The organism is Pseudovibrio exalbescens DSM 16456, assembly GCF_000422785.1.
Taxonomy (GTDB): Bacteria; Pseudomonadota; Alphaproteobacteria; order Rhizobiales; family Stappiaceae; genus Pseudovibrio; species Pseudovibrio exalbescens.
Window position 1 is genome coordinate 57,672 of record NZ_KE383920.1, and the last position, 57,671, is coordinate 115,342.

Annotated in this window: 46 protein-coding genes (2 of these 46 cut by a window edge); 21 read left to right on the plus strand and 25 right to left on the minus strand. The window is 56.0% G+C overall.

What is annotated here, in order from left to right; genetic code table 11:
* Both G512_RS0118955 and pcaQ read right to left on the minus strand, forming a co-directional pair.
* Positions 1-40: the 5' end (the start) of a TRAP transporter substrate-binding protein gene (locus G512_RS0118955; RefSeq protein ID WP_028483067.1), read on the minus strand. Its footprint begins 1,004 nt before the window's first position; the window shows 40 of its 1,044 coding nt (coding positions 1-40); its start codon is at positions 38-40; its stop codon lies beyond the left edge, outside the window.
* Between the two features lie 324 nt (positions 41-364).
* The gene (gene pcaQ / locus G512_RS0118960; protein WP_028483068.1) at positions 365-1,312 is read right to left on the minus strand and encodes a pca operon transcription factor PcaQ; all 948 of its coding nucleotides are present in this window, start codon (positions 1,310-1,312) and stop codon (positions 365-367) included.
* 535 nt (positions 1,313-1,847) lie between these two features.
* Here pcaQ and G512_RS0118970 point away from each other — a divergent pair.
* From G512_RS0118970 to G512_RS21900, 3 genes are all read left to right on the plus strand, one after another.
* Positions 1,848-2,657, plus strand: coding sequence for a transporter substrate-binding domain-containing protein (locus G512_RS0118970; protein WP_208975081.1), 810 nt, complete (start codon positions 1,848-1,850; stop codon positions 2,655-2,657).
* Between the two features lie 141 nt (positions 2,658-2,798).
* Complete coding sequence (locus G512_RS0118975) at positions 2,799-3,245, plus strand: nuclear transport factor 2 family protein (protein ID WP_028483070.1); 447 nt, start codon at positions 2,799-2,801, stop codon at positions 3,243-3,245.
* Between the two features lie 25 nt (positions 3,246-3,270).
* Positions 3,271-4,089: a trypsin-like serine peptidase gene (locus G512_RS21900; RefSeq protein ID WP_051269704.1), complete on the plus strand. Its 819-nt coding sequence runs from the start codon at positions 3,271-3,273 to the stop codon at positions 4,087-4,089.
* Between the two features lie 53 nt (positions 4,090-4,142).
* Here G512_RS21900 and G512_RS22685 read toward each other — a convergent pair whose 3' ends face one another.
* Complete coding sequence (locus G512_RS22685; RefSeq protein ID WP_155943670.1) at positions 4,143-4,319, minus strand: hypothetical protein; 177 nt, start codon at positions 4,317-4,319, stop codon at positions 4,143-4,145.
* Between the two features lie 300 nt (positions 4,320-4,619).
* On the opposite strand from G512_RS22685, the gene G512_RS0118990 reads away from it, so the two are divergent.
* The 4 genes from G512_RS0118990 (at position 4,620) to G512_RS0119005 (ending at position 9,145) form a co-directional block, all read left to right on the plus strand.
* Complete coding sequence (locus G512_RS0118990; RefSeq protein ID WP_036490310.1) at positions 4,620-6,239, plus strand: peptide chain release factor 3; 1,620 nt, start codon at positions 4,620-4,622, stop codon at positions 6,237-6,239.
* Positions 6,240-6,287: 48 nt separating this feature from the next.
* Positions 6,288-7,319: a class I SAM-dependent methyltransferase gene (locus G512_RS0118995; protein ID WP_028483072.1), complete on the plus strand. Its 1,032-nt coding sequence runs from the start codon at positions 6,288-6,290 to the stop codon at positions 7,317-7,319.
* Positions 7,316-8,011 carry a pseudouridine synthase gene (locus tag G512_RS0119000; protein WP_028483073.1) on the plus strand — a complete coding sequence of 232 codons (696 nt, stop codon included), beginning with the start codon at positions 7,316-7,318 and terminating at the stop codon, positions 8,009-8,011. The genes G512_RS0118995 and G512_RS0119000 overlap by 4 nt, the downstream gene beginning before the upstream one ends.
* A 93-nt stretch (positions 8,012-8,104) precedes the next feature.
* Positions 8,105-9,145 (plus strand): helix-turn-helix domain-containing protein, encoded by a 1,041-nt coding sequence (locus G512_RS0119005; RefSeq protein ID WP_028483074.1) that lies wholly within the window; start codon positions 8,105-8,107, stop codon positions 9,143-9,145.
* Here the strand turns inward: G512_RS0119005 and G512_RS0119010 are convergent.
* A complete protein-coding gene (locus G512_RS0119010) occupies positions 9,133-9,699 on the minus strand; it encodes a hypothetical protein (RefSeq protein WP_028483075.1) in 567 nt (188 codons plus the stop codon). The genes G512_RS0119005 and G512_RS0119010 overlap by 13 nt on opposite strands.
* Positions 9,700-9,834: 135 nt before the next feature.
* On the minus strand, positions 9,835-11,652 hold the full coding sequence (locus tag G512_RS0119015) for an ABC-F family ATP-binding cassette domain-containing protein (RefSeq protein ID WP_028483076.1): 1,818 nt from the start codon (positions 11,650-11,652) through the stop codon (positions 9,835-9,837).
* Between the two features lie 400 nt (positions 11,653-12,052).
* Between G512_RS0119015 and G512_RS0119020 the strand changes: the two genes are divergently transcribed.
* The 4 genes from G512_RS0119020 to G512_RS0119035 all read left to right on the plus strand — a co-directional run bounded on the left by G512_RS0119020 (position 12,053) and on the right by G512_RS0119035 (position 17,441).
* Entirely contained in the window at positions 12,053-13,639 is a 1,587-nt protein-coding gene (locus tag G512_RS0119020) for a peptide ABC transporter substrate-binding protein (protein WP_028483077.1), read from the plus strand.
* Positions 13,640-13,741: 102 nt separating this feature from the next.
* On the plus strand, positions 13,742-14,665 hold the full coding sequence (gene oppB, locus G512_RS0119025) for an oligopeptide ABC transporter permease OppB (protein ID WP_028483078.1): 924 nt from the start codon (positions 13,742-13,744) through the stop codon (positions 14,663-14,665).
* Positions 14,666-14,678: 13 nt separating this feature from the next.
* Positions 14,679-15,806 carry an ABC transporter permease subunit gene (locus tag G512_RS0119030; protein ID WP_028483079.1) on the plus strand — a complete coding sequence of 376 codons (1,128 nt, stop codon included), beginning with the start codon at positions 14,679-14,681 and terminating at the stop codon, positions 15,804-15,806.
* A 12-nt stretch (positions 15,807-15,818) separates the two neighbouring features.
* The gene (locus G512_RS0119035; protein WP_028483080.1) at positions 15,819-17,441 is read left to right on the plus strand and encodes an ABC transporter ATP-binding protein; all 1,623 of its coding nucleotides are present in this window, start codon (positions 15,819-15,821) and stop codon (positions 17,439-17,441) included.
* A gap of 66 nt (positions 17,442-17,507) precedes the next feature.
* On the opposite strand, the gene G512_RS0119040 is transcribed toward G512_RS0119035, so the two are convergent.
* Together G512_RS0119040 and trhA are read right to left on the minus strand one after the other, a co-directional pair.
* Positions 17,508-18,563 (minus strand): dipeptidase, encoded by a 1,056-nt coding sequence (locus G512_RS0119040; RefSeq protein ID WP_028483081.1) that lies wholly within the window; start codon positions 18,561-18,563, stop codon positions 17,508-17,510.
* Between the two features lie 149 nt (positions 18,564-18,712).
* On the minus strand, positions 18,713-19,399 hold the full coding sequence (gene trhA, locus G512_RS0119045; protein ID WP_036490314.1) for a PAQR family membrane homeostasis protein TrhA: 687 nt from the start codon (positions 19,397-19,399) through the stop codon (positions 18,713-18,715).
* 425 nt (positions 19,400-19,824) lie between these two features.
* Here trhA and G512_RS0119050 point away from each other — a divergent pair, with 425 nt between their 5' ends.
* Entirely contained in the window at positions 19,825-21,297 is a 1,473-nt protein-coding gene (locus tag G512_RS0119050) for a helicase HerA domain-containing protein (protein ID WP_028483083.1), read from the plus strand.
* 26 nt (positions 21,298-21,323) lie between these two features.
* Here G512_RS0119050 and G512_RS0119055 read toward each other — a convergent pair whose 3' ends face one another.
* The 5 genes from G512_RS0119055 to G512_RS0119075 all read right to left on the minus strand — a co-directional run bounded on the left by G512_RS0119055 (position 21,324) and on the right by G512_RS0119075 (position 26,974).
* Positions 21,324-22,199, minus strand: coding sequence for a hypothetical protein (locus G512_RS0119055; RefSeq protein ID WP_028483084.1), 876 nt, complete (start codon positions 22,197-22,199; stop codon positions 21,324-21,326).
* Positions 22,200-22,306: 107 nt separating this feature from the next.
* Positions 22,307-23,008: a P-loop NTPase family protein gene (locus G512_RS0119060; protein WP_028483085.1), complete on the minus strand. Its 702-nt coding sequence runs from the start codon at positions 23,006-23,008 to the stop codon at positions 22,307-22,309.
* Positions 23,009-23,034: 26 nt separating this feature from the next.
* Positions 23,035-26,316, minus strand: a complete 3,282-nt coding sequence (locus G512_RS22300; protein ID WP_051269706.1) for an SLBB domain-containing protein — start codon at positions 26,314-26,316, stop codon at positions 23,035-23,037.
* Positions 26,313-26,690 (minus strand): hypothetical protein, encoded by a 378-nt coding sequence (locus G512_RS0119070; protein ID WP_028483086.1) that lies wholly within the window; start codon positions 26,688-26,690, stop codon positions 26,313-26,315. The genes G512_RS22300 and G512_RS0119070 overlap by 4 nt, the downstream gene beginning before the upstream one ends.
* The gene (locus G512_RS0119075) at positions 26,687-26,974 is read right to left on the minus strand and encodes an STAS domain-containing protein (protein WP_028483087.1); all 288 of its coding nucleotides are present in this window, start codon (positions 26,972-26,974) and stop codon (positions 26,687-26,689) included. Before G512_RS0119075 ends, G512_RS0119070 begins: the two co-directional genes overlap by 4 nt.
* Positions 26,975-27,240: 266 nt before the next feature.
* Between G512_RS0119075 and G512_RS0119080 the strand changes: the two genes are divergently transcribed.
* The 5 genes from G512_RS0119080 (at position 27,241) to G512_RS21915 (ending at position 35,805) form a co-directional block, all read left to right on the plus strand.
* A complete protein-coding gene (locus G512_RS0119080; RefSeq protein WP_028483088.1) occupies positions 27,241-28,317 on the plus strand; it encodes a glycosyltransferase in 1,077 nt (358 codons plus the stop codon).
* Positions 28,314-30,128 carry a sugar transferase gene (locus tag G512_RS0119085; protein ID WP_051269709.1) on the plus strand — a complete coding sequence of 605 codons (1,815 nt, stop codon included), beginning with the start codon at positions 28,314-28,316 and terminating at the stop codon, positions 30,126-30,128. Before G512_RS0119080 ends, G512_RS0119085 begins: the two co-directional genes overlap by 4 nt.
* Positions 30,129-30,143: 15 nt before the next feature.
* A complete protein-coding gene (locus G512_RS0119090) occupies positions 30,144-30,665 on the plus strand; it encodes a molybdopterin-dependent oxidoreductase (protein ID WP_051269712.1) in 522 nt (173 codons plus the stop codon).
* Positions 30,662-34,051, plus strand: coding sequence for a PAS-domain containing protein (locus G512_RS22305; protein ID WP_051269714.1), 3,390 nt, complete (start codon positions 30,662-30,664; stop codon positions 34,049-34,051). The genes G512_RS0119090 and G512_RS22305 overlap by 4 nt, the downstream gene beginning before the upstream one ends.
* A 62-nt stretch (positions 34,052-34,113) precedes the next feature.
* On the plus strand, positions 34,114-35,805 hold the full coding sequence (locus G512_RS21915) for a sigma-54-dependent transcriptional regulator (RefSeq protein ID WP_051269717.1): 1,692 nt from the start codon (positions 34,114-34,116) through the stop codon (positions 35,803-35,805).
* A gap of 13 nt (positions 35,806-35,818) precedes the next feature.
* Here the strand turns inward: G512_RS21915 and G512_RS0119105 are convergent, their stop codons facing one another.
* The 8 genes from G512_RS0119105 to G512_RS0119140 all read right to left on the minus strand — a co-directional run bounded on the left by G512_RS0119105 (position 35,819) and on the right by G512_RS0119140 (position 46,814).
* Entirely contained in the window at positions 35,819-37,327 is a 1,509-nt protein-coding gene (locus G512_RS0119105; RefSeq protein WP_028483091.1) for a GumC family protein, read from the minus strand.
* A 122-nt stretch (positions 37,328-37,449) separates the two neighbouring features.
* Complete coding sequence (locus G512_RS0119110; RefSeq protein ID WP_143181321.1) at positions 37,450-38,397, minus strand: hypothetical protein; 948 nt, start codon at positions 38,395-38,397, stop codon at positions 37,450-37,452.
* 47 nt (positions 38,398-38,444) lie between these two features.
* Positions 38,445-40,835 (minus strand): hypothetical protein, encoded by a 2,391-nt coding sequence (locus tag G512_RS0119115; protein ID WP_028483093.1) that lies wholly within the window; start codon positions 40,833-40,835, stop codon positions 38,445-38,447.
* A 17-nt stretch (positions 40,836-40,852) separates the two neighbouring features.
* The gene (locus G512_RS0119120; RefSeq protein ID WP_028483094.1) at positions 40,853-41,986 is read right to left on the minus strand and encodes a glycosyltransferase; all 1,134 of its coding nucleotides are present in this window, start codon (positions 41,984-41,986) and stop codon (positions 40,853-40,855) included.
* Positions 41,970-42,710, minus strand: coding sequence for an acyltransferase (locus G512_RS23110; protein WP_028483095.1), 741 nt, complete (start codon positions 42,708-42,710; stop codon positions 41,970-41,972). Before G512_RS23110 ends, G512_RS0119120 begins: the two co-directional genes overlap by 17 nt.
* 13 nt (positions 42,711-42,723) lie before the next feature.
* A complete protein-coding gene (locus G512_RS21920; RefSeq protein WP_073832964.1) occupies positions 42,724-44,202 on the minus strand; it encodes an O-antigen ligase family protein in 1,479 nt (492 codons plus the stop codon).
* A complete protein-coding gene (locus G512_RS0119135) occupies positions 44,199-45,626 on the minus strand; it encodes a lipopolysaccharide biosynthesis protein (protein ID WP_028483096.1) in 1,428 nt (475 codons plus the stop codon). Before G512_RS0119135 ends, G512_RS21920 begins: the two co-directional genes overlap by 4 nt.
* 3 nt (positions 45,627-45,629) lie before the next feature.
* Positions 45,630-46,814, minus strand: coding sequence for a glycosyltransferase family 4 protein (locus tag G512_RS0119140; protein WP_028483097.1), 1,185 nt, complete (start codon positions 46,812-46,814; stop codon positions 45,630-45,632).
* Positions 46,815-46,972: 158 nt separating this feature from the next.
* On the opposite strand from G512_RS0119140, the gene G512_RS0119145 reads away from it, so the two are divergent.
* Positions 46,973-47,923: a glycosyltransferase family 2 protein gene (locus tag G512_RS0119145; RefSeq protein ID WP_162143396.1), complete on the plus strand. Its 951-nt coding sequence runs from the start codon at positions 46,973-46,975 to the stop codon at positions 47,921-47,923.
* A complete protein-coding gene (locus G512_RS0119150) occupies positions 47,920-49,464 on the plus strand; it encodes a SpoIIE family protein phosphatase (protein ID WP_028483099.1) in 1,545 nt (514 codons plus the stop codon). The genes G512_RS0119145 and G512_RS0119150 overlap by 4 nt, the downstream gene beginning before the upstream one ends.
* Here the strand turns inward: G512_RS0119150 and G512_RS21925 are convergent.
* Both G512_RS21925 and G512_RS0119160 read right to left on the minus strand, forming a co-directional pair.
* Positions 49,394-50,506 (minus strand): glycosyltransferase family 4 protein, encoded by a 1,113-nt coding sequence (locus G512_RS21925; RefSeq protein WP_051269724.1) that lies wholly within the window; start codon positions 50,504-50,506, stop codon positions 49,394-49,396. The two genes, G512_RS0119150 and G512_RS21925, sit on opposite strands and share 71 nt — an antisense overlap.
* A gap of 54 nt (positions 50,507-50,560) precedes the next feature.
* Positions 50,561-51,478, minus strand: coding sequence for a DMT family transporter (locus G512_RS0119160; RefSeq protein WP_036490317.1), 918 nt, complete (start codon positions 51,476-51,478; stop codon positions 50,561-50,563).
* Between the two features lie 260 nt (positions 51,479-51,738).
* On the opposite strand from G512_RS0119160, the gene G512_RS0119165 reads away from it, so the two are divergent.
* A complete protein-coding gene (locus tag G512_RS0119165; RefSeq protein WP_028483101.1) occupies positions 51,739-53,919 on the plus strand; it encodes a malate synthase G in 2,181 nt (726 codons plus the stop codon).
* Positions 53,920-53,995: 76 nt separating this feature from the next.
* Here G512_RS0119165 and G512_RS21930 read toward each other — a convergent pair whose 3' ends face one another.
* From G512_RS21930 to G512_RS0119185, 3 genes are all read right to left on the minus strand, one after another.
* Positions 53,996-54,646 carry a DUF1906 domain-containing protein gene (locus G512_RS21930; protein ID WP_051269727.1) on the minus strand — a complete coding sequence of 217 codons (651 nt, stop codon included), beginning with the start codon at positions 54,644-54,646 and terminating at the stop codon, positions 53,996-53,998.
* A gap of 172 nt (positions 54,647-54,818) precedes the next feature.
* Positions 54,819-56,276: an ATP-binding protein gene (locus G512_RS0119180; protein WP_028483102.1), complete on the minus strand. Its 1,458-nt coding sequence runs from the start codon at positions 56,274-56,276 to the stop codon at positions 54,819-54,821.
* Complete coding sequence (locus tag G512_RS0119185) at positions 56,273-57,001, minus strand: response regulator (RefSeq protein WP_028483103.1); 729 nt, start codon at positions 56,999-57,001, stop codon at positions 56,273-56,275. Before G512_RS0119185 ends, G512_RS0119180 begins: the two co-directional genes overlap by 4 nt.
* Before the next feature lie 235 nt (positions 57,002-57,236).
* On the opposite strand from G512_RS0119185, the gene G512_RS21935 reads away from it, so the two are divergent.
* A protein-coding gene (locus G512_RS21935) for an EF-hand domain-containing protein (protein ID WP_051269729.1) crosses the window boundary here: on the plus strand, positions 57,237-57,671 show its 5' portion. 639 nt of this gene lie beyond the right edge of the window; only the first 435 of its 1,074 coding nucleotides appear in the window; its start codon is at positions 57,237-57,239; the stop codon falls past the right edge of the window.

Below are 57,671 nucleotides of genomic sequence, written 5' to 3' on the forward strand. Positions count from 1 at the left end.
AAGTTGCGGCCACAAGCGAGAAAATTCCAAGAGCTTTCATTACGTCCTCCCCAAAAAGGTCAGTTACACGCAGTTGCGATGTCTTTGCCGTCCAGACGCTCTATCGGTAACCTGAAGTTGCACTGGCATGCAAACCCATAAGCGACATTGTCTCCCATGGCGCCTTCCTACTCCCGTGTTCCATCGGCGCGACAAAGGCTGTTTGAAAGCCCCGATGGAAGGCAGGCGCCAGTTTGCCGTTTCTCCGATAAACTACGTAACCAGTTTTAATCTATTCCATGGAAGGCGAGGTGGGTAAAATTGGATTTTCGCTGAATATTATAACTATTTTGATATGTGTATATGGCCTTGGACGGCAAATGGATTACGCATCCATAAGCGATTTGTTTGCAGGTAGGGATGCTGCAGCTAGATTTTTCAAGATATCCGCGAAAAATTGAGAGGCTGGACCCAATGACTGGTCTGAGCGGACAACGAGGCCGACTGAGCCGCGCGTGGAACTCGTGTCGATGGGCAACTCCACAAACTGTCCAGATTGGATTTCCGCCGAAATGACCCCGCGAGATATGATCCATATCGCCATGTGGGCGCGGGTAAATGCGCGGCCGAAGGAGTCGGAGACCGTTTCGATTGCGTTTTGGGGTTCGGGAATGCCTTGCTCAATGAAGAGGCGATCCACAAATGGCCGAATGATGGAGTCGGCTGATGGCATCAAGACAGGGTAGGCTCCCAATTGGTCAACCGATACCTGCGCGTCCCCGGCCAGTGGGTGGGAGGCGTCCACCGCGAACACCACACTTTCGCGGTAAAGGGGCTCAAAAGTCAGATTCTGCATGTTTTCTGGTGCGGGGAGCCGACCCATGACCATGTCCAGCTCACCGTTTCGCAATTGATTGAGCAGAACCTTGTTTTCACCCGTCACGATGTGAAGGCGGTTGCGCATGCCTGACGCAATATAGGTATCGACAGCGTCAGGGATTAATGCGGCTGATACCGTTGGCAAAGCGCCCAGACGTATCATCGGTCCATCTTCGGCGCTGAATTGCGCCAGCGCGTTGATGCCATTGCGGGCCGCGGCGAGGCTTGTTCCCGCGTGCTTTAAAAACATCTCACCGAACTGAGAAATCTTGATGCCGCGTCCATCCTTCTCAATGAGCGGACGGCCACAGATCTCCTCTAGTTCGCGGATCGTACGAGTCACGGCGGGCTGAGTAAGATTCAACACTTCGGCGGCGCGACTGACACTGCTGAGCCGAGCTACTTCAACAAAGGCTTCGAGATGGCGTAGTTTCAGGCGCCGAATATTGTTCATTATATCAAATTCAAAAACGTTATGGATCGTCTCGCGGTTATAGGATCGGACTTGTGTAAGGGTCAATACTTAATAGGTGTGATGTGGAATAACCCACTGAGTTCAAAAGAAAAACGATGCAACTATGAGTAGAAGTTGGTTTTCGTTAAGGTCAGCACTGTCTTCCGTGTACTGGCGCTGGTGCTTTTGTGGCAAAGCATGGAAACCAATTCATCCAAAATGCAGTCACAGGCCCCGGAGGCCGGCGCGATCATTTGCCGCCTTCATTGCTTATTGCTGGTAAACTACGGGATTTGCACCCGGGGCGTTTCCTTGGTGGCCACCTCATTTCGGATTAAATGATTAAAATGACTCATCATTAGTTGCATCTCTGTGCCATATTCAGCTTCTGTTCAGTCGTTGGTTCATAAGTTGTGTCTGGACACATTGACAAAAACAATTAATCATTAGGTTACGCTAGGGTAAGGGGTTGATCCAAATTCTAATAATCACACTAAAAAACCATCCAGATCCGGCGTCTATCGGGAGGTAAACTGTGCTGCTTTGGGCCGATAAGTATTTGAAGAAAATTGGATCCCGTCTTTTGATCGGGGTGGTGGCCGTACTGCTCACCATTTCCCCTGGTTCTGCAACATCAGTTCTGGATCGTATTCTCGAATACGGGGTGCTGCGTGTCGGAACAACGGGTGACTGGATTCCCATGTCTGTGCGCGATCCGAATACGGAACAGTATAGCGGTTACGACATTGATCTCATGAAGGCGCTTGCCGCGGATATGGGGGTGAAAGTCGAGTTCGTTCGGATGGATTGGGGGAACCTCGTGAAGGGATTGGAAGCGGGTCTGTACGACGTCACCACTTCTGCCTCACTGACACCCTATCGAGCGACCAAAGCAGGTTTTTCTGAAAGCTATTTCACTGTGGCGACTGTGCCAGTCACGTTACGGGCCAACGAGGGACGGTTTAACACGTGGAATGACTTGAACAGGCCGGGCGTTGTCATTGCCGCAACGATGGGAACCAGTCAGGAAAAGCAGATAGAGGAGTTGTTCCCGCAAGCTGATCATCGCATCGTCGTCACACCGCGTCGCGATTACGAAGAGGTGCTGGCGGGACGCGCAGATGCGCATATCACCTCAGATGTGGAAGCGATAAAGCTTGTTGAAACTTATAATGAGCTGATGATCGTACCGGTGGAAGCCCCTCGGGCGCCATCGCCGGTTGCCTTGATGTTGCCGCGTACCGATCAGGTCTGGATCAACTTCGTGAACACGTGGATCCGCTTCAGGAAAGAGCGCGGTTTCTTCGAAGACCTTTCCAAGGAATGGAAATTGGCCCGCCGCTGAGCAATATGCGGGGCTTGAGCTTTCCTGCACGAATAGCAGTCGGGCGGCGTCTGGAATGATGACCCCGCCTGAACTTGAGGCATTGGGAACCCGGTCTTAGTGTGTATAGTGGGTGTCCCAACGTCAGGCGGCGGAGGTGATATGGAAACGGCCTACACCATAGCAAACCGGATCAATTCGTTTTTCCAGAATCTGGACGAAGGACAATGGAAAACGGCTCAGGAGAGCCTGTTCGATCCAGTTTATCTGGAAGACGCGCTTTGCGGTGCGGAGCCGGCATGTCAAACGTCCCCGCAGTTGGCCATGGATCGCATGAAGGCATTTTTGACCCGATTTGATGCAAGTCTCCATTACATCAGCAACATCATTGTCGAGTCTCAGGAGCAAAAGGCGTGCGCTCGCCTTTATTCCACGCGCACCTATCACAAGACAGGGGCAAGCCCGCCGGGTTTTTTGAAGATCTACGGTATCTATGAGATGTCGCTGGTGAACTCAGGCGGTCAGTGGCAGATCGACTTTCTGAAGTTTTCCGAACGCTTTCGCGAAGGCTCTTCTGCGTTGTTGGACCTTGAACCGGATGCGGAATGACACGTTCAGCAGGGGGAGGAAAAGTTTGCCGAAACGCGTCTCGCAAATTATACCCGCGCTGATCCTTGTTGCACTAGTCGGTTTTGCCGCGGTTGCGCCAGTTAGCGCCGCGCCACTTGGTCCCGATCCGTTTCCCGGCATTCGCGGGGCCGATCAACGCGAGATGATTGATTCCTGGGAAAGTCCATGGAGTGCAATCGGACGCATCAACATTGCGGGATTCCGACAGACATCCATGTGTACGGGCACACTCATCGCCCCTGATGTCGTGATAACGGCGGCACACTGCCTTTTCAATCGCATCACGGGCAATGCGCATCCGGTTGACCGGATCCATTTCGTGGCCGGTGTTCGTCGCGATGAATACCTGGCCAACACCACCGTGGCCTGTATTGCTGTGGCTCAGGACTATCGATTCAATCGGAAGCCGCTTTTGTCAGAGACACGGAGTGATATGGCCCTCTTGTATCTGAAGGAACCGATCTCCGGGATCCCGTCTGTTCCCACCGTTGACGTGCGTGGAGAAGTAATTGCGACCGGACCCTTTTTCGCCAGTGTCGGTTACTACCGCGACAGGCCATTTCTGCCGTCCATCCATCGCGGCTGCGAGATCATTTCGGAACAAGACGGCATCTGGCTGACCAACTGCAACACGAACTATGGCGGCTCGGGAGGACCGGCGCTCATTGAAATCGACGGGGAGGCGCGGGTCGCTGCGGTCGTGATTGGAGCGACGGAGGACAAGTACTCCATCGCCATCCCCATAAGCTCCTGGCCGGACTTGCAAACCGAAAATGCTTGCGTTAATGCGCCTGACCGTGCCGCCGTTGGCGGGCAGCGTTAGCCGGGGCCAAGCATGGAAAGCCGCTTCAGGTGGCGGCAGGTTCATTGGGGTGCTCACACACCCTTGAAAATGCTGCCCAATACCAACAGGCCCCAGCCGCCTGTCATCGCCCAGAATGTGTTTCCGGTAATGACTGGAATGTAGATGCCGCCCACGGCACTCAGAAGGGCCATCACGCCGAGCGCAAAAGCCAGAAGAAACACAATAAAACTTGGTGCGGAAAGTCTCATGAAATCGTTCCGTCGTTGGGGGAGATGATTTTGTTAGATCCAAACACTGCTAGCATGGGGGCATGTGCCAGACCAGACCTGCCCGAAACTTGTCGGCAACCAAATTTCCGGTTGCTGCGGCTTTGAAAAATGTACCTGAGGGCTGGCGTTCTGCTCAATTCTTCACTAATGACAGGCGACACAACGGATAGCTTAGGGTTTGGAGCCGGGAAGGCGCCAGTCTGATGGTCGGCGACACCAACCAAGCCCCTTCCACTTAAGATATGCGGGCGGCGGTATCGGTCTGCCCAAGGAGGCTCAATGAGCGTTGAACCAGCAGCAACAGATGGTCTGTTGCCTTTCCAGAAACGCCGTACATTCGCGATCATCTCACACCCGGATGCCGGTAAAACAACCCTGACTGAAAAGCTGCTTCTGGGCGGTGGCGCCATTCGGGCAGCCGGTCAGGTTCGTGCTCGCGGTGAGCGCCGCCGTGCGCGCTCGGACTGGATGAAAATTGAGCAGGAACGCGGTATCTCCGTCTCCAGTTCCGTCATGATGTTTGAGCGCAATGGCATTGTTTTCAATCTTCTGGATACACCAGGCCACGAAGACTTTTCCGAAGACACCTATCGTACGCTGACAGCGGTGGATGCTGCGATCATGGTCATTGATGCCGCGAAAGGTATCGAGAGCCAGACGCGCAAGCTCTTTGAAGTGTGCCGCCTGCGTGACATTCCAATCATCACCTACGTCAACAAGATTGACCGCGAGGGCCGTCATCCGCTTGAGATTCTGGACGAAATCCAGGAGGCGCTGGCTCTGGATGTAACGCCAATGAGTTGGCCGGTCGGCATGGGCTCGGATTTCTTCGGTGTTTATGATCACATTCACAACAGGTACCTGACGTCCTCTGCCGGACGTGGTGGTGCTTTTGATACAGTGCGCGAAGTCTCAGGTGTTGAAGACGAAAAGCTGCGCGACGGGATATTCGACAACATTCTGTCTGATCTGGAAGAGAACGTTGAGCTTGGCGGTGCGGGCTACTCGGAATTCGATCGTGAATCGTTCCTTGAAGGGCATTTGACGCCTGTCTTCTTCGGTTCTGCCCTGAAAGATTTCGGCGTGGATCAGATTCTGGACTTTATCGCGGCCAACGCGCCGGCTCCACACAGCCAACCGGCAACACGGGGTCGAACCATCATGCCGGATGAAGGCAAGGTGACCGGCTTTGTCTTCAAGGTGCAAGCCAACATGGACCCGAAACACCGCGACCGCATCGCCTTCGTGCGATTGTGTTCGGGTACGTTCAAGCGTGGCATGAAGCTCAAGCATGTGCGGGCTGGAAAGCCGATTACCGTGTCGGCGCCAATCTTCTTTTTCGCTGAAGAGCGAGAGATTGCTGAAAAAGCTTATCCGGGCGACGTGATCGGCGTCCCGAACCATGGACAGTTGCGTGTAGGCGATACGCTATCAGAAGGCGAAGACATTCACGTCACGGGTCTGCCTGCTTTCGCACCGGAAATTCTGCGCCGGGTTCGTCTTTCCGACACAATGCGTGTCAAACAGATGCGCCGAGGCCTTGAAGATTTGGCGGAAGAGGGACTGGTGCAAATCTTCAAACCGGTGATCGGGACAAACTGGATTGTCGGTGTAGTGGGCGTTCTTCAGCTGGATGTGGTCATTGACCGCCTCAAGGCCGAATACCAGACGGAGATCGATTTCGAACCGGTGATGTACAACACCGCGCGCTGGGCTGAGTGCGAAGATGGGGTCAAGCTGGATCGTTTTCTTGAGACCAACCGTGCCCATGTTGCCCTGGATCGGGACGACAAGCCGGTCTATCTCTTCAAGAATGCATGGGAAGTCTCCTACGTCAGCGAGAAAAACCCGGACATCAAGTTCCGCGAAACGCGTGAGATTGTTCAGGTTGATGACTGATTTTCAGACCCGTTCCCTGACAATGATGGTTGTATAAGGCTAGCGCTAATGTTGGATCCTGCCCTCAAGACCTTGTTGTTGCCGTTTGAAAACGGCAGCCTTTCCGTACCAACGGACGAACCGGTTCAGTTCCTGCGCGCGCGCTATGCGCCAGAACTGAAACAGGTTTTTGGTTCGGACCTCGTGTGTCTGCAAACATTTGCGCCCGATGCTGAGCCGTTGCAGCGTGCTGGTTTGGCACTGGCGGAAACGGCGGTTGAAAATGCTGCGGTTACACTGGTTCTGCCGCCACGCCAAAGACAGGAAGCCCGCGCGTTGCTGGCGCAAGCCATAATGGCAACGCGGCCGGGGGGCTGGGTGGTTGCCTGTGTATCCAACACGGAAGGTGCAAAGTCCTGTGAGGCGGACCTGAAGAAACTGGCCGGTATTTCCGGCAATCAATCCAAACACAAGTGCCGGGTGTTCTGGGTGCAGCGGGACGATGCGGCCATAGATACGGAACTCATGGATCAATGGCTGGCACTGGATGCACCGCGCGAGATTGAAGACGGGCGATTTGTAAGCCGTCCCGGCATCTTCGCGTGGGATCGCATTGATCCGGCCTCTCGTTTGTTGGTTGATCATCTTCCCGACAACTTGTCAGGCAGGGCAGCGGATCTGGGCAGTGGTTTCGGCTATCTCTCTGCAGAGTTGTTGAGCAGGTTCCCCGGTATCGCGGCTCTGGACTTGTATGAAGCGGAGAAACGGGCATTGGATCTGGCACAGATCAACGTCTCCAAGCTTGAACCTTCCATACCCATCGGGTTTCATTGGGCGGATGTTGCGCGCGGGCTGAACCACAGTTACGACGTCATCGTTATGAACCCACCCTTTCATACCGGCAAGGCGGACCGCGCGGATCTGGGGCAGGCGTTCATCATGGCCGCCTCCAAGGGGCTTAAGCCGGGTGCACCTTTATACATGGTTGCGAACCGCCATCTGCCTTATGAGCAAACGCTGGATCGTTATTTCGAAACCTACGACATCATAGCGGATGAGCAGGGCTACAAGGTGATCAAGGCGGTAAAGGCGCGCCGATGAGACTGGTCAAGATGCTGGCCAATATGGGCTATGGTTCGCGCAAGGAAATGCAGCAGGCCATCCGCAATGGCTGGGTGACAGACCGAAGTGGCACTCCGCTGGCGATGGACAGCAAGGTGTCGGCGGAAGACATCTTGTTTGATGATGAGCCTTTGGACCCGCCGCAGGGTTCCGTTCTCATGCTGCATAAACCGCTAGGCACGACCTGTTCCAAGAGGGATCCCGGCAAGCTGGTCTACGATCTGTTTCCGGATCGGTTCAAGCGCCGCAAGCCGCCAATCTCGTCGATCGGTCGTCTGGACAAGGATACGTCGGGCCTGCTGTTGTTCACTGATGACGGCCAGTTCCTGCACAAGGTCATTTCTCCGAAAACGGAAACGCCAAAAGTCTATCAGGTGACGCTGGAACGCCCCCTTTCCGGCTCGGAGGCAGACCTGTTTGCCAGTGGAACATTGATGCTGGAAGGCGAGGACAAACCGCTCAAACCCGCCGAGCTGACGGTTTGCGGACCGGCATCCGCAACGCTTGTCTTGCACGAGGGGCGATATCATCAAGTCCGGCGCATGTTTGCTGCCACGGGCAATCATGTTGTGACATTACATCGGTCGCAAATTGGAGGCCTCACCCTTGGCGATCTGGCGGCGGGGCAATGGAAAGTGCTCTCTGCTGACGAAAGAGCGAAGGTTCTCTAACGCGGAGGGTGAGTTGGCTGTGTATCTTCGCCTTGCCGCACTTGCCTCTGTGTGCCCGACCGGTACTTTGATCAGGTTGTTGGAGGCCTGATCTTGCCAAGTATACCCCTTCCATTTCTCACCGCGATTTTCTTGGTGCTGATTTTATTGCGTCTTTGGATCGCGGGGGGGCGGCATTCAAGTGTCTTGTTGCTCGTCACGCTGGCGTTCTACTGCATTCAGTCCATTTTGGTGGGTGTGAATTGGGGTATCAGCGCCTTGCCTCCACTCACGCTGGCTCTGGTCGCCATTGTGTTGCCTCCCCTGACCTGGCTGGCTCTCAAAGACCTAAATGGTCGTGTCGGCATGGGGGACACTACTCGGGTGTGTGGCGTTGTTTGCGCGCTGGCCCTTGGCATCTATGCCAGCTTTTTGCTCGGATATGGCTATGGACCCGATGCCATCATTGCCCTGACATATCTTGGGTATGGAACGGCATTGATCCTGAAGGCGAGAGGTGAGGGCGTAGGCTGGGCTGAAACTCAGCCGTTTCATCTGGTTGTGCCTGCTCGGTTGGCCTTTATCAGCGCCGGTATCCTTTTTATCTTGTCCGCCGTGGTGGACGTCGTCGTCGGTCTGGATTTCGCTATCACCGGGGGCAAATCTGCTGCGGGAATTGTTGCTGCAGCCAATGTAGTGGTACTGGCCAGCTTGGGGGCGCTCTACGTATTCGTTACCTCCGGCCAGCACCGAGCTGTTGAAACGGAGGTGTCGGCACGAGACGAACCGGCGGTCAGTGACACGCAACGGGATTTGGTCGTGCGATTGAAAGCGCGGCTATCCCAAGATCAGCTTTACCGTGATGAAGACTTGTCACTGCAAAGACTGAGCAAAACCGTCGGGGCCCCTCCGCGTATGGTTTCAGAAGCCGTAAATGCCGTGGAAGGCCTTAATGTGCCGCAGTTCGTGAATGGTTTTCGGGTGGCGGAGGCCTGTGAGCGTCTGCGCACCACAGACCAGACGGTGACAGAAATCATGTTTGCTGTCGGTTTTGCCACCAAGTCCAATTTCAACAAGGAGTTTCAGCGTGTGACAGGACTGAGTCCATCTGCTTTTCGAACCCAGTCCCGCTCTGCTCTTGATCAGTCGGCGTAGTTGATGCTGGATACCAATTTGTTCACTTCGATATTGACCGCGGCCTCAGTGATAGGGGCCAGAAAGTCCAGATAAACAACAGCGGCATCTGCAATCAGTTCGAATGCATCGGCACTTCCGCTGAAATGCAGCGCTGCCCGATCTGTTTTGAGGCGCACCTGCTCGTAATTCCCGGTGAGATGGGCCGCCATGGCATCCAGAGCCACATCAAGGCTCCAGGATTCAGGGAGTTCAACGGTTGCTTCCGGATCACACAAGCCGAGAGCAGACCAAGCCGAGCGCTCCATTTCGATTGTGACTTCGACGCCATTGTCAGAAAGGTGTGCTTTTAAATCACACCACTTGTAGTCCGAGGTCTTTACACGGATTTGGTTTTTGTCGGCTTTCTCCGTGTTCACAGCAAAGGCAACACTGTCGCCCAGAATCCGGAGGCCGGAAGCGTCGGGTGCTTCCAGTACTTCGTTCTCGGCTGCGCTACCTGACAAGCTCAAGGCTACAAGACCGCCAACAACCAATGTGGTGCCTCCAAGGAGAATGTAACTGAGTCTCAACATGAGATGTCCTTTCATCGTTCAAGATGAGAACACCTGCGCATCTCTCAGTCCTGCGGGCGACCTCAAGGTCCAATAGAGGTCGCCAACAGATTCTCAAACATGTTTCAGGAAGGAAAACCGCAGAAATGGAGGGAATTATCCCTCCGCGAGCATTTCCAGCTCGAGCCATTCCTCTTCCAGAACCTCCAGCTTTTCTTGGGCTTTGCCCACTGCCTCGGTGACCTTGTGGAACCGCTCCGGATTTTTGGAAAACAGGTTTGGGTCTTCCAACTCGGCTTGCAGCTTGGCGATTTTCTGCTGCTGGGCATCTATCTCCTCAGGCAACGCTTTCAGACGGTGCTGCTGAGTAAAGGTGAGGGTGTTTTTTCTGGCTGATGACGCCGCCTCGGGCTTGCTCTTGTCTGGCTTGTCCGCCTTGTCCTTTTTGGGCTTCTCCGATTTGGCCGCCTTCTTGGCTTCAACACCTATGCCGCGTTGTGCCACCATGTCAGAGTAACCACCGGCATACTCTTGCCACTTGCCATTGCCCTCCATTGTGATGACAGAGGTACAGATGCGGTCAAGAAAGTCACGATCGTGGCTCACAAGAAAGACCGTGCCCTGATAATCGGCGATCAGCTCTTGCAATAGGTCCAGTGTTTCCAAGTCAAGATCGTTGGTCGGTTCATCCAGAACCATGACATTGGAGGGCATGGCCAGGGCTCGCGCCAGTAGCAATCGCCCGCGCTCACCTCCCGACAAGACACGTACGGGGGTTCGCGCCTGCTCGGGTTTAAACAGAAAATCCTTCATGTATGACATGACATGTTTGGAGGTGTCTCCAATGATGACGGTATCACCACGCCCCCCGGTCATTGCGCTTACAAGCGTGTCATTGGGATCCAGCTTTTCCCGCTTCTGGTCCAATGTGATCATCTGCAGGTTGGCTCCTAGGCGCACAGTGCCGCTGTCTGGCTCCAGATCCCCCACTAGCATCTTGAGGAGGGTGGTCTTGCCGGCCCCGTTTGGTCCGACAAAACCAACGCGATCGCCCCGTTGAATGCGGGTGGAGAATTCCTTGACGATGGCGCGATCATCGTAGCTCTTGCTGATTTTTTTCGCTTCACTTACCAGCTTGCCCGAAATGTCACCTTCGGTTGCGGCCATCTTGACGCCGGCTTGCGGGCCCTTGTAATCGCGTTTCTTCTGGCGCAATTCCGCCAACTCGCGAACACGGCGCATGTTGCGTTTCCGCCGCGCAGTCACACCATAGGTCATCCAGTGCTCTTCCTGTTTGATCTTCAGGTCGAGCCGTTGCTGGTCCCGCTCTTCTTCCTCAAAAACCTTGTCGCGCCATTCTTCGAACTTGGAAAAGCCTTCTTCTTGGCGGCGAGAGATGCCCCGGTCGATCCAGACCGTAGACCGCGAGAGGTTTTCCAGAAATCGACGGTCGTGCGAAATCAGCACAAAGGCGGACTTCATTTGTTTCAACTCAGCTTCCAGCCATTCGATAACCGGTAAGTCCAGGTGGTTGGTCGGTTCATCAAGAAGCAGGATGTCCGGCTCCGGCGCCAGCGTCCGGGCAAGTGCAGCCCGTTTGGCTTCGCCACCGGACAAGGTGGCAGGGTCTTCCTTGCCTGTAAGGCCAAGCACTTCCAGAAGGTATTGTGCCCGGTAGTGATCGTCTCCCGGTGCCAATCCTCCTTCCGCATAGGCCAGTGTGGTCTCGTAGCCGGACAAATCCGGTTCTTGCGGTAGATAGCGGATGGTGGTGCCCGGTTGCACGAAGCGTTCGCCCTTGTCCGCCTCAACCAGTCCGGCTGCGATTTTCAAGAGTGTGGATTTGCCGGATCCGTTGCGCCCGACCAAACAGATCCGCTCTCCATCGCCGACCTGCAACTCTGCGCCTTCAAGCAGTGGGGTGGCCCCAAAGGTCAGATGAATATCGCGAATATGCAGAAGTGGTGGTGCCATTCGTTAAATCCCGGCTTATGAATTATGTAAATGAGGTGTATACGGCATGTGTAGGCCCCGTCTATCATATTGCCGGCTGATTTGAAGTCGTAACTCGCGCAAATTGGCTTTCAAGCACCGGCAAAATGACTGTCCACCCGGTGGAATCGGCTGCTCGGGCAGTAAATGCTTGTTCTCGTGAAACACACACTAAGGGTTTTTTCTGCCCCACGAGTGTGGAAAAGGAGAAGGATGCCACTAAAGCGAGGCTAATTTTTGAAATGTTTTCAAATGGTCACGTTTCAAATCCTAATAAATCGCTTTCGAGTATCTTGCCAAGCCCGGCTAACAGTGGAATCTTGGCCCCGCTGCCCGGGTAACTAGGGGCAAATAGTTAGAAATAAGGAGAGGGGAGATCTTAATGATCAAGTCCATGCGCATGACAGCTCTTGCTGCAGCACTGGTCGCAGCCACGTCGCTGACCGCCGCTGCCGAGGTTGTTTATCATCGGGGCAATTCGGCAGATCCGGAAACACTGGATCAGCACAAAACCTCCACCACCTACGAAGCACATATTCTGCGCGATCTTTATGAAGGTCTTGTGGCCTACAGCGTAGATGGCAAGATTATCCCCGGCGCAGCTGAAAGCTGGACCGTCTCTGAAGATGGTTTGACCTACACCTTCAAGATGCGTCCGGATGCAAAGTGGTCCAATGGTGACCCAGTCGTAGCCGGTGACTTTGAATATTCCCTGCGTCGCATCATGAAGCCGGAAACCGGCGCGAAGTACGCCAACGTTCTCTATCCGATCAAGAATGCGGAAAAAGTGAACACCGGTGAGCTGCCACCAGAAGAGCTTGGTGTGAAGGCAATCGACGACGCGACATTTGAAATTACGCTGGAATCACCAACTCCGTACTTCATTGACCTGCTCGGTCACCAGACAGGCCTCCCGGTTCATCCGGCGACTGTCGAAAAGTACGGCAGCGACTTCATCAAGCCGGAAAACATCGTCACCAACGGTGCCTTCGTACTGGCTGACTTTACCCCGAACGACTCCATTACCGCTGTGAAGAACGAATACTTCCACGATGCGGAAAATGTAAAGATCGACAAGGTAAAGTTCTATCCGACTGAAGACCGTGGTGCTGCGCTGCGCCGTTTCCAGGCTGGCGAACTGCACACCAACAACGATGTGCCGCTTGAGCAGATCGACTTCATCAAGGAAAACTTCGGTGAACAGTTCCACGTAGCGCCATACCTTGGCACATACTACTATGCTGTGAACCATGAATCCGAAGCCATGAGCGATCCGGAAGTGCGTCAGGCTCTGTCCATGGCAATCGATCGTGAGTTCCTTGCGGAAGAAATCTGGGGCGGCACCATGGTTGCAGCCTATTCTTTCGTTCCTCCCGGAATTGCCAACTACGGTGAACCTGCACGTGCTGAATGGGCCGACATGGACTTGTTGGACCGCGAAGATCTGGCAATGCAGATCCTTGAGGAAAAGGGCTACAGTGAATCCAACCCGCTGGAAGTTGAAATTCGCTACAACACCTCTGAAAACCACAAGAACACGGCAGTTGCGATTGCTGACATGTGGAAGCCTCTGGGTGTTGAAGTAACTCTGCTGAATACCGATACAAAGACCCACTATGCGCACCTGCGTGATCGTGGTGACTTTGACGTGGCGCGTGCCGGCTGGATCGGTGACTATTCCGATCCGCAGAACTTCTTGTTCATGCTGGAAAGCGACAACGACGGCTTCAACTATGCTCGCTACAACAATCCTGAGTACGATGCCCTCATGGATGAGGCAGCCCGTACTATGGACCTTGAAAAGCGTGCGGAAATCCTGAAGCAGGCAGAAACGCTCTTTATGCGCGACCTGCCGTTCTTCCCGCTGATGTACTACGGCTCCAAGAACATTATTGCCGATAGCGTAAGTGGCTTTGAAGATAACCTTCTGGATGTTCATCCAAGCCGTTACATCTCAATTAATGAGTAACTTCGCGTAAGTGTTGATCTGCCGGTCATAGTGACTTCACTATGACCGGCTCATTTGTTATCAGGCACTGAACAAAACTATAAACAATTGGAGTACAGGGCCATGCTGCGCTATGTTTCGGGGCGTCTGCTCAGCGCAATACCGACCTTGTTCCTGATTATAACCATCTCCTTCTTCCTGATCCGGATCGCTCCGGGTGGCCCATTCGACCTGGAACGGCCTTTGGAAGCTAAGGTTATGGAAAATCTGAACAAGATTTACAATCTTGATAAGTCTCTTTGGGAGCAGTACCTGCTCTACATGAAAAGCGTTCTTTCTGGCGATTTCGGCCCGAGCTTTTTCTTCAGAGATTTTTCGATCAACGAATTGTTCGCTCAAAGTCTGCCGATTTCCATGCAGCTTGGCTTGAGTGCTCTGACACTTGCCCTCATTGTTGGCGGTTTCTTTGGCGTTGTTGCAGCGCTGCGCCAAAATCAGGGCGTTGATTATTCCGTGATGACTGCGGCTACTTTCGGGGTAACTATCCCGAACTTTGTGGTGGCACCGTGTCTGACCCTCATTTTCGGTGTGTATTTGGGCTGGCTGCCCGTTGGCGGCTGGGGCGGAGGCGACTTCGTCAACAAGGTTCTGCCCGTTATCACGCTTGCACTTCCGCAAATCGCCATTGTGGCGCGCCTGACGCGCGGTTCCATGATTGAAGCCATGCGCTCCAATCACGTACGGACGGCTCGAGCCTACGGCTTGTCGGGGTATACGATCATTGTGGTTCATGCCCTGCGCGGCGCGATCTTGCCGGTCGTGACCTATTTGGGCCCAGCTGCGGCTGCATTGCTGACCGGCTCAGTGGTGATCGAGACCATTTTCGGTATTCCGGGTATTGGCCGCTACTTCGTTCAGGGCGCGTTGAACCGTGACTACACCCTCGTAATGGGTACTGTGGTTGTGGTCGCTTGCTTTGTGATCCTGTTTAACCTGATCGTGGATGTGCTGTACGCAGTGCTTGATCCGCGCGTTCGTTTTGACTGAGGTTCCCATAAAAATGAGTGTTACCTCGAAAGAAAATAACGAAGCGCCAGTAGTTGGTCGTTCCCTGTGGGACGATGCGCGAGATCGCCTGAAGGCGAACCGTGCAGCGGTAACCTCCATCGTCGTACTGGTCCTCATTACCATATTGTCGATCGTGGGGCCGATCGTCTCGCCACACCATTACGACGCGGTTTATCGTGATTATGTAAAGGTGCCGGCCAGCCTTGAAGCCTATCCGCGGCAGGATCAGATCGAGCCGACCTTTACTTCCATCGCCAAGCGCGCTCGCATGAACGTGGAAAGCTACACTCTTGTTGATGACAAGGTGGAAGCTATCGTGACCTCGCGTCGTGATCTTGACCAGCGTTACGCGCGCTACTTCGATCGTTCGGACATGTTCAAGGGCGTTCAGATCGTGGACGTGTCGGATGATGGAAAGCAGGCGAAAATCGTTGCTCCGGTGCATTACATGCACTTTTACTTCGGTACGGACGCAAACGGACGCGACATGCTCACCCGCACGCTGATTGCCGGGCGTGTCTCGCTGACCATCGGCCTTCTGGCAACCATAGTCGCCATTACCATTGGTGTGATCTACGGAACGGTTTCCGGGTATTTTGGCGGTAAAACCGACCTCATCATGATGCGCGTGGTGGATATTCTCTACTCACTGCCGTTCATCTTCTTCGTGATCATGCTCGTGGTGTTCTTCGGCCGAAATTTCGTCCTGATGTTTATTGCCGTCGGGGCTGTGGAATGGCTTGATATGGCGCGTATCGTGCGTGGCCAAACGTTGAGTATCAAGCGACAGGAATACGTTCAGGCCGCTGAAGCCATGGGCGTGAGCAGCCGCGGCATTCTCAAACGCCACATTGTGCCCAACACACTCGGCCCGGTAGTGGTCTACATGACACTGCTGGTACCAAAGGTGATCCTGTTGGAAAGCTTCCTGTCCTTCTTGGGACTGGGTGTACAGGAGCCAATGACCAGTTGGGGTGTCTTGATCTCTGAAGGGGCGCGTAATCTGCAGGGTGCCCCCTGGATGCTGATCTTCCCATCCCTGTTCCTCACTTCCACGCTGTTTGCGCTTAACTTCATCGGTGATGGGTTGCGCGACGCACTGGATCCAAAAGATCGATAAGAGGGCTGGTGGATGAGTACAGTAAACGAGAACACTGTTCTTGAAATCGACAACCTCAAAGTCGATTTCGAGACCAACGCAGGCACTGTGAACGCCGTCAAAGGCGTGAACATTCATGTCGACAAGGGCGAGACCGTTGCGATTGTAGGCGAGTCCGGTTCGGGTAAAAGCCAGAGCATGATGGCGGCAATGGGGCTTCTGGCCTCCAATGGCACCACATCGGGCTCCGTGAAGTACAATGGTCAGAACATCCTTGGCCTGTCGTCGCGCAAGCTCAACAAGATCCGTGGTGCCAAGATCACCATGATCTTTCAGGAGCCGATGACATCTCTGGATCCGCTCTACACCATCGAGCGTCAATTGTGCGAACCCATGGTCGAACATGGTGAGTACAACTGGACAACCGCCAAGAAGCGCGCGGTTGAACTGCTGGAGCTGGTGGGTATTCCGGACCCGGCGCGTAAGGTGAAGGCATATCCCTACGAAATGTCAGGCGGCCAACGTCAGCGTGTGATGATTGCCATGGCATTGGCCAATGACCCGGACATTTTGATTGCCGATGAGCCAACCACTGCTCTGGATGTCACCACACAGGCCCAGATCCTGGACCTGATGGCCGACTTGCAGAAGCGTTTGGGTATGGCCGTGGTGTTCATTACCCACGATCTGGGTATTGTCGAGCGGATTTCGGACCGCGTCTATGTCATGAGATATGGCGAAGTCGTGGAAGAGGGGAAGACCTCTGAAATCTTCGGCAGCCCGAAGCATGACTATACGCGCATGCTGTTGGATGCAGAGCCAACGGGTCGCAAAGACCCGGTTGACGAAAGCAAGCCGGTTGTTCTGGATGCCAAGGATGTGCGCGTCGAGTTCGAAACGGACAATGGCTTCCTAATGCCAAATCACGTGCTGCGCGCCGTCAATGACATCTCGTTGCAGGTGCGTGAAGGCCAAACACTGGGCATCGTGGGTGAGTCCGGTTCGGGCAAGTCCACGCTGGGGCGTGCCTTGTTGCAACTGCTACCTGCACAGGGCCGCGTTGCCTACATGGGCCGTGATATCACGGGCGTTTCCCAAAAGGCCATGCGTCCTTTGCGCAAGGAAATGCAGCTGATCTTCCAGGATCCGTTCGGCTCGTTGAGTCCGCGCATGACGGTCGGTCAGATTATTACGGAAGGGCTGTTGGTTCACGAGCCAACCTTGTCCTCTTCCGAACGTGACCGGTATGCCTGTCAGGCCTTGGAAGAGGTCTCCATGGATCCGGCCATGCGCAACCGCTATCCCCACGAGTTTTCCGGGGGGCAGCGCCAGCGTATCGCCATTGCGCGAACAATGGTTCTGAAACCAAAGTTGGTTGTGCTTGACGAGCCTACTTCGGCGCTTGACCGCACCATCCAGAAGCAGGTTGTGGAACTGTTGCGCAAGTTCCAGGACGACTACAACCTGACCTATCTTTTCATCTCCCACGACTTGGCCGTTGTTCGCGCCATGTCAGATACGGTGATGGTGATGAAAAAAGGCGTGGTGGTTGAACAGGGAACGGCCTCTGAGATTTTCTCAAATCCAAAGGAAGCCTACACGCAGGAACTTGTAGAAGCTGCGGTTCTCAAACACGACGAGACGGCAATCGCCTGATCAACAATCCAAACCCCGGCCACGCGCCGGGGTTTTTCTTTGCATTTTTCCAGCCTTTGGCGACAATCAAATACCCGAGCGCTCCAGAACACGCCACCAGTTCTCATGAGCGATTTTGGTGATGAGCGGTTCACCAAAGCCAGCCGCACGAAAGGCCTCGATCAGTCGGGGAAGGCCGGCAACATCCTTCAGGTCTTTGGGAACACGGCAGCCATCAAAATCAGAGCCGAAGGCCACACCGTCCTCGCCCAATTTCTCGACAAGATAGGCTGCATGGCGCACGATCACGTCCAGCGGTGTATCTGCCGACCAACTACCGTCACCTCTGAGAAAAGATGCCGCGAAATTGACGCCGACCACGCCCTTGCTTTCTGCGATGGCTGACAGTTGCTTGTCCGTCAGATTGCGTGCATGCGGACAAAGCGCGTGTACATTGGAGTGTGTTGCCACTATTGGCTTGCTGCTCAGCTTCACAACATCCCAAAACCCTTGTTCGGTGATGTGGGACATGTCCAGCATGATGCCCATGTCGTTACAGCGCTTCACCAACTCGCGGCCCTTTTCCGTCAAGCCGGGCCCGGTGTCCGGTGACGAGTTGAAGCGCATGGGGACGCCGTCCGCAAAAATGTTCTTTCGGCTCCATACAGGTCCTAACGAGCGTAGGCCCGCTTCATAGAGCAGGTCCAGGGCAGCAAAGTCAGGGTCAATTGCTTCTGCGCCCTCCATGTGAAGCAGCATGGCCAGTTTGCCATCGACCGTCGCCTGTCGGATCTGGGATGTACTGCGGCAAATGGCAACCTTCATTGGTGCTGCACGCTCGATCTGAACAGCCTCGGAGATGAGGCGGGCTGTATAAGCAAGTGCGGCGGCTTGGTCCACCGGCTGAAAATGGGCCGGATCATCAGCGCCGCGTGTCACTGAGGCTCCGTTGTCCAGGACCGAGGGGACCCACAGCGCGAAAAAACCACCACAGAAACCGCCCTCCATGGCGCGCGGAAGGTCTATGTGATCGTGTTCGGCGCGGTCAAGAAAATGACGTTGCTTGGGTGTGCCACGGTGCATGAGCAGCTTGAGTAGGGTGTCGTTGTGACCGTCAAATATCTTGGGCGTGGCGCCAGTCATGCTCTGCGGGCTCCAGTCTGGGAGGGGGAGAATGGGCACAGCGCATTTGCGCTGCGCCACTCACTTGTAGCCGGGTAACCAGAAAGGGCGCAATGCTTTCCTATGCTGAAAGAACATCAACAATTACGTGAGGTTGCGTGCAGCGAGCACTAGGTCAGCGCAGGAACAACGGCGTCCACCATGATTGTCACGAAGTGACAGATGGCCGCTGACAGAACAAAGCCGTGCCAGATGGCATTCTGATAGGGCAGTGTTTTCCAGAGGTAGAACAAGGTTCCCAGAGTATAAAGACCGCCCCCTACCATGAGAAAGACAAAGCCAGCGGTTGAGGATTGCTGGTAGAGAGGCACAATGGCAAAGACCGCCGCCCAGCCCAGAGCGAGATAAATCGGGACGGTAAGGCGTTCGAAACGGTGCATGTGGAAGATCTTGATCGTTGCACCAGCAATTGCACCAGCCCAAACGATCGAGAGCAGGATCGCCCCGGTCCAGCCGCCAAGCACCATCAGGCACAAAGGTGTATAGGTTCCCGCAATCATCAGAAAGATGGCTGAGTGGTCCAAGCGCCGCAACAGGCCGATCCGGTTGTCCTTCGCCAGAATGTTGTAGGTCGCCGAACAGATGAGCATTGTCATCAGGCAGCCCGCATAAATGAAGATGCTGATTTTCCGCGCTGGATCTTCATAGGACCAAAGCAGGATGATGAACGCAGTTGTGGCGGCAGAGCCCAGCGCAATGCCAAGCACATGGATGATGCCGTCTGCAATACGCTCTCCGCGGGTTTCCATTCGGGGGAGATGCGGTGGGATCACCGTAGTCAGATCTTGTCTCGTCATGCTGCATTTAGGCCAAAAATCTGGGGCAGGGACAACTGCCAGTTTCAGGAATGCGACTAACGTTGAGCTCAACACTGCAGGCGAGTCGTGGTGATTTCATGACAACAAGTGCCGATACGTTATAATTCCTCGTATATCACAGGGTGAGTGCGAAGGGAGCCAGCAAAACCAAGCCTGTGGGTATCTTGTACAAAGCGCCGGTCATCAACAGGCCATTTTGTGTTGTGCATTCGAATCGGGAAATTTGCTGGCATAACTATGCCGAGCGCGCCACGCGCCTCTCCAAGATTTGCAGCTGAGATACCGACGGGGCCTGCCACGCCTGCAGAGCCGAGGGCGATAAAACTATTGCCTTATAACCGCCAGCTGCCATGCGGTTCACAAGCTGAAGCCAACGCCTTCACGCTGCTGTTAAGAGTGGGTAAATGACTGTTACGATCGAAATGGGTGTGAAACCCAACGGGACCTCGTCTGTTGTCGATCTTGAGGAATTGCTCGCAACGCGTCTTCTGGTTCAAGGGAACTCTGGTTCGGGTAAATCCCACTTGCTGCGGCGCCTCATGGAACAAAGCGCTCCCTGGGTTCAGCAAGTCGTTATTGACCCTGAAGGCGACTTCGTAACGTTGGCCGACAAATTTGGCCATGTGGTCATCGACGCGACAATGAGTGAGCGGGAACTGACGATGATTGCGGCGCGCGTGCGCCAGCACCGTATCTCGGTCATTTTGAACCTTGAAGAACTGGAGCCGGACAAACAGCTCAAGGCAACAGCTTCATTTCTCAACGGTCTTTTCGATATTGACCGGAACTATTGGTATCCTGCGCTGATCATTGTGGACGAGGCCCAGCTTTTTGCACCAAGCGCGGCAGGGGACTACGGCGAAGAAGCGCGCCGCGTGTCTCTGACAGCCATGACCAATCTCATGTGTCGAGGCCGAAAGCGCGGTCTTGCGGGTGTTATTGCAACCCAGCGCTTGGCAAAGCTGGCGAAGAACGTGGCTGCCGAAGCAACGAACTTCTTCATGGGGCGCACATTTCTTGATATTGACATGCAGCGCGCTTCTGACCTTCTGGGCATGGAGCGCCGGCAGGCAGAGCAGTTCCGTAATCTTGATCGAGGACAGTTCATCGCGTTGGGGCCGGCTATATCCCGCCGTCCTGAACGAGTGAAAATCGGTGAAGTTATTACCTCAGGGCGCAATGGCTCTACCAAGTTGATGCCATTACCGGATCAGCCGGTTGAAAGTGCAGCCGAGTTGATTTTTACAGCGTCCGAAAACGATCCGGTCCTGCATTCAAATCGAATATCTGCTCCTTCAGCCAGCGATGTCATGAAGCAGTTGTCGCGTACCGCAGCTGCACAGCTACAGAGCGCGGCAGCGGAAACCGAAGCAGAACCGGAAGACCTGTTCAATCTGGAAGAAAAGAATGCGCAGTTGGAGGAAATTCTGGCCAGCATGCTAGAAGATCCAGATGCTGCATTTCAGCCGGTTTCCCAACTCTATCAGGACTTTCAGGTGCGCTGTCGGATCGAGCGGATCAAATGCCCGGACCTTCCGCGCTTTAGGCGGCTGCTGTCTGTGGCGCGGGCTGGCGTCGACAAAAAGGAAGTTGAAGCAGGTGACTGGGGTCAGGTTGAACTGATTGCCAATCAATTGCCTGAGGAAATGCGCGGTGTTTACCTTCTGCTTGCCAAGGCGGCCTTGGCTGAGCAACCCTGTCCCTCAGACCTTGAGATTGCCAAGGCCTATGGGACACGCTCTCCGGGCCGCGCGCGTTGGTTGCTGACATATATGGAAGAACGTGGCTTCATTATCTGCGCCAGCGATCTGCGCGGAAACCGCATTGTCACCCTGCCGGATTTGGGCCGGCAGACGGCGACAAAAATCGCATCCTGATCCTGCGGTAAGCTTGCTGAGTTGGCTCAGCGACCGTCTGCCGTTTCATGCGCGCTGCCAACCTCAACCGGCTCAAAGAACAGCGTTTCGGGTCGACGGGAGCAGGTGGAGCACAAATGCGGCTTGTCCGGTAGGGCATATTTGAGGCAACAGGCCTTGCGCCTCGGGGCATATTCTATGCGCCCTTCATTCTGGCGTTGTCTCCACACGATACCTCCGTTGATGTCACGGCCAAAACTGGTCAGGAACCGGCGCATGAGTGCCGCTACGTCTTGCGGGTGGGCACCATGTCGGCGCAAAGCCATGAACGGGCTCAACAACGCAATTGCCACGCTGGAATAAAAAACAGGCTTGGGTGTTTTGCGCTTGCCCAGTGCCTCGTAAAGAACCTTGATGATCTCTTCCACCACGATGGATAACTGGAACAACTCGGAGGGCCCTCTGTCCGGGTCCAGATCCGTTTCTTCTGGTAGTATGCGCGGATCAAGGTAGAGCTCGAGCCACGGTGCCTTGGAGAGCGGCAGAAACCGCAGATCTGCGCAGGGTGGGGCACGACCGATAAGCAAATAATTGACGACAACACGGTTCAACAAGCTCTGTGCAACGGCTTTGAGAGCCTGAGACGCCGCCAGCTTCGGGGTGGTCGCTCCCCGTTGCTCGCGAAAGTGAGAAAGCAGCGGTGTGCACCAGCTGTCAAAATTGCGTTGGAAAGCCTCAAAGTCGCGCAGTTCTGCCATGGCAGCTGGGCCCGCGTAGGGCTGCACCAGTCTTCTTGTCAGTACTGTTTCGGCAGTTGGGGCATCAGTTTCCATTAACCGCAGGAACCGATAGGGCAGGCCAGCAGTTTCAGGATCCAGATCGGAAGGGGAAAGACGTCCGTATGAAGTGGCGTCGCCTCGCATGAAAGTCCCGTCGGTTAAAGCATGAAGCAGGGTCGCTGGCGAAGGCTGGCTTGATCCTGAACTCCAGTTTAACCGCCAGGTGAGAGGCGAGCAAGCGGAGGCGACAATTAAGGGCGCGTATTCAAAAGCTTGGAAGAAAGCGCCTGCTTTGAAAGACGACGCGCCAGCCATGGAAACACCCGGCGCAATCGCATGGCTTCCCGCGCCATTTCTTCGCCCAGTGTAGGGGCATCTCTGTCATTGAGAACAAGGCCCGTCAGGGGGGTGCCGGTCGCCTGTATTGCCTCATAGGCATCGCTCAGGTTTTCATCGGTTACGGCACCAACCAGATTGACCAGAACCACAGCCTCACAGGCGGAAATGCCAATGTTGGAGGGTAAGGCTGCCGGATTGGAATGCGGGACGGGAGGAAGGTCCACCACGATGGACCGGTAGTGAATCAAATCGCTGTTGAAGGCAATCCGCAAGCGATCAATGTCGCGCACGCGCATGGCGTCTGCAAGGTTTGCATGCAAGGTGAGCGTGTCATACGGTTGGCCATTATCCTCATGAACACACGCTGCCGGCCCTCCTTGGCTTGGCTGCCATCCTCCGGCTGCAAGAGAAGGCTCCTTCTGAACCGAAGTTGACAGGTCCACATAAAGGGTTTTTTGACTCGCAAGGCCAGAACGTGCAGCGAGAGCCTGCGCAAGGCTCGTCGTCCCACTTCCCCATAACGGCGCCGTAATCCCTACCGTACGAAGACCATGGCCGAGCGTTGCAGCGAAAAGCCGTTCAATTTCCAGCGTGGAAGGATCAAACCCGGTCATCGTTTTCCTTTCCTTGCAAGAACGAATTAAAGCGCGCTGAACAGGGCAAACACGCTGACCGCCGACACGATATCTTGAAACTTGTCAAATACCTGACGCCAGTTGCTGCGTGAGATGTCGGGGACATAGATTGTGTCTCCAGCCCGCACTACAGGCAGTTGCTTCATGTTCCCGGTCTTTGCAAAGTCAAGCAAATTGAACAAGCGAGCCTGATCGCGGCAGCACGAGAGATTGACGATGAGGATCTTTTCAACGAGCGCGTTATCTTCCGGTCCGCCAGCTTCCGCCAACAAATCCAGAATAGTCATCTCGCTGTTGAACTCATAGCGGCCCGGGCTGCCGACAGCGCCGAGTACCCGCACCGTGCTTTCCTTGGAAATATCCAGCCACTGGCGATCCTGATCGGGAATGTAGATCACATCTCCGGTTCGAACCGACGGCAAGATGCTGTCATCACCCGTTTCCAGATAGAGAGCCAGATTCACCTTGCTGACACGTGCTCCGGGCTCGCTGCGATGGGTTACGCGAATATTGCGTAAATCCGCTGATGTGTTCGGCCCATCCGCTGCATTGAGGATGTCCAGAAAGTCCATCTGATTATTAAAGGCATACCGTCCCGGTGCCCCAACGGATCCCATTATGTAAATTGTATCCTCTGGGTCCTGCTGTACCCACTGGGATTTGTTGTCTGTCGGATCTTGTGGCAGCTCTGGCAATACGACAAGCGAGTCTGCTGTCAATTTCGGTACTTCAGACAAGCTGCCGCCGAACTTCAGGAACCGGTCTGCATCAAAGCGCTGTGTGCGTGCCCGGCCGTTTTGACGGTGGACCACTTGAAGTGACGACAGGTCGGCTTGCTCCGTTGGTCCTCCCGCTTCGGCTATTAGGTCGAAAAGCGTCATTTCGGGTGCCCATTCATATCTCCCCGGACGAACCACCGCACCAATCACCTCAATGGCCCGCTCCGGAGGAATGCTGAGCCAGGACTTTTCAGTGGTCTCCGCCTTTTCCGGAATGAATATCGCATCCCCCGGCGCGATTTCCGGCAGTTCGGTACCACGCCCTTCCGTAAAGGCTTGCAGGTCTATGGGAACAATGTCGCCATTGCTGCGGATCAGCCGTATCTGGCGTGTGTTCGCAAACCGGGTTGGGCCGCCTGCATTGGCCAGCAAATCGATGAATGAGGTCCTGGGCCGAAAAGTAAAGGCGCCCGGAGCGGCCACTTCACCCATGGCATAGACAAAGCTGTCGCCTGCCAACGTGTCCTCTTGCTGTTTGGGTACAAAAATCGTGGATCCTTGATCCAGAACCGGCAGGATCTGGGAATTTCCAGTGTCGAGGTAGGCGTTCAGGTCGACCAGTTGCGGTTCGTCATCTGTTAACACGCGAATATCGCGAATATTGGCATAGCGGGTCACGCCGCCCGCGCGCATGAGGTAGTCGACCAGAGTTGTGTCTTGATCAAACGCGAAACTGCCCGGTGCGTTGACCTCGCCAAAAACCTTGATGGCTGTGCGCGCATCGCCGCTATCGCCACGCTCGGAGAGGGTGCGACCGTCAAACTCGACTTCGATGTTGCCTGTGAGCGGGCTGGAGGGCACGAAAATCTCATCGCCCTGTTGCAACACGGGCAAGGTGTCTGGTTGGCCGGTATCCAGATAACGCTTGTAGTTGAAAGTCACCACCAGATCATTCGCTCGGCGCACTTGCATCCGGTCCAACTGTGCCCCTTGTCGCAGTCCGCCGGCAGCCGTCAGCGCCTGTTGAACATTGGCATCCTCTGAGAGTGCCACTTCGCCGGGTTCGCGCACATATCCCATGACGCGGATCTTCAGTGGACCCGTTCCAGCAGCGTCGTCGCGGCTGCGATCGGGAACAAGGATAATGGATCCGGCATCAAGCGCGGGAACCTCATCGAAACTGCCGCCGTTTTCGAGGAAAGATGCCATGTCGAACCGGATGGAGTTCGCCCAGTCGCCGTCTCTGGTCACGACTTGGAGGTTTGTGACATCTGCGTCCGGGGTCGGCCCACCCGCTTGGGCAATAAGGTCGAACAGGGTCATTTCCTGTGACCATTCATAACGGCCGGGTTTGTTGACAGCACCAATTATCTCGATTGCTCGTTCTGGCGGTGTTTTCAGCCATGATGGTTCGTCGGTCTCTGTCTTTTCCGGCACGAACAGCGCATCACCCGCCTCGATAGTTGGCAGCTGTGTCCCGCCGCGCTCGGTAAAGCTGACCAGATCCACCATTTCCACGCTACCGTCACCCCGGATCAGACGGATGTTGCGCGTGTCGGCAAAACGTGTCGGGCCGCCCGCATTGGCCAGAACATCAATGAACGTGGCATCATCGCGTCCCTCATAAGCGCCCGGTTTGGCCACTTCGCCCATGACATACACGGTGCTTTGACCTGCACGAATTTCGTCCTTCTGTTGCGGAACAAAGATGGTCGCGCCTTCAGTGATGGGAACCAGAAATCGACTGTCACCGGTGTCCAGATACCGTTGCATGTTGAACAGCTTCGGTTCTCCATCATTGATGACGCGGATCTGCTCGACACTGGCGTATCGCGTCACACCGCCCGCGCGCATCAGGTAATCGATGATGGTGGCGCCATCTCTGAAGGCAAAGTTGGCCGGGTTATGAACTTCGCCCAATACCTTTATGGAGGCTGCTTCGTCTGCCGCATCGCCGGCCTCGGCAAGCCAGCGACCATCGAAATCGATTTCCACGTTGCCAATCAGCGGAGAAGCGGGAACGAAAATTCGGTCTCCCGTTTGCAATTGGGGAATGAGGTCGGGATCGCCGGTATCCAGGTAGCGCTTGTAATTGAAGGAGAGGGTCTGATCACCACGCCGGATCTGGACACCGTCCAACTGAGCGCCTTGGCGCAGGCCCCCGGCGGCGCTGAGGGCGATCTGAACATTGGATTCCGCATCAAGAACGTACTCACCAGGTGCATCCACATAGCCCAAAACCGTCACCAAGACATTGCGCTTGAAAAGCGAGACCGCAAGCTGGTCCAGTTGCCGGAAAGCTTGAGAAAGGGCAGCGCGGATAGCCGCTTGCGCCTGGCTAACGGACAACCCTTCCACGCGCACATCACCCACTTCGGGTAATGTTATGGTGCCATTGCGTTGAATTGTGAAAGGTTCCATGAACCCGTCTTCACCGGGCAGGAAAACGGTAATTTGATCGCCCACACCCAACGGCGCGCGATCCGTGCTCTCCTGACTGCTCGCCAGTACCGTCATCATGATGGTGACGAGCATGAGCCCGATACCCAGAAGGCGCGGCGCTTTCATGATCCGGCTCCAGTCCTCAGACCTGCCCTTTGGCGATTGAGCTTTTTTTCAATCGTCTGAACATGAAACCAGAGCAGAGCCAAATCCTGTTCAGCATCGTAGGCCAGCCCGCCTGCCGCGGCCTGTTTGGCGGCGATCAATGTGGTGCGGGCCTTGTGGGTTTCCGCCGCAGCCCACCGTTCTGCGCCGCGCCGCTCGAGATCCTGAAGAATGATTTCGTAGTCACGAATTGACCGCTGGTCGCTGGTGAAGCGTTCAGCGGCGCCGCCCGAGCCATGGTCGGGCCAGAATGTACATCCCGGCAGAGCCAACACCAAAAGCGCAAAGAACAAAGTGCGCATCGCCAAGGGCAAGGGTCCCTGCGGGTGGATCATGCGGCGGCGTCGCCCTCCGATGCGATGATGCGGTTGAGCTTGAGGTGTTTGAGAAGGCGCAAGGGTTGGCCGGAAACGTTTTCCAGTTTCAGCTCACGCTTGGCCATGGACAGACGCTTGTACAGGAACACGATCGCTCCAATCCCCGACGAGTCGATGAAGGTGGTCTGGCGAAGGTCCAGAACCACATCTTCCTTCTTGGCGACAATCTCGTCCAGCGTGTCGCGCATTCGGTCCATTTCTGCAGCGTCCATATCCTGGGGCATTTCAAGTGTTAGGGCCATGGTGCGTTCCTTCTTGTGTTTTCGCCTCGCAACCGCAGCTCATCAGAACTGTTCGTAGAATGAAGCAATTCTCGTGCCCCATAAAACCGGGGCTTTCAGGGATGTCACAGCCAACACGTGCCTTCTCAGGGGCTGAGTGTTGCAAATCGCAAAATCTTGTCGCAGGCCGCGAAACTCGGCGCTTTACCGGCCTCTACAGATTGGCACACCGGTTGCAGCACCGGTTGAGAGCCTGTCATCGGTGACGGGCTGACAAGGTCCAGAAAATGACAAGAAAAACGGTCCACATCATTCAGACACTCGCGCCCGGCGGCATTGAACTGCTGGTCATGCGCCTTGCTGCAGAAAACCCGGAGAAGACGCGCGTTCTGGTGCTGGATCAGGCCCCGGATCGTGGATCTGAAGCTTGGGATGTGGCCCATCAGTATGCGGTGAAGCCGCGCTTCATGGGAAAGCAGGCCGGTGTCTCTGTTCGGTTGATACGAGACCTGCGCCGAGTGCTTGCGCAGGACAGACCAGAGGCCGTTTTCACTCACCACATCGGCCCACTTTTATACGGTGGTCTGGCATCCCGCCTTGCCGGAGTGCCCAATCTGACGCAGGTGGAACATGATGCCTGGCACCTGGACAACACGCGTCAGCTCTGGCTAACCCGTGCCGCATACGCTCTGCTGCGCCCCAAAGTGGCTGCCGTCAGCAAGCCAGTCGCGCGCGAAATTGCGTTAAGAACCGGTCAATCGCAGGTGCTGGTGATCCCCAATGGTGTGGATGTGTCTCGGTTCAAGCCCGGTGACAAAGCCGAAGCGCGTGCTGTTTTCAACCTGCCAACCGACAAGACCATCGTCGGTGGGGTCGGGCGATTGGAATACGTCAAGGGCTTTGACATCCTGCTGCAGGCAGTCAGTCAGTTGCCTGAGGACTTTCATCTGGCGCTTGCTGGCTCAGGCAGTCAGAAAGAGACGCTTAAAGACCTTGCGGCCTCACTTGGTATGGCTGATCGCGTCAGTTTCCTGGGCAATGTCAACAAGGTTCATCGCCTGATGCCCGCGTTTGATGTTCTGGCCGTATCCTCACGGGATGAAGGCCTGCCCCTTACGGTGATTGAAGCGCAAGCGGCCAATGTCCCTGTTGTTGCCACTGGTGTAGGCGGCATCCCGGATGCGGTGTGCCCTGAAGCAAGTCAAATCGTGCCACCGAATGATGCAGGTGCTTTAACGGCAGCCATTCTCATGATGTCTCAGGCACATGTGGCAGATGCCCCGACGAAATTCGTACGCCGTATGTACAACTGGAAGGACACCATCAGGGCGTATGAGACGCTGGCACAGGGAGGCACGTTGTGAGCGCAGAAATGCTGGCTTTATCCTCCGGTGCCCTGATGGCCTATCATGGGCTGGTTTATCCTGCCGCGCTTCGTCAGATGGCCCGCCGGGAACGCACGTTCTCTGAGTGTTCCCAGCGCCTTCACGCAGGCCATGCGCCCACGATTGAGGTCATCATACCGGCCTACAACGAAGCCCCCTTCATCGCGGCCAAACTGCGAAATTGTGCAGCGCTGGACTACCCTTCGGATTGCCTGCTGATCAAGGTTGTATTCGATGGCTGCACGGATGAAACCGTCGCCATTGCTCACAACACGCTCAAGGCGTTGATTAAGGAAGGCGTTGATGTTGAAACCATCGAGTTTGATGAGCGGTCGCTCAATCGGGGCAAGGTAGCTGTTCTCAATTCAGCGATTGAGGAAAGTACTGCGGACGTTGTTGTTCTGACCGACGTGTCCGCATCGGTGCCCGCGGATGCCCTTTGGCGTGTGGCCAACCAGTTTGCTGACCCTGAAGTCGGTGTTGTGTGCGCAACCTATGAAGTTGCCGGTGATGATACCGGCGAACGAGCTTATTGGGCATATCAACGTTGGCTGAAGGAGGCAGAAGCAAAGGTTGCCGCACCATTTGGAGCTCATGGGGCCTTTTATGCCATTCGGCGCCGATACTGGGAGCCAGTTCCGTTCAGCACCATAAACGACGACGTCATGATACCCATGCAGATTGTGGAGCGCGGGTATCGTTCTGTTTATGATAGCAATCTGATTGCGACGGAAAGTGAGAGCGCCAGCCGGGAAACGGATCTGCGGCGCCGTTTGCGAATTGGTGCGGGTAACCTGCAACAGGCCTTGTGGCTGTGGCGGTTGGCCGATCCACGTGATCCGGGAATGGCTTTTGTTTATCTTTCCGGCAAGGGGCTCAGAGCTTTTGTCCCGATCCTTCTGGTGGTGTTCTTGGGGGCATGTATTGCCTTGGCACTGCAAGGCTCATGGATTGGTCTGGCCATATGTGCGGCGGTCACAGGCGCACTGGTGATCAACCTTGTTGAAGCGTGGCAGGAAGTAACCCTGCCTGCAGTGCTTAAACCTGTGTCGGCCGCGGGCTACGCCATTGGAGGCCAGATTGCCACCTTTTTAGGGTGTTGCCAGTTCGTGTTCGGACAGAGAAAGCCGTGGCGCCGTGCTGCGGACAACACAGGCGAACCGGACTACATTCATCCGCTCACCCGTATGGGCAAGCGGTGCTTCGATGTGGCGATTGCACTGACAACACTGGCTGTTTTGGCCGTGCTTTTCATCCCGTTGGCGTTGATCATCAAGCTGGATTCACCGGGTCCTGTATTTTACCGCCAGTATCGGGTTGGCGAGCGCCGTGAAAACCGCACCGATCTGTTCCTCCTGATCAAGTTTCGCAGCATGCGCACTGACGCGGAAAAGGGCGGGGCACGTTGGGCAACCAAGCAAGATAGCCGCGTCACCCGTGTGGGCCGGATCCTGCGCAAGACACGTTTGGACGAACTGCCTCAAGCATGGAATGTTTTGAAAGGTGAGATGTCGATTGTCGGTCCGCGCCCGGAGCGACCTGTGTTCTTCGAAAAACTGGAAAACGAAATCCCGTTTTACATTGAACGTACCTATGGCCTGCGCCCCGGTATTACTGGACTGGCACAAGTGGAGCAGGGGTACGACGAAGATATTGAAGATGTGCGCGCCAAGGTCATGCACGACCACGTCTACGCCATGCTTCTGACGACACCGTGGCAATGGCTCAAAACCGATTGTTCCATACTTGGGCGCACCGTTTTGGTGATGGTGACAGGCCGTGGTCAATAATGAAGGAGTGTGAAGATGCCTGAGGTAAAAGGGCCAATAGTCTCTCGGCTTTTCGGTGCAGGCTTTGCCGGTTTGATGGTGGCGATCGCCGGTGCCGTGCAAGCGAATGAATTGGCGGCACCGGATGGTCCGGTCATACTGGTTGTCAGCGGCGACATTGCACGCACGACAGACGGCAAAAAAGCCAAGTTTGATCGTGAAACCCTGCAGGCGCTGGGCACAGATAACCTTACGACCTCCACAACCTGGACCGATGGTCCGCAAAACTTTGAGGGGCCACGCTTGAGTGCTGTTCTGGATGCGGTTGGAGCTGAAGGCAATACGCTGGAGGCGGTTGCCCTCAATAACTACAGCGTTGAACTGGAGGTGGATGAGCTCCGCCGATATCCGGTGCTGTTGGCGTCCCGTATGAACGGCAAGACCTTGAGCGTGAGGGACAAGGGGCCTTTGTGGATCGTGTATCCGCGCGACCAGTATCCTCAGGTCTCGCAGGACCATAAGTGGATTTGGCAAGTCAAGGAGTTGCGGATCAAATGATCAAGCACCTCTCCATACGCGCACGCCTGGTCAGTCTCACCCTTCTTTTGCTGTTTGTGGGACTTCTCACCCTGACGGTGATAACGGCACTGCGTTACGAACGTGTGGAGCAACGCTTGAATCAAGTCACGACTGAAAACGCCGTTTGGTCGGCAGCGCAAACCGAACTGGAACTCAGTCGATTCCTTACAACACTTGATGGCTACATGCTCGGCTTCGAGAGTGTGGGCAAGGCGGATGTCTTGCTGCGTTTTGATCTTCTTTGGAGCCGCATGGAGTTGTTCAAAAGCGGAACGTTGAAACGAGAAATTGCGGAGATTGAGGGACACGACGATCTGGTGGCGAGGTTGGAACAGGTGCTGGTCGACGTGGAAGCTGATCTGCGTTTACTGGACCGCACCAGCCTGCAAGCCTTCGAGCGGATAAGAGCAGCTTTTGATCCGTTTACCAACCAGCTGCGTGACCTCACATTGGACAGCCTCAAATGGGATATTGATCAGCGCCTCGAAATTCAGGACCAGATGACCTCAATGCTGAACCAAATGGGATGGTTCAGCGGTCTGGCCATCGTGAGTTTGTGCAGCCTTTTAGGGTTTCTTTTCTATTATGAGATCCGCACGAACCGGTTGCTGCGCCAAACGTTGGAAGCTCAGGAAACCGTTGTGGCAGCGCGGCGCCGCCTGTCGGATGCCGTAGAGAACATAAACGAAGGCTTCTTGTTGTGCGATCACGACGACAACGTGGTGATGTGGAACAGCAAGATGGAGCAGATCTGCCCTGTTTCAGCGCAGGCCTTGAAACACGGCGTTCCCTACATTGAAGTGCTGCGGTATGGGGCCGTGAACAACGAGTTTGATCTTGATGGACGTCCTCTTGACGATTGGTTGGACTACCGACGCGTGGCCCGCAAGAAGATGGCGGCCACCTACGAGATGAAACTGACTGACGGGCGCTGGATCAGGGTCTCGGATCGACATACCGAAGATGGTGGCATCGTCAGCATCCGCTCCGACATTACGGAGATGAAGCGGCGTGAAGGTGAGCTGGAAGATGCCCGAACCAAGCTCAGCCATCAGGCTCGCGAACTGGCGCGAATGGCAGAAGAAGCAGACGCTGCACGAGATGTTCTGGACGATGCCGTCAATAGTCTTGACGAGAGCCTCGTCATGTTTGATGCCACCGACCGGCTTCAGCTCTTCAACAGGCGGTTTCGTGATCTTTATGGCGACTTGGCCCATCGGCTGCGTCACGGCATTACCTATGAAGAGGTTATTCGGCTGGCTGTGGATGCTGGGATTTACCCGCCACCGGATGATGTGGAGGCATTGATTGCCGATCGGATGAAGAAACGGCGGGCGGCTCTGATGTCCAAAGAGGTGCATTTCCGTCATCAGGAGCCTACCGGTGATGGACGCTGGATACAGATCTCAACGCAGCGTACCCGTGCCGGGGGCATGGTTTCCGTGTTCACCGATATCACCGAGGCCAAACGGCGCACGCTGGAAATACAAAGCGCCAACGAGCGGCTTGAAGTTCAGGCAACGCAGCTAAAGGCATTGGCCGAGGAAGCCCAAGCGGCCAGCAAGGCAAAATCTGAATTTCTTTCCATGATTTCGCACGAAATCCGAACGCCGATGAATGCGATCCTTGGTTTTGCATCTTTGTTGAGTGACAGCGAACTCACCACCGATCAACGCCGCTTCATTGCTGAGATTCAACAGTCGGGACATCGGCTCTTGGGACTTATTTCAGATACGATCGACTACTCCGAGTTGGATGCTGGGGGCATGAAGCTGGAAACCAATCCGTTCAATCTCCACCGGATGGCACGTCAAAGTGTTCGGCTGGCTCAAGACGCTGTTGGCTCTCGTGAGGTGCGGGTCGAGTTGAAGCTCGACCCCGAATTGCCGAAAGTTTATTTTGGCGACTTGAAGCGTTTGACCCAGGTTCTCACACATTTGATGAGCAATGCGACCAAGTTCACTCAGAAGGGCCGCATTATTTTATCGATTGAGGAAGTCGAAACCCACGGACCTCGCCACAAATTGCGCTTTACCGTGCATGACAGCGGTTCTGGCATTCCATTGGACATCCAGAAAACTCTCTTTCGTCCCTTTGAACGCAAGCGTCAGGACCGCGACATCACTCAGCCGGGTGTAGGATTGGGACTTGTAATCTGCAAGCGGCTTCTGGACCTTATGGGCGGTGAAATCGGCTTTGAAAGCACCGTTGGCTATGGGTCCAGTTTCTGGTTCGAAGTCACATTAGAGCAGAGTGAGGGGACTGAACTGGAGGAGATGGCACTTCTCGAGAACGTGAACGCGGACCTGAACAACAACGAGCCAGCGCTGAACAGCGAACCAATCAGCCTGCATGTTCTCGTTGTTGAAGACACAACTGCCAGTCAGTTGGTGATCAAGACAGCGCTTGAAAAACGCGGTCATATGGTGACCACTGCGCGGGATGGGCAGGAAGCGCTGGAGGCGATTGAGCGCCGCGACTTCGATCTTATTCTCATGGATATGCAGATGCCGACAATGGATGGCATGACGGCAACCCGAAAAATCCGCGCCTTGAGAGGCCCACAAGCGCGAATTCCCATTTACGCACTGTCAGCTCAGGTCATGGATTCGGACAAGAAGGCCGCATTTTCTACTGGCCTCAACGGTTACTTAACCAAGCCCATAATCTGGGAGGAACTTGATGCGGTTCTGCGAGTAACATCAAGGAACGTTGCCCGTGCGGCAGAAGATCATGCTTTCACCCAGGCGACCCCTCAAGATGAAAGCGATCAGCTTCCGCCGGAGATCCTGCCCCCATTGACGGAGGAGGGAAAGGAGAACGCCGAACCGGATGTGTTTGCCTTGCCAAATGGCGACTGGCACGCGGAGTTGGAGCGGCTGGAAGCGATCGTCAATGGACATTTGAACATGTCCAGTGATGAAGAAGGAGAAGCTGGAGTGCCAATGACAGGCGTAGCTGGCTCGAATGACCATGATCATAAAGGGGAAGATGCGTCCGGTGTTGAACTGGACCTTCAGTCGCTTGAGGATATGGTAGAGGCCGTTGGAGAGGACGTCTTCTCTGGCCTGTTGGACACGTTCTTCAGTAATGCGGAGGACTTGTTTGAGCAGTTTGATTCTGCACTCCATGCGCAGGACTGGGATCAGGTGCGCAAGACAGCCCACCGATTTGCAGGTCTTCTATCTCAATTCGGCGCGCACATGGCTGCAAGGCAAGCCAGTACCATCGAGGTGGAGCCAAATACAGACACTATTAATGACCTTGCTAGTGATTTTTTACAGTGTGCAAGAAAATCTGTTTCTGAACTAAAGAAATTACCCTACGTTAATCGCGAGTTGACCGAGGCTGCATCTTCTACCTAACTTCGGCCTTCCGAAGCGCTGGCTACGTCCCGGCTGGCGATCCTCGATGAGTGCAGGACCCTATGTCTGATCGACCCGCTGAAATCCTCATTGTTGAGGACACGTTCACGCTGCTGGAAACGTACAAGGCTTATCTCAGGCAGGAGAACCTGAGTGTACGCGGCGCTGAGACCGGTCAGCAGGCACTGGAGCAGATCGAGCAGCTCGCTCCTGATGTGCTTGTTCTGGATGTAAACCTGCCAGACATGCACGGCATAGATATCCTCAAGAGCATTCGTGCCAATGGCATCTCCTGTGAGGTCATCGTGATCACAGGTCAGGCTTCCGTTAATCTGGCCGTCGAGGCCATGCGGGAGGGCGCCTTTGATTTCATCATGAAGCCCTTCAATGCGGAGCGCATCCGAACCACCGTGCGAAATGCGCTGGAGCGTCATAACCTTTCCCGGCAAGGCGATGATCTGGCAGGAGATACCCGTCAAGAGGCAGCCCTTGAAATGATCACGGGCCAGTCCTCGGCGATGCAGGCCGTGTTCAAGATGTTGCGCGCTGTCGGCCCGAGTACGGCCTCGGTCTTTATTCGCGGCGAAAGCGGCACCGGCAAAGAGCTGTGCGCCGAAGCCATTCATAAGCTGTCTCGGCGCAGCGAGGGGCCCTTTGTCGTGTTGAACTGCGCGGCCATCCCCAAGGATCTTCTGGAAAGTGAAATCTTTGGGCATGTGAAAGGTGCCTTTACCGGCGCAACATCTGATCGCAAAGGGGCTGCATTGACCGCTGACAAGGGCACGTTGTTTCTTGACGAAGTTTGCGAGATGGACCTGTCCCTGCAGTCAAAACTGCTTCGGTTCCTTCAGGAAAAGAAGGTGCAGCGCGTGGGTGAAGACCGGTTGCGCGATGCGGATGTCCGCATTGTCTGTGCAACCAATCGGGATCCGATTGCCGAGGTCGCCGCCGGGCGATTTCGGGAGGATCTGTATTATAGGTTGCACGTCGTGCCCATAGATATGCCACCTCTACGCCAGCGCGAGGGCGATGTGGTTTTGATTGCGCGTCAGCTTCTGGAAAAATACGCCAAAGAGGAAGGCAAGCTCTTTACGGGTTTCAGCGTGGAAGCGGAAAATGCCCTTGCCGCCTATGACTGGCCCGGCAACGTACGTCAGCTCCAAAATGTAGTGCGAAGTGCTGTGGTGTTGAACCATGGCGAGGTGATGGAACGGTTCATGCTGCCACCCGAAATTGCAGAGGCCCAGCAGTTGTCGAGATCGGCAACGGGAGGCGGACCGCTTCAGGGACAGACATCGGGACAAGGTGATCAGGAAGGGCTCGACACGACAGAAGACCGATCCGCCGGAGGGACACCGCCACACGGTTATCGGCCCGATCGAGGTTCAAGCGCTTCCCACACACCACCCTTTGGTGAGGCTCCGGCCTACGGGAGAGCGGCAGCAGGCGGAACGTGGTCCTCCGCCTCGCAGTCGCACGGCCATCAGGGGCTGGTTTTGCCGTTTCAATCCGCTTTGGCTGATGAGAGCCGCATTTTACCTCTGGAAACGGTTATCCGTCTGACCATTGAGCACGCCATAGACCGCTGCAATGGCAGTATTCCAAGAGCAGCTGCGGCCTTGGAAGTCAGTCCCTCCACCATATATCGGCGCATTCAGGCTTGGGAGCTTGAGGATCGCATCGCCGCGCAAGCCAATGAAGAGGACCATACCGAACCGGATCAGAACAAACCGGATGCGGCCAAAAATGGCTAACAGCACGTTGGTGTCAGGCAGCGTGTTTGTCTGGCTCCTGATGGTCCTTCTGAGTGAAACCTGAAAGGTCATCAGTGCGTTGCTTGGGTACGCGAGTGATGATCGGCACCCCGGTTGCCAAGTTCAGGAAATCTTCCTGACGCCGCAGGGTGGGGTCCAGCAGTTCGAACACGACGGCCAGGCCGCATCCCAGCAGCAACGCCGCAAAGATGCCGCCGCCCACAAAAATGACCTTTCCAGGCGTGATCGGCGCCGTCGGATCCTCTGGTGCAGAAACGACTTGGACCCGTTCGGGGGCCTCATAGCGCCCCAAGGCGCTGGTTACCTCGGCCATTTCAAAGCGCCGTGACAACTCGCGATAGGTTTCCTGCGCCAGCTCGATTTCTCGCTCCAGCCGGTTCATTTGCTTTTCAATTGGCCCGAACTCCGCAATGCTTGTTTCCAGCTCCGCGATGTTTTCCTGAACTAGTGCGACGTCTTTTGAAAGCGCCGCGCGATTGTTCTCCGCTTCATGCAGAGCCTGCATTTGTGATACCAGCAGGGGGATGGTCTTTTGCTCCGGGTTAATTTGTTGGCCCGCCGCCATGTTCCACAGGCGGTCCAAATCTGTGTCGCTGAGGTCAGTGGCGGTTTCAAACAAGATTTTGCGTTGCTCGGTTAGTTGCTGAAGTTTTTGTTCAGCATCGCGAACGGCTGAATGGGCCTCGGTGTAGCGGCTACGCAGGTTTGCAAGTCGGCTCGTTTGTTCGATGATCTGTTCCTCAAGGTGCCCAACCGCCGGGTTCGTGCTGGCGAGGCGTTTGCGTAGATGAGCCAGTTGTGCTTCTGCGCTGGCGAGGGCCACCATCTTGCTGTCCAGTTCTCCCCGCAAATCGACCAGCCGCTGTACGTTGGCCGTATACACCGAGGGCAACTTGTCCGCATGTGCGCTTTTGAACTCGGCCAACTCGTTCTCCCGGCCTTGAAGAATGGCGCGCTGCTGGGCCAGTTGGTCCGCCAGAAATGCGCCGCTTTTATCGACAGCAGTCTGCTCTGGAGACAAAAGTCGCTCCAGAAACCGGTCACCAATGGCTTCAAGTTTGCGTGCTAGTCCGTTTGGGTCGCCTGAGGTGATTGTGAGTTGCACCAGGTCCGTGCCGACAAGCTGGGCAGAAATGGCTGATGACAGCTGGCGCACCATCAGTTCGCGCTGTCGCTGGGGCGTTGCGGGCGTAATCTCCCCCACATCTTGCAGAACCTTCCCCAACACATGCTCACTGTGCAACAAGGCATCAAGCGCCGGCATGCGTTCCTTCAGGTTTGGGCCAATGGCAAGATCTTCCAGAAACGGGTTCAGGCGTGCAGGTTCCTGAACCAGAATGGTCATGGTGGCTTGATATCGCTTGGGCGCGTAATCTGCGATGAAATACGCCAAAATCGGCAGCACCAGAAGTGGTACACAAATCACGTAGCGTCGCCGCCAGGCACTGTACAGCACCAAAAGCGCAATGTCTTTGAGGCTCCGACTTTGGGCGTCGTTCATGCTTGTCCGTTCTCACAGTGTTGCTTTCGCTTCGCCGGGCCAGCCGGACGCGAACCCGCAAACCAACGGGCTTCGAAGGTTTGCTTTCAGTGAAAGACATGCAAGAAAACTGCCAGAAAACATCACTGAATTGTCGGGGATGAGGCTGTGGGCTGGATACTGATCTCCACGGTGCCAAAAGGAAGGGCAGGGTTGATATGCTCCCGCACCTTCACAGCAGGCGTCAACGCTTGGGACACAAGGCGGGAAACTTGGCGGGCTTGGCTTAAACGATCATATGCAGAGCCGCTGCTTGGCACACCAACCGCAATGATCAGCGGTAGATTCCGATCGTGCGCGCGTCGGGCCAGTTGCGTAAGCTCAGGCTCAATAGCCGGGGGTAAAACCACATGTCTATCAAGGCCTTGAATACGCAAGGTTTCATCGTCTGAACTCCCCCCGGCTCTTGGTAGAGGCGACCCTTTACGCTTGTCCCGGTCTCCAATGTCAGCACCGGTCCCATCCACGGCGCGAGCTGCGGCCAGTAGCTCCAGCCGAGCATTGATTTGCGCGGGGTCTGTCACAATGCTGCGGCCGAATTGCTCTTGCCGCGATGGGGCTGGCGCAGTGGTTTTGGGGGAAGCGGGGTACCCTGGTTCAGTGCCCACATATCCGGTCTGGTTGCTGGAGCGCTGGCTTTGTGTTGTCATGAACCGGCGAAACAAGTCAGGAGGGCTTGCGGCGCTGACATCGGAAACTGATTTGGTTGCGGCGGAGGTGCTTCCTGTTGTGGATGGAGACGTGCCACCTTGCGCCGGCAACACAATATTGGCACGGGCCTCTGCCAGCATTTGTTCCAGCACCGGATCCCGATCAGCGTTGGCATCGGATCCGGTGTAATGGTCTGCCAAGGTTTCAGAAGCTTTGTCGGCACGGGGCGTGCGTTCTGCCGGACGGGTGAGATCGGGATTCTGTCCGTCGGCCAAACGGGCTTGGGCACGCAAATAGTCGGGCAACACCGCCAGTTCATCTTTCGGTGCACACCCGACCATCACGCTCATCACCGCGACAAGTATGAGTGCCAGCCTCACGAACGCTATCCCGCTTTCTCAAGTAAATCGTTGTTTGACTATTTGTTTTATTTCTGTTTGTAAGTAAAAGGTAAATCAGTTTTGTCCTCTTGCAGGCGAGATTGCCAGCTTTGCTGCAGTTTCTCCCAAATTTTCCACGTCAAATCGGTCTCTTCCCCTTGGTTTTTGCGGGCTAAATATAAGATCCAGCGCTGGTCAAGCACCCCCTCTGCCATGTCCAGAAGCGCAGTGTGGATGTCTGGCTGACTCGGGCAGATTTCGTGTCCGGGAAGCATCATCATCACGTCCCCCTCTCGTCCATCCATCGGATCGAACGGATCGGCGGTCGGCATGCGGCTGTGCCACTGAACATAGGCGTCGGCCTGTGTTGCAAGAACGCCCACACCGGCGGTCAATCGTGGCTGTGTGGCGTTATAAAGCCATACACTTTGCCCATTGCGTTGCAGGTTGCGCACGTTCTGAGGGGACATGCCATAGCCATCGTTGATCAACACGAGATCGAAAAGGTAGGCCAGTGCCTTGTCTTGAGGGGCGTTGAGATGGGCTGCCAGCTTCACCTCTGGGGCATCGCGCCGAAATACCTCCAAAAGCGCTGTCAGGTCGGAGGTCGACTGGTCAGGGTTAGAGGGTTCGTCGGCGACACTCCAATAAATCGGCGAAAGTCCCTTCTGGCTGGCAAGGTGCGTAATGCCGGCCAACCGTTCCGCGGCAACAGCAAGGCCAGTTTCGCCAATCAGCCGTTTGGCAGGGGTATAGGCCATGACCGCTGGAGCCTCGTTGAAAGCCATGGCCAACTCGGCAATGACCTGGGCATCATCATCTGCCCTGGGAGTGCTGATGCCCGGAGCCAAGGCACTCAAGCCCAAAGTCGCCATGAATTCCAGATCACAGCGCAACTGTTTCGTGCGGCGAGCAGGATCTTGCCCTGACCATGTCAGGTGCGGTGCTTCGTCCAGATAAAAGCCGACAGGCGCACGCGGAGCTGGCAGGTCGACGTTATCTATCAACAAGGTGATGGGAATGCGCGTTTCTCCAGACGTGCTTTCAACCGTGAGGTGAAGCGGATAACTGCCAGCCGTCGTGTCCGGTTTCGGGTGCAACCAGAGTTCCACTCTGCGCGGTTGATCAGGCGTCACCGGAAGGCCCTTCGGATCGGCGACAAGGCGGGTTTGCTGGAGTTGCAACGCGCTGGCATTGGCAGCAGGTCGGTCCAGCGTTCGCAGCGCGGCCCATGCGTAGGCGCTCAAATCCGGCGGGCCACCTGTAATCTGCCACCCAACAAGCTCCACCGGTTTGTCGCTGTGAAGGTCCAAGGAGAGCCTTGTAGCACCGTTGCGAGCGCTTGCTGCGGCAATCGAGGTTTTTTCCGGACGCGCATGGCCTGGAGAAAGCGGCACAACCGCATCAGCCGAACGGACCGGCGCCGGTTCGATAACCGGCCAGGCAGCGCGTATCCGCCGGGCCCGTTGGTCCTCCACGAAGTCCAGAGCGGCTCGGTCGCCAGCAGGAGCAAGCATTACGGCTGACAGGTAGGTGGCATCCGGGCTGTCGCCCGCCAGAGTAATCTCGATGCCGTCTGTTCCTGCTGTCGTTGTCACGTTCACATGACCGCCGCGATGACGCGCAATGTCGTGCCAAGGGTTACCGGCGGGACTGGCCTCTTGTCGCTTGCCACGCAAATACCGTTCTGCCAGCCACTCCTCAAAGCCAAGGCGATACTCCAGAGCCGTTTCGCCGTTGACCCTGATACGCCGCTCCAGCGGATGGGGAAGGTGTTCCCATGCCCCCACATCTTCCGTCCACAAATGAACATCGACTGTTTCGCCTTCCGGCCACGGTAGTACAAGGCGTTCAATGCCCTTGAAACCGCTTGTAACGAGCGGATCCGTCCCCGGTCGTTGAATGGGAACGACTTGTCCTGCTGCAATCAGCGGGCTGTCGGGGGATACAGCAGTGAAACCGGGAAACAGGGGGGCATCCGCTGGCCCCAAACTGTAGCCCACGGCGGATCCCGGAAGCTGCGGTGCGGCGCTGAGATGTATCTCCACCTCGGAAAAACTGGCGGCGTTATCCGGCGCAAACACGATCAACTGCGTCAGGCCGTCGAGGTTCAGTAGCGCGCCGCCGGTGGTGCGCAGACCCCGCAGTTGGATCGTGAGTTCGAACCGGCCGGGCACGATCGTTTGTTCCAGATTATAACGGCTGGCATAGTCTGAAGAGGATGTATCATCGATGCGTACCACCAAAAGTGCATCAGCATTCCCATCTAGATAGCCCGTTACGACGATGTTCTGGTCGGCTGTGAGAGAAACGGTATCGAGAGGGTAGTGAAGTGGCAGGCGGCCGCCAGCCAACTCGCGTGCAGGCAAGGACACGGCAATGAACGCAAGACTTGATAGGAACAGGATCAGGCCATAGCGGGCGTAGCGGGCCATCATTTCAGGTCTCCCTTCAATCAAAGCCGCTCCAATGCGGCGCGGATCTCGTCGGCGCGGTTGTCCCATCCCTCGTTGCGCACCGCGTCTCGTCGAATGGCATTGCGTGCGCTGTCAGCCCGCGCGGTATCCAGAGCAGGGGCGAGACGGCTACACGGTTCGATAACAGTCAGGAGGTGGGCGTATGGCTCCATTGCCGGAAATCGTGTGCTGACAATGGGTGAGCCTGCCGCCAGGTACTCCCGCAGCTTGAGCGGATTACAGTGGCGAATTTGGTCCGTATCGCGAAACGGCAGCAGCGAGGCGTGAAAGTGCTGCACGTACCCCGGCAAGTCATGGTGCGGGCGCTTGCCCAGAAAATGAAGGTTCGGCAGGCCCTCTAGTTCTGAGACATCGGTCTCCACTGATCCAATCAAAACGAAATGCCAATTGGGACGTTCTTTGGCAGCATCGGCCAGCATCGAAACATCTACCCAATCCGCAATGGATCCATAAAAGCCGGCAATGGGACCGCTTTCCGGCAGATCATCAGGCCGTGCCGCTGGAGTGGCGAACAGCTCGAAATCCACCCCGTGTGGCAGGTAAAGCGTCTTGTTTTGCGGAAAACGGCGCGCAAGGTGCTCACTGGCCGCGATAATCAGGTCGGCGCGGTCTACCAGTTGCTGTTCCATCGCCATGACGGGCGCGTGATCAACCCCGGCCAGTGAGGAAAAATCATCGCCGCAATAATATACAACTGCACGCTCTCCCAGTGTACCAAGCGCAACAACGCCGGTCGGTAGTGACGCCCAGAAAATGGGGCGATGAAGCCCGTCCTCATGAAGCCAGCGTCGGCACTGACGCGCCAGTAGCCGCCGGTTGAGACTCTGGGCCGCCTGGCTCGCGGGCCATGGTACGGCCATAGGCGCGTGGACGTGAATATGGTCGGGTCTTGGAACCTGTCCACCATCGTGATTGGAGGAGCGCATCAAAGCCATCACCTTGGTGGCAAGGCGCTTGAGATCGCGCAAGGACAGCCTGGGCCGACGCAGGCCGATCGAGTTGACCCAGCACACCTGCCAGTCTTGTGGCAGTCGGGCAATCAGGTGCTGGGTGGAAGAGGGATGACGCCCCCAGTCCTCGCCGAATACGATCAGGTCATGAGGTGCGGTCATAAAGCGGCTCCGCGGCAGTTTCGATGCGCCGGAGTATGCGCGCCGGGTTTCCGGCCGCTAGAACTCCTGCAGGAATGTCTTTGGTAACCACGCTGCCAGCGCCAACAACCGACCCCTCACCAATGGTCACACCGGCCAGCACCACGGTTCCAAAACACAACCAGGCCCCGTTCTTGATGACGATATCGCCGACCTGATCATCGGTGTCCGGCAAGCCCGCCGCTCGATCCGCCGGATCCAGTGGGTGACCGGGATAACCGGCCAGAAAGCAACGTTCGGAAAGCCGCACATTGTCTTCAATGATGACCCGTGACCCAACTGCGATGGTGCATTGCCAGCCAATATCAACATTGTCGCCTACTTTCAGCAGAGGGCGGCTTTTGGAGGAACTGCGCCCGGTCATCGTGGTGTGTCCGGAAAGCCGCACATCATTGCCAATGGAAAAGTCGAGCGGGCCGAGGAGAAGTGGCATGCCGCCAAACAGATAAAGCCCCTTGCCGGAGTGGGTCAGCTGGCTGCGAAAGACCGGTGTTGTCCAGAAAACACGCACAGCCCCGACAAACCCGCCCTTGAGCGCTCGGCTAAGTCCATAAAGCGCTCTGTGTAGGCCCGGAATAACAGGCACCGAACCCGCACGAAGTGAGCGCAAGCTGGAATAAAGCCAGCGTTTTGTTGGCGTGTCCTGTTGCTTGATCCATTGTTTCAACTGTGTGGTGCTGATCAAAACCCGCTCCTGCTTATTGTCGTTCTTGACGGGTAAAAGGTCGTTTCCTCAAACGGTCACGACCACGTGCAAGCCTGATCGGAAACTGTGAATTTTCTCCTTTTCCTGATGCCTCGTTTTTATGGGGTCTCAGGTTTTGTGCATACCGCGATAGCGCCACTGAAAGGGACAGGATGATGTAGATTGGCCAGGTGAAGCCTTGTGTGAGAAACGTGCCGGAAATGCAGAATCCGAGAATGCCACTGATCAAGGCGAGGGCTGTCGCCTTGGTGCTGGCGGGCGCATCATTGGCGTCAATAACCGATTGAGAGTGACGATTGGTTTGAAACATCAGGAAAATCATGGCCGCGAACGCCACAAGTCCGGGAAAGCCGGTTTCCGCCAGCACACCTAGCCAGGTCGAGTGAACGGCTTTGGCAAGACCGCCCCAGTGAGGTGTGTAGAAGAAAAAATTCGAGACGAAGTTATCCAGCCCCACTCCGGTTAACGGTCGGGCCAGTGCCATGTTCAGAGCCGCCTGCCAGGCGTAGATCCGACCCATGGCGCTTTCATCAATCCCGCTTTCTGCAGCGCCGCCGGATTGGCGATCAGCAATCCCGGCAACAACCATCAGTACAGCCAGTCCCGCCACACCAAGAGCCGCCAGTACCACCTTGTTCTTGATTACGCGGCTTCCGCCCACTGCCAGCACGCTCATTACGCCCAATAGCCCGCCCCGACTTTGCGTTGAAACCACAGCCCAGCAGATGCACAAGGTTGCGATGACGCCCAGGATGCGGTCCAGCCTTGTCGGCCTGATTATGGCAAGGGCAGTTGCAAAGCTGAGCGGAAATAACAGAACCAGGGCCAGATCGTTGGGATCTCCCAACACCGACCCGTAGTCTCGGCCAATGGTCACTCGGCTTCCCTCCACCAGCCCGATGCCTTGCAGCTTGCGCGCGATGGTGACCAAGGCGACGGCAATGCCCGAGACGGTAAAGACACGGGAGGCGATGGCAAAGTCTCTCGGCGTGCGCACAATCCAGCTGATTGCAAACACCATCACCGCGATCTTGATGTAGGTGTCCATGTAGTAGGTAATGGCGAGAGGGCGATTTGAAGCGAGGAAAAGGCCCAGCGTGACCAAACCGAAGAATACCGCGAATGCCGTCAGGTCCCGGTTCCAGTAGGGTTTCAGTTCCCTGGACACAAAAACTTGCCACCCGAGTACGGCCAGTGTCGGTAATGCGAGAAGGATGGGTATGCGCAGGGGCATCAATACTGGAAACACTTCGTGAATGCGGAAAAACGAAAACACCACGAACCCGAGGCAGAGGTAGAACAGGCTGTGGAACGCAATGACAACGCCCAACGGCAAAAGGGCGGCGGCGACGGCCGCTAGCGGATGAACAGGGTTCAAGAATGCAAGACCGACGCCAACGGAAGCCAGAACGGCGACAAGGGCCTGCGTGGCTTGACCGGATCTGGCGGAAGAGGCGCGCATGTTGGTCATGACAGGCTCGAAGCCCCTGCCGGTGACAGATGCCCCCTGGCTTTGAGGCGCAGCATCACGGCATATCCCGCCGCCAGCATCGCAAGGCCAGCCGCCGCGGCATAAACCAGTTGCCATAGCAGCCCCGCCGAAAGCGGTTGGGCAACAACGGCAAGCACAGCAAGGCCGGTAAACAGGGCCATTTGTGGCAGCCGGTAGGGAATAGGCGCGCGTCGATGATAAAGGCCGAGAAACAGCAGGAGCCGCAGGCAGTGACCAATCAACGTTGCCAGAATGGCTCCGGCAACACCATAGCCGGGAGCCAACAGCCAATAGCCCAATACCGCAGCGCTACCTCCAGCCGCGTTCACGGCCAGAACATGAAGCCCGTGTTGGGCGCGATAGCTTCCCACATTCAGGAGCGAACACAATTCATTGAGGGCAAAGCCCAGCACAAGCCAAGGCACAAACGCAATCGCGGGCAGGTAGGAAGCCGGTAAAAGCCAGGCAATGAAGATTGGTGCCAAGAGGGCTGTACCCAAGGCGCCCACCACCAAGACCCAGAAGCCAAGCAGCACCACATCTGCTGAGTGAGACAGTCCCTGTGGTTCCTCCAGAACGGCGATCCGTTTGGCATACCACCACAAGCCGAACGGCTGTAACAGCAGCGGCGCTGCCAATGCCAGTTTCACGGCGATGGAATAGTGCGCAAGGGTCTCTGGGGCTATGGCGGTCACCAGGAACCAACGGTCACAAGATCCCAACGCGAACATGGCCAACGCCCCACCGACTAGTGGCAGGCCGAAGTGGATGGTGCGTTGAAAACCTTGCCGGGAAAAGGCGATCCCGGTTCGCGAGATTTGCAGGGTGAGCAGGCTGAGGGCAAGCACCACATCAAGGGTGCCGTTGGCTACCAGAATGGCATTGATACCATACCCGTTCATCAACAACACCACCATGGCAAGGGCCTGAAGAACGCCGCGCGATGCTGTAAAAAGCAAGAACAGCTTGGGCTTGCTGCCAAGACGCAACCACGCCAGCGGCAGCTCAATGAGGCCGCCGAGGGTCGCCCCCAAGATACTCAGTCTGAGGGCCCATTCCTGTATGGGAAGATCCCACGCCGAGATAACAACGGGTATGAAAAGCTGAACGAGAATGCCAAAAGCCAATGCCAGAACAAGAGCGCTTCCGGTGATGACCGCCGCTTCCCGGTTGCGTTCAGCCTGTGTGCGTTGCACGCCAGAAAACCGAAACAGGGTATCAGCCAACCCCATGGCAAATATCAGCCCGATGAACTCCAGAAGAGAAGCCGCCACATCCAGATAGCCCACATCCTCTGGTGCCAAGTATGCCGTCAGCACGGGAATGGTGATCACCGCAAGCCCCTTTGTCAGGGCGATGCTGGCAACATAGGGCCAGGCGTGCAGCACGCTTTTCAGCATCATGCGTCAGGCTGCCTTTTTATGGGAGGTGATGCTCTCGATGCGGGCCGACAACGCACGGGCCTGCGCATTTTGCGTGAACAGGTCGCACACGCGGGCTCGTCCAGCCGCTCCCATCTCCTTCCGCGCCGAGGGCGATAACGCCATGAATTGCTCCAGCGTTTGGCGCAGCGCTTGTGGGTCAGCAGGTGGCACCTTGTAACCACAGCTGGGTGTGATGGTCTCTTTCATACCCATGAAGTCGGTGGTGATGACAGGCAGAGCCATGGCCATGGCTTCCTTTGCCACCAAAGGGCCTGAATCGCGGGACTTGTCAGAGGCTTCCTTGAACGGCGCGACCAGCGCCATGTAGGCAGGTCCATGTTCTGCCAGCCACTCCGCAGGTTTGGGACCTAGAAACCTGAGGCCGCGATCCTCCAGTTGGAACCGGATGGCGAGCGCTGCCAGCTTCTCCTTCAAGGGGCCATCGCCCACGATGTCGATAGCGGGCATGGCAGGCCCCATATCATTTAATGCCGTAAATAGGTCGTCGATGCCTTTTTGCTCCACCAGCCGTCCGATGAAGAGCAGTCGTCCATTGTCTTCCTGTTGAGGGCGGGGGGTAAATTGCTCCGGGTCAATGCCGCAAGGGATCATTGAAATCGCCGCCGATCCACACAGTTTACGAAGGTCTTCAGCCATCTCGTCGCATACCGCAACAACGAAATCGGCGGCAGCCAGTTTCTGCGGCAGGTCGATGGCCTCTGAGTACACGTCATGTCCGTGACAAACAAAGGAAACGCTGACGCCCATCAACCGTGCAGCGACGATGGCATGAGCAGCTGCTGGACCAGAAAAATGGGCGTGAAAATGAGAAACGCCGGCGCTATGGGCAAGTCTGGCGATTTTCATGGCATTGCCCAACAGGGAGCGCAACGGCAGCCCTTTTTGCGCTCGGCAGAACTGCAAGGCGTCCAAAGAGGAGCCGGATAACGCCGGAAGCGCCTTCAGCGCGGCAAAGTCGCTGGCTTCGCTCACATAGTGGGTCCGTGCTGCCAAGGCTTCGTCATCTTTTTGTGCCGGGCCTGTTGGTCGGTGCAATGCCATGGGAACAACGGTGTGGCCTTGCGCTTCCATGGCACGGATTTCATTGCCCACGAACGTTTCCGAGAACACGGGAAAATCCGCCAGAACATATCCAAGAGTTTTCAAGGGCCACATCCTTTCCTAGTTATGGTGAGATGGCGGCGTGACCTGAACCACGAGTAATGCGGTCAGGATTGGCTTGGAACCTGCAAAGTCAAGGATCACGCAGCAAGCTCGGTGCCAATCGGCGCAGCGGATCGGGCTATAGCCGGGAGGAGGAGGTCATGCCCACAGGGTGTTCTGTTGTCATTCCCACGAAGGATTGTCTGGTCTATCTCCAGCAGGCGATACAAAGTGTGATGGAGCAGTCTTTTGAACCTCTGGAGTTGATCGTTGTCGATGATGGATCAACGGATGGGACGCTGCCATATCTGGAGAATCTTGCGCGATCCAATGACAAGCTTGTTGTTCTCTCAGGACCCGGAAAGGGACCCGCTCTGGCCAGAAATATGGCCATTGAACAAGCCAGATACAGCCATATCGCCTTTTTGGACGCAGATGACATCTGGTATCCGAACAAGTTGGGGCCTCAACTTGCTTGGCATCAGGCGTACTCGGACGCTGTGTTCAGCTTCACCGATTACAGGCATCTCGATCCGCATGGTGTGGATATGGGCACATGCTTCGAATTTTGGCGCAATCAGTTCCAGCAATTGCCGCCTCGAGCCTTTGAGATGTTTCCTGAGGCACTGTCGCGCCTGCTGGCTGCCAACATCGTCGGCACGTCTACCGTTGTCGCAAAAACGAAAGCTTTGCGAAATGCGAATGGATTTGCAACGGATCTGCCCTCCGCCGAGGATTGGGATTTGTGGTTGAGGCTGGCGGCGTCCGGCCCGGTCGGCATCAGCGGTACCGTGGCAATGGACTATCTTGTGCGCCCCGGTAGCGAGACCAAGAAGCGTGCCGCGCGCATTCAAGCCATGCAGACCATTTGCGCACGCTACGAACAGGAGCGTGCTCCGGCGGTTCAGAACGCGTTGAAGAAAGCACGAGCCAACATTTGGGTAGCTCAAGCCGAAATGCAGCGTGAAGAGGGGCACCCCGCCGCAGCATTGAGGGCGCATTTGCGAGCTGCCATGCTGGATCCACAGCGCAAGACCTTCGTTGCCATGTTGGCAGACGCCAAGAATGTGGTCCGGCCCAAACCTCTTGATGTGCGGGAGCGACAGCCTTGAACCTCTTTCAATCCGAGGCAGAGCCTACGTTGGACGGCATCTCTGTAGTGCGCCGCGCTTTGCGACGACGTTTGTCCAACCTGCACATTCCGGTTCAGGTCAGTGATGATCTCCAACTCATTCTGTCGGAATGGGGGGCGAACCTGATCACGCACGCCAGCATGAAACCCACGAAAATAAGCGTTTCGCTGGATATGAAAGGCATGACCCTCGTTCTGTCCATTCGCGATAACGGCAGCCCGTATCCGGAGGTTCTAGACTGTCTGTCCACGCTCTCGCCCGCCCTTCCAGATCCCATGACGCTTGAGAATGGTCGAGGTCTGGAATTGTTACACACCTTCAGCGACGGCCTGCGTTATGCCACCCGTGCTCCTGAGGGCAGGGTTGAAAACACCCTCTCGTTCTCCAGAGACCTGATGGACAATCGCCCCACCATTCTGGTGGTGGATGATGATCCCGCGCTTGCAAAGTCTTATGCGGCCTTTCTGGACGCGAACTTTCGCAGCCTCACGGCAACATCACTGGAAGAGGCCCAGCGCAAGGCCACAACCCAGCCGGTGGATCTTATTCTCACGGACTACCATCTGGAAGATGGCACGGGGGAAACGCTGATCAGCCTTTTGGAAAATGACAGGGGGCGCCTGCCGGCACCTTTGCTTGTCATTACTGGCGATACAAGCGTGCGCTTGAAGGAAAAGCTGGAAGAACGCGGCGTGGAAAGCATTATTTCCAAGCCCGTGCGTCCGCGCGAGTTGAACCGGTTGGTCAAAAACGCACTCGGTCGGTCTCATCGGCAACAGGCATTTCTTTTAAGGCATTTCGAGACAGTCTACCGGGACCTGCGGGGTGAGGCCAGAGAATGGCGGCAGCTGGGAGATATCCTCATCGAACACCTCGCGGCGGCTCGTGACACCGGGTCGGGCGATGCTGTCATCATGACACGGAGCGCCGAAGCCACCCGATTGATTCTCGTGGACATGGTGGGTCATGGTGTCAGCGCCCAAGCTGGTAGTGTGGCGTTTCTATCTATTTTGAGAACGGTAAACGCGCTATCTCCGGCGCTTTCATGCGTTGAGTATGTGCGTACTATCAACCGATTGATGACGCAGGATTTGGAGCTATCGGGTTTACTAAGCACCTTTCTGGTGGCGGATGTGTTGGAAGGCGGGCGCCTGCATCTTGCTTCTGCGGGCCATGTGCCTCCCATTGTGGCTGAAGGGAACCGGGCGCATCCTCTCACCGTCTCGGGTGGTTTGATCGGGCTTGCGGGTGATGATGATTTCGAGCAGGTGGACTACACCCTGCGGCCCGGTGAATGCATGTTTCTTGTGAGCGACGGGCTGGACCCCTCTGGTCTTGCCAGCGGCGATCCCCTTCCGGACTGGCTACAGCGCGCCATGACTGCCTTTGCCTCAAGCCCGGAGCCTGATCCGGCACAAGGTGAACGCAGAAAAGCGCTATTGAGTGCCATCAACGCCGCGCTGGGCCCTGAACCGGCAGATGACTGGACCCTGTTGGCGGTGACGCGGTCCCGGTCGTAGGTGGTGAGGTTGGGCTCGATGTCAGCCTGAGACCTGCGTTTCGATAAACGTCCAGTATCAGAGGCAGCTTGGCCGCTGGTGAATAGTGAGAGCGGATCCGTTGCTGGCAGTTTGTGCGCATTTGCGTCAAGAACGCAGGTCGGGCTTGAACCCACTGCCGAAACGCTCGGCTCATATCCGTTAGATCTTCAGGGTCGTACAGCCATCCTGTAACGCCATGCTGGATCAGGTCCGGCAAGCCGCCAAGCCGCGGCGCAAGAACCGGTACGCCATGGGCCATGGCTTCAAGCGCGACAAGGGGCAGGCCCTCTGCTCGCGATGAAAGCACAATCAAACCCAGCGTGGGCCAGATGGGCTCAAGGTTTGACACCATGCCATGGAACTCGATCAGGCTTCCATATTTGGCCTCCAACTCCGGCCGCATGGGGCCGTCTCCATAAAGGTGCCAGTCCAGTGTGGGACGACGAGGCTGTTGTGCGGCAAAGTCGCAGAACAGGTCCGGACCCTTTTCATGGGAAAGCCGTCCAACAAAGGCAACTGTGCGGCTGAGGGGGCGGTTCGTGTCCATGGCTGGACAGTTGATGAAGTTCTCAATGACCGTGGAAGCATAGGGCAAGCGGGCCGCAATCGGTCGGCTTACACTGATGCGCCGGGCCAGGAGCCCCGTATAGGCATCCAAAGTTTGATAAAGGGACACCGGGAAAGGTCCTGCTTCTCCCGCATGGTAGGTCGAGACCACGGGAATGCCGCGTGCCCGGCAGGCAAGCCTTCCCAGAATGCCGGCCTTGTAACCGTGGCTGTGTACCAACGCGGGGCGCTCCGCTGAAAGGCCACGCCACAGACCTTTCAGGCCGCCCTCCAGAATGGTGAATGGCAGACCGGCCATGGTTAGCTGATCCAGCCATGGGTTGTTGTCGTGAGGGGCCAGAAGCACGACACGTACATCCAGCCCTTGGGCCTTCAGCGTTTGAGCCAGTACGAGGATGTGTTTTTCGATGCCGCCGATGCCACTGGAATCGACGAGTTGCCAGATGGGTGCCATGGGTGTCCTGCGTTTTTTCAGAAACGCCAAGCAACTCGGATGCCAGTCGTGAGTTCATGCGTGCGAGGGGCGTTCCTTGTGGCTGAAGCGCTCGGACACGTAGATGCCCCCAAGCACAAGAACCAGCGCCAGACCATGGTACAACTCGAAGGGTTCACCCAGTATGACAATCGCGAAGACGGAGGCGAAAATTGGAACGAGATTGACGAAAATTCCCGCGCGGCCCGGCCCGATCAGCTCCACCCCGCGCATGAAAAACACCTGTGCGATGAAGCTGGGAAACAGCGCAATGTAAAGACAAATCAACCATCCATTGAAGTCCGGCCAGATCATGTTACCTGCCATGCCCTCCCATAGCAGCAGTGGGACGGATACAGTGGCCGCAACGGTCGACGTAACGGCAAAGAAGGCCAGCGCGGGGACTTTGGGTCTGTTGCGCAGCGCCAGCGTGTACCCGGAGTAGAACAGGCACGCCAGCAACATCAAGGCATCGCCAGGGTTGATCTCTACTTCCAGGAGACGCTCAAGGCTGCCGCGGCTTGCCACTGCCACCACGCCACAAATGGTAATCACAATGCCAAGCGCCTGTGCCACCGTAAGCCGGGATCGGTACACCACAAACGCGCCAATTGCCACCATCATGGGAACGGAGCCCTGAATGATGCCGATATTCAGCGCGGTCGTATCATGAGCGGCGAGATAGAACAGAGCATTGAACCCCGTAAACCCGAAGGCGGCCATGGCGGCAACCATAACGATTTGCGGGCGCATGTGATGCCAATTGTGGACCACTTCGCGCCAATAAAGGCCAAGCATGATGGCACTTACAATCAGCCAACGCAGAAAAACCACCACGAACGGTGATACGTTCCCCACGGCCAGCTTGCCGGCAATGGTGTTGCCGCCCCAGAAAATGGTCGTCAAAAACAAAAGGATAAGCGGGCGATTATACAACTGCGAAATGCCAAACATGCGGGAATATGGTCCTAGCTCTGAATCAGGTAGGCTCTACATCGTAGAAATACCTGTGTGAATCAGGCGCACACTGTCGCGTTCTTCACCTGAACGCAATTGATTAATTGGTCTGGAGTGGTTTGCTGTAAAACTAATAAATTGTGTCTATTGTTTCCGAATTGGAAAAAGTTCTATGTAAGTGAGCTCATTGAACATGCGCCTGTTTTTTGTAAGGTGGACCGCAAAACAGAGTAGTTTAACGTATTTGAGAGGGCTCCATGACTGAGCGTAGGCAGATCGCCGGATTGCAGGTGGCGACAGAACTCTATGATTTCATTGAAACCGAGGCGCTGCCGGGTACAGGCATATCCTCCGATGGATTTTGGCAAGGCCTTGCGGCATTGGTGGCTGAGTTTGGCCCTCAAAACAAGGCCGCTCTTGCCAAGCGCGACGAGTTGCAGACAAAGATCGATGACTGGCACCGCGCTCATCCGGGCCCCATAGATGGTGCCGCCTATGAGGCATTCCTGAAAGAAATTGGCTATCTGGTACCTGAAGGGCCAGACTTTGAGGTAGATCCACCCAACGTTGATCCTGAGATTGCTCGCCTTGCCGGGCCGCAGCTTGTTGTGCCGGTCATGAACGCCCGGTACGCGTTGAACGCGGCCAATGCGCGCTGGGGATCCTTGTATGATGCGCTTTATGGCACAGACGCAATGGGGTCTTTGCCTCAAGCCGGAGGCTATGATGCCGAACGCGGTGCGCAGGTGGTCGCCTTTGCAAAACAACGGCTGGACAAAGCCGTCCCGCTGGATTCAGGCAGTTGGGCCGACGTGACCGAGATCTGTATCGTTGCGTCCTCATTGGCCTTGACCTTGAAAAACGACGAAATGGCGGGCCTTGAATCTCCCCTCCAGTTCGTCGGGTTTGTTGGAGATGCGGAAGCCCCGAAAAAGGTTCTGTTGCAGAAGAACGGTCTTCACATCGAGATTGTCATCGACAAAAGCTCGCCAATTGGCTCCACAGACCCTGCTGGTATCTCTGATGTGATCGTGGAAGCTGCTCTGACCACCATCATGGACTGCGAGGATTCTGTCGCAGCAGTGGATGCCGAGGACAAGGTGCTGGCATACCGGAACTGGCTCGGCCTGATGAAGGGCGATCTGACGGAGACGATAGAAAAGGGCGGAAAGACGTTTACCCGTGCTCTTAACCGGGACCGCCACTACACCGATGCTCAGGGTGATGCGCTGACATTGCCGGGGCGCTCGCTCATGCTGGTACGAAATGTCGGGCATCTGATGACCAATCCGGCTGTTCTTGACGAACAGGGCAACGAGATCCCGGAGGGCATTCTGGATGCGCTGGTAACCTCGATGATTGCCATCCATGACATCGGTTTGGGCGACAAGGTCTCCGGTCGCCATGCCAACGCACGAGCCAATTCCGTTTACATCGTCAAGCCCAAGATGCACGGCCCGGAAGAAGTCGCTCTTGCCAATGCCTTGTTTGAACGCGTTGAGGACATTCTCGGCTTATCCCGTGACACGCTGAAAATGGGCATCATGGATGAGGAACGCCGAACGACGGTCAACCTCAAGGAATGTATCCGCGCCGCCAAGAGCCGGGTATGTTTCATAAACACCGGTTTCCTTGATCGTACCGGGGACGAGATCCATACCTCCATGGAAGCAGGCCCCATGATCCGAAAAGGGGACATGAAACAGTCCACCTGGATTGGGGCCTATGAGAACAACAACGTGGATGTTGGACTTGCTTGCGGGTTGCAAGGGCATGCCCAGATCGGCAAGGGCATGTGGGCCATGCCTGACCTGATGCAGGCCATGCTGGAACAAAAGGTCGGACATCCAAAGGCCGGGGCGAACACTGCATGGGTTCCGTCACCGACTGCCGCCACATTGCATGCGTTGCATTATCACGATGTAACCGTCAGCACCGTTCAGGACGAGTTGAAAGCGCGAGCTTCGGCAAAACTCGCCGACATCCTGACAATCCCGGTTGCGGAGCGCCCCAACTGGTCGCCAGATGAAATCCAGCAGGAGCTGGACAACAACGCCCAGGGTATCCTGGGCTACGTGGTACGCTGGGTCGATCAGGGCGTCGGATGCTCCAAGGTGCCGGACATCAACCATATCGGACTGATGGAAGACCGCGCGACCTTGCGCATCTCGTCCCAGCACATTGCAAACTGGTTGCACCACCGCGTTTGCTCTCCTGAGCAGGTGATGGAAACCATGAAACGCATGGCGGCTATCGTGGACAAGCAGAATGCTGGTGATCCAGCCTACAAGCCCATGGCACCACATTTTGATGCTTCCGTGGCTTTTCAGGCGGCGTGTGATCTGGTGTTCAAGGGCAGGGAACAGCCAAGCGGTTATACCGAACCGGTCCTCCATGCCCGTCGTCAGGAAGCCAAAGCCAAGGCACGTCTGCACTGAACCGGCCGCAGACGGACCGACTACGCAAGACGCAGCCCTCCAGTTCGAACAGGCGCCTCATCGGCGCCTGTTTTCGTCAGGCCGCCGTCTGTACCACCGGGACAAGGTGACCGAACCCGCCGAAATCTGGTTTGTATGGATTGATGCGGTTACCATCGAAACTGTTGGTGCCTTGCGGCCGGAACTGGGCAAGATTCCAGTTGTAGCTCTCATAAAACTGCTGATGGTCGCGGTAGCCGGTGGATTCGCTCAGCCATGCGAACGCCACAAGCTGGTCGTCCAGCAAGTTCTGGCAGATCAAACCGCTTCCATAGACCCCGGGTCGATAGACCGGCAACGCGTCCTTTTCCGCAAGAGCTTTGTTTACCGCCTGAAAATAAGGTCGGATCCGGTTTACATAGTCGTCTTCACTGGCGTCATAGTCTACCGCAAAGTAGATCGCGGTATGGGGTGGTTGTCCCACCAGAGTGGCTGCCTGCTGACGGGCCAACTGGGCGTTTTCCGTGCCCAGTGTCGCGTTGAAATCTGCCGGCTGGTTCTGGGCATCTTGATACACAGTGAAGATATCAAGCCCCATGGACAGGATGTTTTCCGCTTCACTCCGGTCTATGCGTTTCCAGGAGCTCTTCGATAGATAGCGGCCCACTGCAACGATGTTGTGTTTGGTGTACCACGCTGCGGGTTGGGACAGGTCGGTTGTCGTGTCGATGGCAAAACGCTCGGTCATGGGTGCTCTCCTCGCAATCCTTGCAGCATCCGACGACGATCAACACGGCCAGACTGTGAGGCTGGACCTGATGCCATACCTCTCGCTTTACTAATGAAATCGTTAGAGTTTTAACCTGTGGCTGGAGGCAGCGGCCCGCCGGGGTCTGCGTGAAATCCGGCGATCGACTGCCTTAAAGCGGCAGGCGCACCGTGACAACCAGCCCGGTACGATCAGTCCTGTTCGCCAGCGCGATGGTGCCGCCGTGGGCATGAATGATGCTCCTGCAGATCGCCAGACCCAGCCCTATGCCACCTGTCTCTTCACTGCGGGATTCTTCAATCCGGACAAACGGTTCGAATACTTCGGTCAGCTTGTCCTCGGGAATGCCAGGCCCCTCATCGCAAATGGACACCTCAACTTGTCCCTCAATTTTGCGCAGGCGGATCTGTGCCTTCCCGCCGTAACGCACGGCGTTGTCTATGATGTTGCGAAATGCGCGTTTCAGGGCCATAGGGCGGCAGGAAATAACGATGCGCTCATCAGTTGTTGCATGCACATCTTGCCCCATGTCTTCATAGTCAACGGCAATGCTGTCTAACAGTCCGCCAAGGTCCAGTTGTTTGGCAGGTTCGGTTTTTGCCTCGTCTCGGGCGAAGGCCAGAGTGGCTTCTGTCATGGCTTGCATTTCGTCCAGTGTAGCGATCATGCGCTCCCGGTCCTCATCATCCTCAATGAACTCGGCCCGGATCCGCAATGAGGTGATTGGGGTGCGCAAGTCGTGACTGATGGCGGCCAGCATTCGGGTTCGATCCCGCACAAAGCGGGTCAGACGGTTCTGCATTTCGTTGAATGCACGGGTCACCTGCCGAACCTCCAACGGCCCGCGTTCAGGAAGGGCAGGCACTTCATTGCCACGACCCAATTGCTCGGCGGAGCTGGATAGCGCACGCAAGGGTCGGGTGAGCCAGGACACGAACAGCCATACAATGATGATGATCAGCAGCCCCATCAGCACGATCGGGAGCAGAACCGGCAACAGAGGGCGGGGTGGCAGATCGAAGTTGCTCTGAAAGTTCAGCCAATCCCCAGTATTGAGGCGGATGGAGGCATAAAGGGTTGCTCCTTCGATACCGTCAAACCGGCGCAACATGCGCTCATGGGAAAACCGGCGACCGTGCATGGTGTGCCGGTCGTCAGAGCGGCGAAAGCCATCGTCGTCGTCATCATCGTCAAAGCGTCGGCGGTCGAAGGTTGGCGCAGGTTCCTTGGCGTCGCGATAGTCCACCGCCACCCGCACATCATGGTTGTCTTGCAGACGTCGCTTGAGATACCCGAACAATGCTTTGGCCAGGCGGTTGTCATCCGTAGAGGCGACCAGCGGGGTCTCCGCCAGATAGTACTGAGTGCTATTGTTGGAAATTGCACGCAACACGCCCGGATGCAAACTGCGCGGGGTTTCTTCTATAACCTGCACGATGCTGGCTGTCCGCCACAAGGCATTATCACGCGCCATGCCGATAATGGCCATGCGTCGCTCATCTGTGAACAGATAAAAGCTCACCGTCTGGCTGATCACTAGCGCAACCAGCAACAGCAAAATCAGTTGTGTGGCAATCCGTTGCGGATAGAGGCGGCGCAATAGCTTCATCCATCGGGCTCCGTGACCTCAGCTGTAAACGTGTAGCCACCGCCCCAAACGGTTTTGATCAGGGTCGGGTTCTTGGCATCCGTCTCGATCTTGCGACGCAAGCGAGATACTTGATTGTCTATGGACCGATCGAAAATCGCCGGTGTGCGCCCACTGGTCAGGTCAAGCAACTGATCCCGAGACAACACCATCTTGGGTCGTTTCAAAAACGCCACCAACAGCTGATACTCGCCGGTGGAAAGCGGAACCATAACCCCGTCTGGTGCCGTCAGTTCGCGCCGGTTCACATCCAGCACCCAGCCCTCGAAAGCCAGTTGCTCGGTGTCAATGGGATCTCGGGATTTCGGCACGTTGGAGACCCGGCGAAGCACGGCGCGAATGCGCGCCAATAGTTCCCGCGGGTTGAAAGGTTTGGTCACGTAGTCATCTGCACCGATTTCCAGGCCCACCACCCGGTCGGTGTCCTCGGCCATGGCGGTCAACAAAATGACAGGGGCTTGATTGGTTTCGACCAGATGTCGGCAAAGGGACAGGCCGTCTTCACCGGGCATCATGATGTCCAGCACAACCAGGTTGATTGAGGCGGCCTTCAGCACTTGCCGGGCCTGTGATGCGCTCTCAGCCACGGTCGTGCGAAAACCATTCTTGGTCAGATAACGCGCCAGACTTTCACGAATGTCGCGGTGATCATCAACAATCAGAATGTGCGGACTGGGGTCTGCCATGGCAATGATCCGATCCTGAGCTTCTTTTGTGAGTGTTTCTAATGTGTGTTTAGCACTGAAAATACAATGGCCAGTGCAAAACCTGTAACAGAGTGTATCAGCGCACCGCTCTTATCACAGGTTGGTACACTTTGACGTGATTCCGGAGGTTTTTCTGCGACAATTGAGGGCTACGTTGAGGTCATCGAAACACAACGAGGCGTGTTTCCCGCATGAACCCCAAAGGAGTTGCCCCATGAAAACCTCTCGTAAAATAGCTGCTTCCGCTCTTGTCTTGGCAATGGCTGGAACCACCTTGAGCCCGGCATTTGCCTTCCCCGCCGGCGGACCCGGTATGGGCATGAATGGCGGCGCACGCGGTGCAGGACCCATGCAAATGTTCGACCGGTTTGACGGTAATGGCGATGGCACGATCACCCGCGACGAAATGACAACAGCCATACAGGAGCAAATCGAAGCCGCTGATACTACAGGGTCTGGCGATCTGACGCTGGATGAGTGGAAAGTGGCGTTTGCCGACCGGGCGCAGTATCCGCAGGTGCGCATGTTCCAGCGTTTTGATGCCAATGGTGATGGTCAGATCACCAAGGACGAGTTTCTAGCCGCCGCAGACCGCATGTCTCAGCGCCGTGGCCCTTCTGGTCCACGTGCCGATCGTTGGGATGACGAT

Coding starts and splice junctions, on each gene's coding strand:
- pcaQ (WP_028483068.1), bottom strand. CDS start 1,312: ATGAACAATATTCGGCGCCTGAAACTACGCCATCTCGAAGCCTTTGTT.
- G512_RS0118975 (WP_028483070.1), top strand. CDS start 2,799: ATGGAAACGGCCTACACCATAGCAAACCGGATCAATTCGTTTTTCCAG.
- G512_RS22685 (WP_155943670.1), bottom strand. CDS start 4,319: ATGAGACTTTCCGCACCAAGTTTTATTGTGTTTCTTCTGGCTTTTGCG.
- G512_RS0118990 (WP_036490310.1), top strand. CDS start 4,620: ATGAGCGTTGAACCAGCAGCAACAGATGGTCTGTTGCCTTTCCAGAAA.
- G512_RS0118995 (WP_028483072.1), top strand. CDS start 6,288: ATGTTGGATCCTGCCCTCAAGACCTTGTTGTTGCCGTTTGAAAACGGC.
- G512_RS0119000 (WP_028483073.1), top strand. CDS start 7,316: ATGAGACTGGTCAAGATGCTGGCCAATATGGGCTATGGTTCGCGCAAG.
- G512_RS0119010 (WP_028483075.1), bottom strand. CDS start 9,699: ATGTTGAGACTCAGTTACATTCTCCTTGGAGGCACCACATTGGTTGTT.
- G512_RS0119015 (WP_028483076.1), bottom strand. CDS start 11,652: ATGGCACCACCACTTCTGCATATTCGCGATATTCATCTGACCTTTGGG.
- G512_RS0119020 (WP_028483077.1), top strand. CDS start 12,053: ATGATCAAGTCCATGCGCATGACAGCTCTTGCTGCAGCACTGGTCGCA.
- oppB (WP_028483078.1), top strand. CDS start 13,742: ATGCTGCGCTATGTTTCGGGGCGTCTGCTCAGCGCAATACCGACCTTG.
- G512_RS0119030 (WP_028483079.1), top strand. CDS start 14,679: ATGAGTGTTACCTCGAAAGAAAATAACGAAGCGCCAGTAGTTGGTCGT.
- G512_RS0119035 (WP_028483080.1), top strand. CDS start 15,819: ATGAGTACAGTAAACGAGAACACTGTTCTTGAAATCGACAACCTCAAA.
- G512_RS0119040 (WP_028483081.1), bottom strand. CDS start 18,563: ATGACTGGCGCCACGCCCAAGATATTTGACGGTCACAACGACACCCTA.
- trhA (WP_036490314.1), bottom strand. CDS start 19,399: ATGACGAGACAAGATCTGACTACGGTGATCCCACCGCATCTCCCCCGA.
- G512_RS0119050 (WP_028483083.1), top strand. CDS start 19,825: ATGACTGTTACGATCGAAATGGGTGTGAAACCCAACGGGACCTCGTCT.
- G512_RS0119055 (WP_028483084.1), bottom strand. CDS start 22,199: ATGCGAGGCGACGCCACTTCATACGGACGTCTTTCCCCTTCCGATCTG.
- G512_RS0119060 (WP_028483085.1), bottom strand. CDS start 23,008: ATGACCGGGTTTGATCCTTCCACGCTGGAAATTGAACGGCTTTTCGCT.
- G512_RS22300 (WP_051269706.1), bottom strand. CDS start 26,316: ATGAAAGCGCCGCGCCTTCTGGGTATCGGGCTCATGCTCGTCACCATC.
- G512_RS0119070 (WP_028483086.1), bottom strand. CDS start 26,690: ATGATCCACCCGCAGGGACCCTTGCCCTTGGCGATGCGCACTTTGTTC.
- G512_RS0119075 (WP_028483087.1), bottom strand. CDS start 26,974: ATGGCCCTAACACTTGAAATGCCCCAGGATATGGACGCTGCAGAAATG.
- G512_RS0119080 (WP_028483088.1), top strand. CDS start 27,241: ATGACAAGAAAAACGGTCCACATCATTCAGACACTCGCGCCCGGCGGC.
- G512_RS0119090 (WP_051269712.1), top strand. CDS start 30,144: ATGCCTGAGGTAAAAGGGCCAATAGTCTCTCGGCTTTTCGGTGCAGGC.
- G512_RS22305 (WP_051269714.1), top strand. CDS start 30,662: ATGATCAAGCACCTCTCCATACGCGCACGCCTGGTCAGTCTCACCCTT.
- G512_RS21915 (WP_051269717.1), top strand. CDS start 34,114: ATGTCTGATCGACCCGCTGAAATCCTCATTGTTGAGGACACGTTCACG.
- G512_RS0119105 (WP_028483091.1), bottom strand. CDS start 37,327: ATGAACGACGCCCAAAGTCGGAGCCTCAAAGACATTGCGCTTTTGGTG.
- G512_RS0119115 (WP_028483093.1), bottom strand. CDS start 40,835: ATGATGGCCCGCTACGCCCGCTATGGCCTGATCCTGTTCCTATCAAGT.
- G512_RS0119120 (WP_028483094.1), bottom strand. CDS start 41,986: ATGACCGCACCTCATGACCTGATCGTATTCGGCGAGGACTGGGGGCGT.
- G512_RS21920 (WP_073832964.1), bottom strand. CDS start 44,202: ATGACCAACATGCGCGCCTCTTCCGCCAGATCCGGTCAAGCCACGCAG.
- G512_RS0119135 (WP_028483096.1), bottom strand. CDS start 45,626: ATGATGCTGAAAAGCGTGCTGCACGCCTGGCCCTATGTTGCCAGCATC.
- G512_RS0119145 (WP_162143396.1), top strand. CDS start 46,973: ATGCCCACAGGGTGTTCTGTTGTCATTCCCACGAAGGATTGTCTGGTC.
- G512_RS21925 (WP_051269724.1), bottom strand. CDS start 50,506: ATGGCACCCATCTGGCAACTCGTCGATTCCAGTGGCATCGGCGGCATC.
- G512_RS0119160 (WP_036490317.1), bottom strand. CDS start 51,478: ATGTTTGGCATTTCGCAGTTGTATAATCGCCCGCTTATCCTTTTGTTT.
- G512_RS0119165 (WP_028483101.1), top strand. CDS start 51,739: ATGACTGAGCGTAGGCAGATCGCCGGATTGCAGGTGGCGACAGAACTC.
- G512_RS21930 (WP_051269727.1), bottom strand. CDS start 54,646: ATGACCGAGCGTTTTGCCATCGACACGACAACCGACCTGTCCCAACCC.
- G512_RS0119180 (WP_028483102.1), bottom strand. CDS start 56,276: ATGAAGCTATTGCGCCGCCTCTATCCGCAACGGATTGCCACACAACTG.
- G512_RS0119185 (WP_028483103.1), bottom strand. CDS start 57,001: ATGGCAGACCCCAGTCCGCACATTCTGATTGTTGATGATCACCGCGAC.